The 57671-nt window shown below is 44.0% G+C and carries 49 protein-coding genes (1 of these 49 running past the window's edge); 26 read left to right on the top strand and 23 right to left on the bottom strand.

Going from position 1 to position 57671, the window contains the following annotated elements; translation table 11 throughout:
- Together ACKWCA_RS10140 and ACKWCA_RS10135 are read left to right on the top strand one after the other, a co-directional pair.
- Positions 1–373: the end of an SDR family NAD(P)-dependent oxidoreductase gene (locus ACKWCA_RS10140; protein WP_413978080.1), read on the top strand. It extends 383 nt beyond the left edge of the window; the window shows 373 of its 756 coding nt (coding positions 384–756); its start codon lies off the left edge, out of view; it ends in the stop codon at positions 371–373.
- A 56-nt stretch (positions 374–429) separates the two neighbouring features.
- On the top strand, positions 430–1347 hold the full coding sequence (locus ACKWCA_RS10135) for a helix-turn-helix domain-containing protein (protein ID WP_413978079.1): 918 nt from the start codon (positions 430–432) through the stop codon (positions 1345–1347).
- Between the two features lie 31 nt (positions 1348–1378).
- On the opposite strand, the gene ACKWCA_RS10130 is transcribed toward ACKWCA_RS10135, so the two are convergent.
- Positions 1379–1858, bottom strand: a complete 480-nt coding sequence (locus tag ACKWCA_RS10130) for a Dps family protein (protein WP_413978078.1) — start codon at positions 1856–1858, stop codon at positions 1379–1381.
- A 129-nt stretch (positions 1859–1987) separates the two neighbouring features.
- On the opposite strand from ACKWCA_RS10130, the gene ACKWCA_RS10125 reads away from it, so the two are divergent.
- Positions 1988–2929, top strand: a complete 942-nt coding sequence (locus ACKWCA_RS10125; RefSeq protein ID WP_413978077.1) for a LysR substrate-binding domain-containing protein — start codon at positions 1988–1990, stop codon at positions 2927–2929.
- A gap of 28 nt (positions 2930–2957) precedes the next feature.
- Here ACKWCA_RS10125 and ACKWCA_RS10120 read toward each other — a convergent pair whose 3' ends face one another.
- Positions 2958–3155 (bottom strand): hypothetical protein, encoded by a 198-nt coding sequence (locus ACKWCA_RS10120; RefSeq protein WP_413978076.1) that lies wholly within the window; start codon positions 3153–3155, stop codon positions 2958–2960.
- A 162-nt stretch (positions 3156–3317) separates the two neighbouring features.
- On the opposite strand from ACKWCA_RS10120, the gene ACKWCA_RS10115 reads away from it, so the two are divergent.
- Positions 3318–4586, top strand: coding sequence for a D-alanyl-D-alanine carboxypeptidase/D-alanyl-D-alanine-endopeptidase (locus ACKWCA_RS10115; RefSeq protein WP_413978075.1), 1269 nt, complete (start codon positions 3318–3320; stop codon positions 4584–4586).
- Here the strand turns inward: ACKWCA_RS10115 and ACKWCA_RS10110 are convergent.
- The 4 genes from ACKWCA_RS10110 to ACKWCA_RS10095 all read right to left on the bottom strand — a co-directional run bounded on the left by ACKWCA_RS10110 (position 4583) and on the right by ACKWCA_RS10095 (position 6728).
- Positions 4583–5086, bottom strand: a complete 504-nt coding sequence (locus tag ACKWCA_RS10110; protein WP_413978074.1) for a peptide-methionine (S)-S-oxide reductase — start codon at positions 5084–5086, stop codon at positions 4583–4585. The genes ACKWCA_RS10115 and ACKWCA_RS10110 overlap by 4 nt on opposite strands.
- A gap of 44 nt (positions 5087–5130) precedes the next feature.
- A complete protein-coding gene (locus ACKWCA_RS10105; protein WP_413978073.1) occupies positions 5131–5718 on the bottom strand; it encodes an NUDIX domain-containing protein in 588 nt (195 codons plus the stop codon).
- The gene (locus tag ACKWCA_RS10100; protein WP_413978072.1) at positions 5708–6067 is read right to left on the bottom strand and encodes a DUF4406 domain-containing protein; all 360 of its coding nucleotides are present in this window, start codon (positions 6065–6067) and stop codon (positions 5708–5710) included. Before ACKWCA_RS10100 ends, ACKWCA_RS10105 begins: the two co-directional genes overlap by 11 nt.
- A gap of 64 nt (positions 6068–6131) precedes the next feature.
- The gene (locus ACKWCA_RS10095) at positions 6132–6728 is read right to left on the bottom strand and encodes a Crp/Fnr family transcriptional regulator (RefSeq protein ID WP_413978071.1); all 597 of its coding nucleotides are present in this window, start codon (positions 6726–6728) and stop codon (positions 6132–6134) included.
- Positions 6729–6820: 92 nt separating this feature from the next.
- Between ACKWCA_RS10095 and ACKWCA_RS10090 the strand changes: the two genes are divergently transcribed.
- The 4 genes from ACKWCA_RS10090 to ACKWCA_RS10075 are packed head-to-tail and all read left to right on the top strand — an operon-like array spanning position 6821 to position 11353.
- Positions 6821–8539: a DUF885 family protein gene (locus tag ACKWCA_RS10090; protein ID WP_413978070.1), complete on the top strand. Its 1719-nt coding sequence runs from the start codon at positions 6821–6823 to the stop codon at positions 8537–8539.
- Positions 8540–8542: 3 nt separating this feature from the next.
- Complete coding sequence (locus tag ACKWCA_RS10085; protein ID WP_413978069.1) at positions 8543–9586, top strand: aldo/keto reductase; 1044 nt, start codon at positions 8543–8545, stop codon at positions 9584–9586.
- Positions 9587–9588: 2 nt separating this feature from the next.
- Positions 9589–11028: a Na+/H+ antiporter NhaC family protein gene (locus tag ACKWCA_RS10080; protein WP_413978068.1), complete on the top strand. Its 1440-nt coding sequence runs from the start codon at positions 9589–9591 to the stop codon at positions 11026–11028.
- The gene (locus ACKWCA_RS10075; protein WP_413978067.1) at positions 10991–11353 is read left to right on the top strand and encodes a TIGR04076 family protein; all 363 of its coding nucleotides are present in this window, start codon (positions 10991–10993) and stop codon (positions 11351–11353) included. The genes ACKWCA_RS10080 and ACKWCA_RS10075 overlap by 38 nt, the downstream gene beginning before the upstream one ends.
- Positions 11354–11367: 14 nt before the next feature.
- On the opposite strand, the gene ACKWCA_RS10070 is transcribed toward ACKWCA_RS10075, so the two are convergent.
- A complete protein-coding gene (locus ACKWCA_RS10070; RefSeq protein WP_413978066.1) occupies positions 11368–11961 on the bottom strand; it encodes a gluconate 2-dehydrogenase subunit 3 family protein in 594 nt (197 codons plus the stop codon).
- Between the two features lie 3 nt (positions 11962–11964).
- Positions 11965–13665 carry a GMC oxidoreductase gene (locus tag ACKWCA_RS10065; protein WP_413978065.1) on the bottom strand — a complete coding sequence of 567 codons (1701 nt, stop codon included), beginning with the start codon at positions 13663–13665 and terminating at the stop codon, positions 11965–11967.
- 112 nt (positions 13666–13777) lie between these two features.
- On the opposite strand from ACKWCA_RS10065, the gene ACKWCA_RS10060 reads away from it, so the two are divergent.
- Positions 13778–14755 (top strand): sugar phosphate isomerase/epimerase family protein, encoded by a 978-nt coding sequence (locus ACKWCA_RS10060; protein ID WP_413978064.1) that lies wholly within the window; start codon positions 13778–13780, stop codon positions 14753–14755.
- Between the two features lie 18 nt (positions 14756–14773).
- Positions 14774–16345: a M81 family metallopeptidase gene (locus ACKWCA_RS10055; RefSeq protein ID WP_413978063.1), complete on the top strand. Its 1572-nt coding sequence runs from the start codon at positions 14774–14776 to the stop codon at positions 16343–16345.
- 6 nt (positions 16346–16351) lie between these two features.
- Here the strand turns inward: ACKWCA_RS10055 and ACKWCA_RS10050 are convergent, their stop codons facing one another.
- The 3 genes from ACKWCA_RS10050 to ACKWCA_RS10040 all read right to left on the bottom strand — a co-directional run bounded on the left by ACKWCA_RS10050 (position 16352) and on the right by ACKWCA_RS10040 (position 18449).
- A complete protein-coding gene (locus ACKWCA_RS10050) occupies positions 16352–17005 on the bottom strand; it encodes a DUF2461 domain-containing protein (protein WP_413978062.1) in 654 nt (217 codons plus the stop codon).
- A gap of 112 nt (positions 17006–17117) precedes the next feature.
- A complete protein-coding gene (locus ACKWCA_RS10045; RefSeq protein ID WP_413978061.1) occupies positions 17118–17915 on the bottom strand; it encodes a TIGR00266 family protein in 798 nt (265 codons plus the stop codon).
- A gap of 78 nt (positions 17916–17993) precedes the next feature.
- Entirely contained in the window at positions 17994–18449 is a 456-nt protein-coding gene (locus ACKWCA_RS10040; protein ID WP_413978060.1) for a DUF4442 domain-containing protein, read from the bottom strand.
- A 133-nt stretch (positions 18450–18582) separates the two neighbouring features.
- Between ACKWCA_RS10040 and ACKWCA_RS10035 the strand changes: the two genes are divergently transcribed.
- From ACKWCA_RS10035 to ACKWCA_RS10005, 7 genes are all read left to right on the top strand, one after another.
- Complete coding sequence (locus ACKWCA_RS10035) at positions 18583–19056, top strand: DUF4870 domain-containing protein (RefSeq protein WP_413978059.1); 474 nt, start codon at positions 18583–18585, stop codon at positions 19054–19056.
- A gap of 244 nt (positions 19057–19300) precedes the next feature.
- Positions 19301–19630 carry a PadR family transcriptional regulator gene (locus ACKWCA_RS10030; RefSeq protein WP_413978898.1) on the top strand — a complete coding sequence of 110 codons (330 nt, stop codon included), beginning with the start codon at positions 19301–19303 and terminating at the stop codon, positions 19628–19630.
- 38 nt (positions 19631–19668) lie between these two features.
- Complete coding sequence (locus ACKWCA_RS10025) at positions 19669–21471, top strand: PspC domain-containing protein (protein WP_413978058.1); 1803 nt, start codon at positions 19669–19671, stop codon at positions 21469–21471.
- A gap of 111 nt (positions 21472–21582) precedes the next feature.
- Positions 21583–22314 carry a head GIN domain-containing protein gene (locus tag ACKWCA_RS10020; RefSeq protein ID WP_413978057.1) on the top strand — a complete coding sequence of 244 codons (732 nt, stop codon included), beginning with the start codon at positions 21583–21585 and terminating at the stop codon, positions 22312–22314.
- A 98-nt stretch (positions 22315–22412) separates the two neighbouring features.
- Positions 22413–23426, top strand: coding sequence for a dipeptide epimerase (locus ACKWCA_RS10015; protein WP_413978056.1), 1014 nt, complete (start codon positions 22413–22415; stop codon positions 23424–23426).
- Positions 23423–24463, top strand: coding sequence for an aminotransferase class I/II-fold pyridoxal phosphate-dependent enzyme (locus ACKWCA_RS10010; RefSeq protein ID WP_413978055.1), 1041 nt, complete (start codon positions 23423–23425; stop codon positions 24461–24463). Before ACKWCA_RS10015 ends, ACKWCA_RS10010 begins: the two co-directional genes overlap by 4 nt.
- 127 nt (positions 24464–24590) lie before the next feature.
- Entirely contained in the window at positions 24591–25037 is a 447-nt protein-coding gene (locus tag ACKWCA_RS10005; RefSeq protein WP_413978054.1) for a hypothetical protein, read from the top strand.
- A gap of 68 nt (positions 25038–25105) precedes the next feature.
- On the opposite strand, the gene trxB is transcribed toward ACKWCA_RS10005, so the two are convergent.
- A complete protein-coding gene (gene trxB, locus ACKWCA_RS10000; protein WP_413978053.1) occupies positions 25106–26071 on the bottom strand; it encodes a thioredoxin-disulfide reductase in 966 nt (321 codons plus the stop codon).
- 382 nt (positions 26072–26453) lie between these two features.
- On the opposite strand from trxB, the gene ACKWCA_RS09995 reads away from it, so the two are divergent.
- Entirely contained in the window at positions 26454–27158 is a 705-nt protein-coding gene (locus tag ACKWCA_RS09995) for a LytR/AlgR family response regulator transcription factor (protein ID WP_413978052.1), read from the top strand.
- A 9-nt stretch (positions 27159–27167) separates the two neighbouring features.
- Here ACKWCA_RS09995 and galK read toward each other — a convergent pair whose 3' ends face one another.
- Genes galK through ACKWCA_RS09975 form a run of 4 tightly spaced genes read right to left on the bottom strand, consistent with a single transcriptional unit; the run spans position 27168 to position 32398 of the window.
- The gene (galK, locus tag ACKWCA_RS09990) at positions 27168–28292 is read right to left on the bottom strand and encodes a galactokinase (protein ID WP_413978051.1); all 1125 of its coding nucleotides are present in this window, start codon (positions 28290–28292) and stop codon (positions 27168–27170) included.
- Position 28293: 1 nt separating this feature from the next.
- Entirely contained in the window at positions 28294–29436 is a 1143-nt protein-coding gene (locus tag ACKWCA_RS09985) for a formylglycine-generating enzyme family protein (protein WP_413978050.1), read from the bottom strand.
- Positions 29437–29470: 34 nt separating this feature from the next.
- On the bottom strand, positions 29471–31057 hold the full coding sequence (locus tag ACKWCA_RS09980; RefSeq protein ID WP_413978049.1) for an arylsulfatase: 1587 nt from the start codon (positions 31055–31057) through the stop codon (positions 29471–29473).
- 3 nt (positions 31058–31060) lie between these two features.
- Positions 31061–32398: a Gfo/Idh/MocA family protein gene (locus ACKWCA_RS09975; RefSeq protein ID WP_413978048.1), complete on the bottom strand. Its 1338-nt coding sequence runs from the start codon at positions 32396–32398 to the stop codon at positions 31061–31063.
- 254 nt (positions 32399–32652) lie between these two features.
- On the opposite strand from ACKWCA_RS09975, the gene ACKWCA_RS09970 reads away from it, so the two are divergent.
- The 8 genes from ACKWCA_RS09970 (at position 32653) to ACKWCA_RS09935 (ending at position 50560) form a co-directional block, all read left to right on the top strand.
- Complete coding sequence (locus tag ACKWCA_RS09970) at positions 32653–35478, top strand: glycoside hydrolase family 2 protein (protein ID WP_413978047.1); 2826 nt, start codon at positions 32653–32655, stop codon at positions 35476–35478.
- Between the two features lie 42 nt (positions 35479–35520).
- Positions 35521–39807: a hybrid sensor histidine kinase/response regulator transcription factor gene (locus ACKWCA_RS09965; RefSeq protein ID WP_413978046.1), complete on the top strand. Its 4287-nt coding sequence runs from the start codon at positions 35521–35523 to the stop codon at positions 39805–39807.
- A 9-nt stretch (positions 39808–39816) separates the two neighbouring features.
- A complete protein-coding gene (locus tag ACKWCA_RS09960; RefSeq protein WP_413978045.1) occupies positions 39817–41637 on the top strand; it encodes an arylsulfatase in 1821 nt (606 codons plus the stop codon).
- A gap of 4 nt (positions 41638–41641) precedes the next feature.
- A complete protein-coding gene (locus ACKWCA_RS09955; protein WP_413978044.1) occupies positions 41642–43153 on the top strand; it encodes a sulfatase-like hydrolase/transferase in 1512 nt (503 codons plus the stop codon).
- Between the two features lie 159 nt (positions 43154–43312).
- Entirely contained in the window at positions 43313–44623 is a 1311-nt protein-coding gene (locus tag ACKWCA_RS09950) for a Gfo/Idh/MocA family protein (protein WP_413978043.1), read from the top strand.
- Positions 44624–44634: 11 nt separating this feature from the next.
- The gene (locus ACKWCA_RS09945) at positions 44635–47874 is read left to right on the top strand and encodes a DUF1553 domain-containing protein (RefSeq protein ID WP_413978042.1); all 3240 of its coding nucleotides are present in this window, start codon (positions 44635–44637) and stop codon (positions 47872–47874) included.
- A gap of 22 nt (positions 47875–47896) precedes the next feature.
- Entirely contained in the window at positions 47897–49420 is a 1524-nt protein-coding gene (locus ACKWCA_RS09940; protein WP_413978041.1) for a DUF1501 domain-containing protein, read from the top strand.
- 33 nt (positions 49421–49453) lie between these two features.
- The gene (locus ACKWCA_RS09935; RefSeq protein WP_413978040.1) at positions 49454–50560 is read left to right on the top strand and encodes a twin-arginine translocation signal domain-containing protein; all 1107 of its coding nucleotides are present in this window, start codon (positions 49454–49456) and stop codon (positions 50558–50560) included.
- Between the two features lie 195 nt (positions 50561–50755).
- Here ACKWCA_RS09935 and ACKWCA_RS09930 read toward each other — a convergent pair whose 3' ends face one another.
- The 7 genes from ACKWCA_RS09930 to ACKWCA_RS09900 all read right to left on the bottom strand — a co-directional run.
- On the bottom strand, positions 50756–51106 hold the full coding sequence (locus ACKWCA_RS09930; protein ID WP_413978039.1) for an L-rhamnose mutarotase: 351 nt from the start codon (positions 51104–51106) through the stop codon (positions 50756–50758).
- A gap of 6 nt (positions 51107–51112) precedes the next feature.
- The gene (gene fucP / locus ACKWCA_RS09925) at positions 51113–52435 is read right to left on the bottom strand and encodes an L-fucose:H+ symporter permease (RefSeq protein ID WP_413978038.1); all 1323 of its coding nucleotides are present in this window, start codon (positions 52433–52435) and stop codon (positions 51113–51115) included.
- A gap of 92 nt (positions 52436–52527) precedes the next feature.
- Complete coding sequence (locus ACKWCA_RS09920) at positions 52528–53319, bottom strand: SDR family oxidoreductase (RefSeq protein ID WP_413978037.1); 792 nt, start codon at positions 53317–53319, stop codon at positions 52528–52530.
- A gap of 2 nt (positions 53320–53321) precedes the next feature.
- Positions 53322–54149 (bottom strand): amidohydrolase family protein, encoded by an 828-nt coding sequence (locus tag ACKWCA_RS09915; protein WP_413978036.1) that lies wholly within the window; start codon positions 54147–54149, stop codon positions 53322–53324.
- On the bottom strand, positions 54149–55600 hold the full coding sequence (locus tag ACKWCA_RS09910) for a tagaturonate reductase (protein WP_413978035.1): 1452 nt from the start codon (positions 55598–55600) through the stop codon (positions 54149–54151). The genes ACKWCA_RS09915 and ACKWCA_RS09910 overlap by 1 nt, the downstream gene beginning before the upstream one ends.
- Positions 55601–55733: 133 nt before the next feature.
- On the bottom strand, positions 55734–57386 hold the full coding sequence (locus ACKWCA_RS09905) for a UxaA family hydrolase (protein ID WP_413978034.1): 1653 nt from the start codon (positions 57384–57386) through the stop codon (positions 55734–55736).
- A 4-nt stretch (positions 57387–57390) separates the two neighbouring features.
- Positions 57391–57671 (bottom strand): beta/alpha barrel domain-containing protein (locus ACKWCA_RS09900; protein WP_462045730.1); only part of this gene is annotated, 281 nt, incomplete at its 5' end.

Raw genomic sequence — 57671 nt, 5'->3', positions numbered from 1 at the left:
AGCCCTACCCCATTTAAAGGAATCGGGTAGAATCATCAACATATCAAGTGGATTGGCCCGCTTTAGTCTACCCGGAATGTCAGCTTATGCCATGATGAAAGGGGGTGTCGAAGTCTTTACACGCTATTTGGCCAAAGAACTAGGCGGACGCAAGATAACTGCAAATGTGGTCGCGCCCGGAGCCATTGCAACGGACTTTTCCGGAGGCAGCAATCGACAGGAGGATAAGCAAGTCTTGATCTCTAGCATCACAGCATTGGGACGCGTCGGGGAAGCAGATGACATCGGCGGAGTCGTCGCCTTTTTATGTTCCGATAAGGCAGGATGGGTCAATGGACAACGCATTGAAGTTTCCGGGGGAATGTTGGTATGACATGAAAGAGGAAGAAGACCCTTAGTGGTCTTCTTCTTTTCATTAAATTTAAAACGATGAATGAGCTACAGCATTTTAAAAAAGTGGGGGACTACCATAAATTGGCCAACTTACCGGCGCCGGAACATCCGCTTATCAGCTTGGTGGACTACAAGGAGGTAAAATATCCTGATGATGTACTAAAACTTCGTTGGCAACAAGATTATTACACCATTGGATTAAAGCGCAATGTGCCCCATAAGTTTTTTTACGGGCAACAAGAATATGATTTTGATGAAGGGTTGATGACTTTCGTGGCTCCAAAACAGGTCATGAGCTTGGGAGATAATCCGAATATCAGAACCAGAAAACCTTCGGGGTATTTATTATTGGTTCATCCTGATTTTCTATGGAGCAGTTCTTTGGCCCGTCAGATTCAGAACTATGATTTCTTCGGATATGGGGTCCGCGAATCACTCTTCCTTTCACAAAAGGAAGAAGAACAGATGGAATCCATTCTTAAAAATATACGGAACGAATACCGTTACAACATCGATAAATTCAGTCAGAAGATCATCGTCGCTCAACTGGAGTTGCTCTTAAATTATGCCGAACGTTTTTACGAACGACAATTTATTACACGTACTATTTCAAACCACGAAATCGTCGGCCAATTAGAATCGCTTTTGAACGACTACTTTAAAGATGACACCCTTATCGAAAAAGGATTACCCTCCGTGCAGTGGGTTGCGGCCGAGTTACATCGCTCTCCGAATTACTTGAGTAGTTTGCTCAAATCGGAAACAGGACAAAGCACCCAACAACACATTCATGACAAACTGATTACCAAGGCCAAGGAGCACCTGTCTACCACTACCCTTTCGGTAAGTGAGATAGCTTATAAACTTGGCTTTGAACGTCATACTTCATTCACGAAATTGTTCAAAACCAAAACCCAGATGACCCCATTGGAATTCCGGAAAGCGTTCAACTAGCTCACCGCATTTCCAATGGGGTGTATATAGCTTATATCTCTTCTACCAACCAGGCCTTCATCATCCAGACCGTTTTTTCCTGTTCGCTAATGAAATCGCTCATCATGCTATTGGTACCTTCGTCATTCGCCGTGTCGGAAGCCTCAAGAATCCGCCTTTCGATGAGTAACAGTTCCGTCAAGGAATCAACGATCAACCGAATAGCATCTTCATCACGGCTAATATTTTTGCCTACCGGCACATTTGAGTGATCGATGTACTCCTTAAAGGTATGCTCTGGTACTCCACCCAAAGTAAGCACGCGTTCGGCAATCATATCGACCTTCGTATTCGCGTCGGTATACAACTCCTCGAATTTGAGATGCAAATCGAAAAAGCGTTTGCCCTTGATATTCCAATGTATTCCTCTTAAGTTTTGATAATAGGTTTGAAAATTAGCGAGCAATATGTTTAAATCGCCTCGCAATTCTTTTGATTTTTCGATGCTTAAACCGATACTATTTCTTTCCATCTTGTTTTATTTAAGGTGTTGTTCCTTCTCTAAGTCGGGAAGTCTATTATAAGTTTACAGAATAAAAAAAATGATTTCAATAGGTTTTGTTGATGGTTTTTTTATATTTTTAAAACCTTAATCCATCGTATGACCATTACCCAATTACAATACGTTCTTGCCGTTGCGGAATATCGAAATTTTACGCTAGCAGCGCAGAAAAGTTATGTGACCCAACCCACCTTGAGTATGCAAGTACAAAAGCTTGAAGATGAGTTGGACGTGCTCATTTTCGATCGCGGTAAAAAGCCGATCGCCGTTACCGAAGTGGGTAAAAAAATTGTTGCACAGGCCAAAAACATCGTTAATGAGGCCAACCGGATCAAAGATATCGTCGATCAAGACAAAGGTTTTATCGGCGGTGATTTTATATTGGGCATCATTCCGACCATTATGCCCACCCTCTTACCGATGTTCCTAAAGGCGTTTATCAATAAGTATCCTCGGGTGAATTTGATTATTAAGGAACAATCGACGGAAAGTCTGATACGCAATATTCAAGATGGCCATATTGATGCTGCCATTGCGGCTACTCCACTGGAAATTGAGTTTATCAAAGAACGTCCGTTATACTATGAACCTTTTGTTGGGTACGTTCCTAAAAATCATCGCTTGGGCAACGCCAAGACATTGGCCCCAGAAGATTTGGATGTAAGTGATGTATTGCTCTTGCAGGATGGCCATTGTTTTCGAGACGGGGTCATCAACCTGTGCAAGGCCCCCAAGAAAATGGAGGACGATCACTTTCAATTGGAAAGTGGAAGTTTTGAAACCCTGGTCAATTTGGCCGATGAAGATATGGGAATGACACTGCTACCCTATTTAAATACGTTAGAGTTGGATGAAGCCAAGCAAAAAAACCTAAAATATTTTAATAACCCCTCACCGGCTCGTGAGGTAAGTTTGATCTATCATAAAAGTGAACTGAAAATTCAGATTACCGATGCACTACGTGATGTCATTTCGGGAATCGTTCGCGGGGCAATCGCATTTCAAGACGTGCAGATTATCAGCCCCATCAATCAAAAATAAAAGCCCCACTTGAAAAGCGGGGCTCCTATTATGCCTTTAAGTAAAGAAGGCTTTCTTGTAGTTCTGGTTTGTCGGTAATAAATTGTCGTAACCAGAGTTTTAATTCTTCAATTTCATGGGGGAGTAAATTTGAAATCGCTTTTTTTAGTTCTTTGCAAAACAGCTTCGTATCGAAGCTTACTTTTTTGAGTACGGTCTTCGTGTACTCAAGCATTGCTCTAGCCATATTTCAAAATGTTTAATTAATTAGTTGTCAGTAGGACGTTTTCGCCTTATAAAGTTAAACAGAAAAGTATATATGATATTGCCCCTTATTTGTTAAAAATTAAATAAATTCATGTTAAGGCAATTCAGTATCTTTCCCACAGGATTAACCTACCTTAAGCTTATGAAAAAAACAACCCTCTTCATATTGCTCCCTGCACTAATTATCGGTTGTTCAAGTGCAAAACGCAGTCTGCTAAAGAATACCGAAACATTCCTTCAATCTGCATTTTACGACGAGCAGTTCACGGGCTTTCTTCTGATAAATTCACAAAACAAGGATACCTTGTTAGATTTTAACAGTAGCAAATACTTTACTCCCGCCAGCAATACAAAGATATTCACATTGTTCACTGCCCTACAGCTATTACCTGATCATATTCCCGCTTTAAAGTATATCGAGCAAGGGGATACACTATTTGTGGAAGGAACCGGAGACCCCACGTTTCTCCACTCCTACTTTGAGCAAAACAGTACCATCGACTTCTTAAATCAATACGATCATATTGCACTACATCTCGATAACTATAAGGAAGAAAAACTTGGTTCGGGTTGGGCTTGGGACGATTACCACTATTACTACCAACCAGAAATAGGTGCTTTACCGATGTACGGTAATGTAACCACCGTCAACAATTCCAGTCCGATGCAGGTGACCCCCTCTTATTTTAAGGATTCGGTCATCACCATCCGTTATCATAAGAATCGGGATTTGGAACAAAATCGATTTTATTTCTCCTCGCGCCGAAAAGATACTGTGGAAATCCCGTTTAGAACTAGTGCCCTATTAACCCAAACGCTATTGCAAAAGGCCCTTAAAAAGGAGATTTCCTTGGTACAGCAGCTACCTCAGGGTGATAAAAAGGTGTTTTACAGCGTCGCCACGGATACTGTATTAAAACGCATGATGCAGGTAAGTGACAATTTTTTGGCAGAGCAACTTCTTCTCTTGAGTTCTTCCACCCTCTCGGATACACTTAGCAGCACCAAGGTGCGCGATCACATCTTGGAACAGCAATTGAGCAATGTAACACATCCGCCAAGATGGGTGGACGGATCTGGTCTCTCAAGGTACAATTTATTCACTCCCGGCTCAATGGTGACCGTTCTAGACAAGCTATATGATCAGCTACCCCATGAGCGCCTGTTTGATTTTTTCCCTGCCGGAGGAATCAACGGTACGTTGGAAGATTGGTATGCCGGAGATGCGGAGCCCTATATCTACGCCAAATCGGGCAGTCTGGGCAATGTCTATTGTCTTAGCGGTTATCTACTGACCAAGTCAGGTAAAACCTTGATTTTCAGTTTTATGAACAATCATTTTCGACAACCTACCGCTGAAGTGAAAAAAAGGATGCAACAAATCTTCGAGGAGATTCGAGACTCGTACTAAGACGCAAGCCCGTCCTTTACCTTGTTCGAAAACTTGGTTGCTAAGAGCTTCAGCTTAGGTTCGATATAGGTTTGGCAAAAAGGCCTTTCCTGATCCGAAAAATAATAGTCGTGAAACCGAGTATCGGAGGGTTTGAACATTTTAAAAGGAAGTACCAGCGTAATTAATTCTTCGTTGAAATCGGTCTGTAATTCACTAATGAGCATACGCGCGAAATCAGCATCCTTCCCATTGAAGGTATAGATAGCCGAGCGATATTTTGATCGCATGCTATGCGCAACACTACTTTTGTGCGTATGCAAGTGAATGGCGATCAAATCTTTAAAGGAAACCGCACCGGCATCGTAATGTACAATAACAGCTTCTGAGTACGATGCGTTAGAACCTGATGAAGCAATAAAACCTTGTTCTACCTTGATCACCCCTTTGAGGGATTGATACACGGCTTCCGTACACCAGTGGCATCCTCCTCCAAGACCTATTTTATGTACTGTTGGCATAGGAAATACGTCGAAAAAGAAAAGATAACATAACAACCGGGAACCTAAGCATTGAAAATTCCGGTAAGGGCAGCGTATTGCAATAGCATGATGGTCTTAGCATCCTTTATCCGCCCATCCGTAATCATCGTCAAGGTCTCTTCAAAAGGGTATTCCAATACCTCGATATTTTCGGTTTCATGTTCCGCGCCACCACCGGTACTTACCTTCATTCGGTCTTCGTAAAAACCAAGAAAGAAATACAGAATCTCGGTCACCGAACCCGGTGACATATAGCTTTCAAATACTTTGGTGACCTCGTTGATGTGATATCCGGTCTCCTCTTCTACCTCTTTTTTGATACAATCTTCAGGGTGGTCGCCATCCAATAAACCGGCACAGACCTCGACCATCATTCCATCTTCATTGCCATTCACATAGGTCGGCATACGAAATTGACGTGTGAGGATCACCGTTCCTTTTTCTTGGTTGCAGAGTAGAATAGCCGCTCCATTTCCTCGATCATACGCCTCTCTATATTGCTGTTCCCAACTACCATCATCTTTTTGGTACTCAAAACTGAACTTGTTCAATGTATACCAATTATCGGAAAGAAGCTCTTTTTTTATATGTCGTACACGCTCATTCAGCATCGGGAATATCATTTATATCATAATACACTTTTAATCCGAGTTTTTTGGCCAGTTTTACATCTTGATCCGCTCCATTTGAAACCCCTTCAATTCGCAATATGGCATCGCATTTTGCAAGTACGCGATGCGATGCCGGATATTGTATCTCCGTGAAGATCGCATCGCCCACTTCTTTCGAACCTGCCATTTTCATCAATGGGTTGGCCACCCATTCCCCTATCATGGGTATATGCCCCTTTCTAAAAATAGGGAGGGCAGGGGCCTCAAGTCGATCCATGTTCTGCTGAATCAAAATCGGATCGTTACCCGTACCACTTCTATACGGACCTGCAATTAAGATCATCATCATATGTCTTTTTTTTGTAAAGATCGTAAACTACCCCTACCAAAAAATTAAGATAGTTTAAGACCTTTCATTTCTTTTTCACCGAACTCAAAAACTCGGGAGTGACTCCTAAATACGATGCGATCTGTTTTTGTGTCACCTTTTCCACAATTTGAGGGTATTTGTCCAAAAACTTGCGGTATCGTTCTTCTGTAGTCAGCGAAATGGAATCCAACGCCCGAAGTTGCTCGCGAACATAGGCATTTTGAAACAATATTCTAAAAAAACGTTCCAATTTCGGTATGTGTTTCAAGGCTTTATCGAACACCTCGAATTCGAGGACCACCACTCGCGTATCCTCAAGGGTTTCTAGGGATAGCAAAGCTGATTTTTGTTGGGTAAAGGCGTACATATCCGTAATCCACCAATCTTCGATACCGAACATAATAGTCGATTCCTTGCCATCGGTATCCAGATTATAAGCCCTGATGCTCCCTTCCGAAACAAAGTACAGCTGCCTGCAGATTTGGCCCTGCCTGAGTAGCATATGCTTTGGCGGAACCTCGATTTCATAAAGAACGGATTTTAAAAATTCTTTCTCCTCACACGTTAAGACAATATACTTTTGGATGTTTGAAAAAATAAGGGAATCCTCATAAAGTGATTTTGCGTGAGCACTATTCATACTTCAATATTAGGTATTGTAATTAAGATCTTCAAGGTACAATTTCCACATTAATCAGTATCTTTCTCGCCTAAGATAAAAATAGGTACGACATGGGAATTCGAAATAGGTTTTGGTACCTCATCCTTCTGATGAGTGCTACGCTTTCCGCGCAAGAACTCAGCGAAACCTACGTCGAGGAATGGAAAAAATTCTACCCCTCCAAGGCTCTAAAATCAGGGATACGCGAAGCGGTATTCCAGTATGAAAACCGCTCGAAAGCAACCGTCCTTCAATGGATAGCATTCAATGAAAATACCCTACATACACTCTTGAACGATGCGATTCCCATAGATGCCATCGATGCACGGTTATTGCGGGTTCAGGCCCAATCGGAATTGGATATCTGGAAATCCCTGTCGAGGCACGAAAATTCACTACGCCACTACTCCCGTTTGATTTCAAATGCATTGCCTTCGGTATTCAAGTCCGATTTTCTATTGGCACCGGAGCAATCCGATATATTGTGTCAACGCTTAGATAAGATTAAGGAATTATGTCATTCCGCACAATCGAATCTGAAAGCGGTTTCAAAAAAGGAAATGGAAAACGGTATGCGCGAATTATCCGAAGCCGTGGAATACATACAAACAAGGCTTTCCGACGACCTCAAGTCAAACGGGGTTTCGAGAACATGTTCCAATTTCGATACGAACTACGACCAGGCCCTCATAAGTATTGCATCACTTCAACATTTTGTACGTACGACTCTGGCGCCGGAAGCAAAAGACATCGAAGCCGTTTTGGGCCTGCAAGAATACAATCGACAGTTGCAATTATATACCGACAGTAACCTAACGGCTAAAAAGCTGGCCGAGATGGCCCTATCGGAAATCGAAACCGTAAAGGACATTATGGTCGGGGTTTCAAAGAACTATCTAAAGGCAACCTATCCAGACGAGGCACTTCCATCGGAGGCTTTGGAAATCATCAAAAAAGCTTTGGCGGATATGGAAAAGGATGCTCCAAAAAACAGCACGGACTATCTTCAGTTCTGGCAAGAATTAGCCGATGCCGCAATCGCCTTTATCAAAGAAAAGGATATCGCCACCTTACCAAAAAATCAGACTTTACGAATTCAGACCGCACCTGAAAGTGCAGGTGCTGCAGCACGTATCGGTTGGGTGGCCAGTGCCCCGCCCTTCGATCCCAATCCTATGACCACCTTAAACCTGCCTTCCATTCCCACTACGCTTCCACAACAGGAACAAATCGATTTTTGGGCCTCTTTCAATAAACCCTTCAATCGCATGATCGTCATTCACGAGCTTTTTCCGGGGCATTATATGCAGTTAAAAATCAGCCGGGAAACCCCTCATCCCCTGAGAATGCTATTTCCCTACGGGATTTATATCGAGGGATGGGCCACGTTTACAGAAAAAGTGCTTCTTGATGCTGGTTGGGAAGAAGGACAGCATTTGACGCTCCTAGCGCATCTCCGGAAACGATTGGAAAATGCGAATCGATCTTATACTTCGGTACAGGTACATTGCAATGGATGGAACAAAGAACAAGTGATGAGCTTCTCGACCAAGACCGCTTTGGTCGCTCCTCAATTTGCGAAGAGTCTTTGGGGGCGAATTATGAACTCCCCGTTGCAACTAACTTCCTACTATCTTGGAGGAGCTCAGTTCACTGAACTTTTAAAATCGGAAGAGCAACGCTTAGGGGATCGCTTCAATTTGAAACTTTTTATGGATACCATTATGAAGGCGGGGCCTATTCCTATTGAGGAGTTCTACCCCATCTTTGAAGAAAGCATACCGAATTAATTTATGGAACGAATAGCACTACAACCAGAATACTCCATTTCAAGGGTGGTCAAAGGAGGTTGGCATTTGGCAGGCGGACATGGAAACATCTCAGAAGAACAGGCATTGGATGATATGTACCATTTTGTAAAGGCCGGTATTACTACTTTTGACTGTGCGGACATTTATACCGGAGTGGAAGAACTTATCGGAAAGTTCAGGAAAACCCATGCCGATGCCTTTCGAGCCGGAGATTTGCCCCCGATACAGGTGCATACCAAGTACGTACCCGATTATAACGCCTTAGCAACGTTGAGCAAGGAAGAAACCACACGAATCATCGACCGTTCCCTAAGGCGACTTGGTGTCGAACGTCTTGACTTGGTTCAATTCGCTTGGTGGGACTACCAATTTCCCAGATATCTCGAAACCGCCGTTCATTTGACCGAATTGCGCAAAGCAGGAAAAATCAGGTTTCTGGGGATCACCAATTTTGATACAACACGTATCAAGGAAATGCTCGATGCCGGTGTGCAAATCGCCTCGAATCAGGTGCAGTATTCCGTATTGGACCAGCGTGTGGAAAGGCAGATGACCGACCTGGCCCAAGAACATTCCATTCCATATCTCTGTTATGGCACCGTAGCTGGAGGGTTTCTCAGTGACCGTTATCTGAATGTTCCGGATCCTAAACCACCATTTGAAAATCGATCATTGACCAAGTACCGCTTGATAATCGAAGAATTCGGTAGTTATGAGTTATTTCAACAATTGTTGCATGTACTGCGGAAAATAGCGGATAAATATGAGGTGGCCATTGCGGAAGTGGCGTGTCACTATGTTTTACAAAAACCGATGGTCGCCGGAGTCATCGTTGGAGCTCGAAATCGTAGGCATCTGGAAAGTTTACAACGGCTGGATACCTTTACCTTAGACGCGGACGACCTCGGGCAAATCGCTGAAATCGTTGCCCAAAGTCAGGGGCCAAACGGTCCTTTTTACGAGCTTGAGCGTGATAAAACCGGTAAGCACGGCGCCATTATGAAATACAATCTCAACGAAGATTAAGTTTGAAACTAGAGCAACAACAGGAAAAACTTCCGGAAATCAAGTTTTATGGCGGCGCATTTGGCGCCTTGCTTCCATTTTTCATTTTTGTCACCGGAGTTATCATCATTGCACTTTCGGGGGCTCCTGATGAAAAGGGCTTTTGGCCCGTATTGATTTTGGCGTTGGCCCTTGGTTTGGTTTTATGCAAAAATCGCGCAGCCTTTTCCGAAGTAGTCATATCGGGAATGTCACAGAAAATCGTAATGATCATGATTACGGCCTGGATTTTGGCCTCCATCATCGGAATTCTGATGACGCTAACGGGGTTTGTAGAGGCATTGATTTGGCTCTCCGATCAACTTCATCTCAGTGGCCCTGGGTTTGTTATAGCGACCTTTCTGATTTGTTGCATTGTATCATTATCAACTGGTTCTAGTTTTGCGACTATCTTGATATGCAGCCCGTTGCTCTACCCAACCGGCGGAGTTCTTGGGGCTCCCTTGCCGGTGTTGGCCGGTGCCATTATCGGGGGGGCGACCTTTGGTGATTTCATTGCCCCCATATCCGATACCACCATTGCCAGTGCTCTGAGTCAAGATGCGCAAATCGGTACGGTTATTAAAAGCAGGTTGAAATACCTCCTTCCCGCCGCTCTTCTGGCCATCATTGGTTATCTGGCTGTTTCCTTTGCAAAGGGTTCTGCGGAACCCGTCAGTACAACGGCTGTTCTTGGTGACCCCAAAGGGCTGCCCATGCTTTTGATTCCCGCTTATATTATCTATCTATTTCTAAGGGGGAAACATCTGCTGCACGGACTACTATTCGGGTTACTGTTCGGTACGTTATTAGGCCTTGTTACCGGATTGCTTCCGGTATCGGAAATCATTTCCTTGGATTTGGAAAACTTTACCGCCAGAAGCTTTATTATCGACGGAATCAATCGCGCCATAGGCCTGAGTATCTTCACTATTTTGCTGATGGGCCTGGTCGCCACCCTAAAAGCTAGTGGACTGATGAAACTAGTAGTGGATTTTGCGGCGACCCGCACGCAGACCGAAAAACATGCCGAAGGATGGATAGCTGGGGTGATGAGTATTGCCGTTCTATTGACGACCCATAGTATTGTAGCGATATTAATGGTCACCGATTTTACAAAAAAAACAGGGGAACGTTTAGGCGTCTCAAAAGTAAGGAGGGCCAACCTGCTCAGCTTGATTGCCTGTATCTTCCCTTTTGTGTTGCCCTATTTCATTCCCGTCATCTTGATGGCAAACATGACCATGACAGGTCAGGAATACGGTATTGCGCAAGTCAGCCCACTTGAAGTCGGCCTGTATAACTTTATGTCTTGGGGTCTGTTGCTCGTAGCACTAGGTACGCTTGTATTCAGCCTAGGAAAAACCAAAATGATAACTAAAGAAAATGGAAAAGAAAAAGGAACTCCGCGACGATCAATTTGAGCTGTATGACTTGACCGTGGTGGTCGAAAAGATAGATGGCAATTGTACCTGTGTTATGAAGGTAGGTGATGCCTTCCATTTGAAAGGAGGAAAACTATCGATGGCCAATAACATCGATTTTTGTCTATACGCCTTACAGTCCACCATTCCCTTGTTACCCACCAAACAGCGTAAAAACCATCCCGCTGACTGGATGGAAACCGATGCACGAGTCGTCTGCCCCGACCCGGAATGTAAATTGGTTATGCGAATTGACCGCGGTGGCTTACGTGTTTTAGATCATGACGACGTGAGTCCCGTGAAATGGGACGGAAGCGAAAAATAGAATGTCGAGATACTTTACAAACTCCAACGATTGCCGACTTCCGAAAGTGGTTTACACCCCTCGTAAACGCCCGGTACGGGGTCATAGTTCAAGACATTTTCCCCGATTTCCTCTGAAGTGAAGTAGGCCCAAATTGCCATGGATTTCAGAGAGCGATAGAATCCTATAGTTTCTTGTCGCCCCACAGCTTGCCCCCATACTCCGCGACTTAATTTTCCTGAGGTTTTTTCCGCTGCGCTGAGCACCTCCCTTTTCTTGGTAGCATCCAAATGGATGAAAACCGCTCCGAAATCAGCTTCACAGGTTGTATTGAAAGCCGCTAATTCAGCTCGCATATGCGCTTGCCCGTCTTTCCCATACGTTTGGGCAATGACCTTATCGATGAACATATCGACTTTAACATCCAGCGCGCCCGGTGTATCCGTCCGCGGTAAGATCATATCGACTATTGTGCTCACGGTCTTCGCTTCCGATTCCGAAAAAAATTCGGGTTGCCACGTCAACCTAGGTTCTTGTTTACAGGCCTGCAACAGTGAAAATAAAGAGGGCATGGCCATTGCAGCCCCCGCCAATACTCCCGTTCTTCTTAAAGCACTTCTTCTATCCATTAGCTACAGGTTTAATTTTTTTAATTCGGATACCGCATGATTGGCAGCCCTTGCGGTAATGGCCATATAGGTCAATGACGGATTTACGCATGACGATGACGTCATACAAGCACCGTCGGTTACAAAAACATTTTTGGCCGCATGTACTTGGTTAAAACCATTCAACACCGAAGTTTTTGGGTCTCGGCCCATGCGTGCGGTCCCCATTTCATGCACCCCAAAGCCCGGCGGATGTTCATTATCAAAACCCAAAACATCCTTGAGTCCTGCTTTTTCAAGCATCTCCACCGCATCTTCCTGTATCTGTTTGTTCGCTGCTTTTTCGTTTCCTTTGAACTCTGCATCTATTGACAATGTCGGCTGCCCCCATTTGTCTAAAACCTGATCATTGAGGCCTACTTGGTTCTCGTGATATGGTAGGCATTCTGCAAATCCAGTGATAAAGAATTCCCACGGTCCGGGTTTTAAAATGGTGTCCTTGAAATCTGCTCCGAAATCTTCGATATTCGCCGCATTTCCACCGCGATATCCACCACCCTGATAGCCGAATCCTCTTAAAAACTTATCGTTCTTGGTTTCTTCATTGATGTTCCAGTACCGCGGAATATAAATCCCGTTGGGTCTTCTTCCTTTATAATAGGTATCGTCAAACCCCTCAACTTTGCCCATAGCGCCAACGCGGTAAGTATGATCCATTAGATTATGGCCCAACTCGCCACTATCATTACCCAAACCGTTTTCAAATCGTTTTGATTTCGAATTCAAAAGAATCTGTGTAGTACTCAAGGTCGAGGCATTACAAAAAATAACCTTTGCCGAATACACAATATCCTCATTTGATTCAGCATCGATAATCCGCACGCCGGTCGCCTTTCCTTTAGCATCATCATATATGACGGACTGTACTATGGAATAGGGTCGAATGGTCAAATTTCCTGTAGCATTTGCGGCAGGTAGGGTCACTGCGTTGCTGCTGAAATACGCCCCAAACGGACAACCACGACTACAGCGATTCCGGTTTTGGCACTGTCCACGACCGTTATGAGGTACGGTCAAATGTGCGCAACGACCGATAATCATATTTCGGCCCTTAAAATCTTTCTCTATTCGGCTTTTTACATGTTTCTCCACACAATTCATTTCCATAGGAGGAAGAAAATGACTGTCCGGTAATTGGGGCAATCCTAGTGGTGCACCACTTATACCCGCGAACTTTTCCACATAAGTGTACCACGGTTCGATGTCGTTATAGCGAATGGGCCAATCGACCCCATGACCATCTTTGGCATTGGCTTCGAAATCAAGGTCGGACCAGCGGTAGGTTTGCTTTCCCCATAGCAAAGAACGCCCGCCCATTTGATGTCCACGCAACCATAAAAAGGGCTTCACTTCGGTATATGGATTCGCCTCGTCATCGGCCCAAAAATGTTCTGTTTCCGTGCCGACCCAACCTGAGCGAATATTTTTATAATGTTTCTTTTTTTGTTCCGGAGTGAGTCCTCCCCGTAACTCCATATCCCATGGATCTAGGTTCATGGTGGGATAATCGACTACATGTTCTACTATTGGTCCACGTTCGAGAACTAGGGTTTTAAGCCCTTTCTCGCAAAGTTCTTTCGCCGCCCAACCCCCACTGATTCCGGAACCGATGACGATGGCGTCATATGTCATTTCCTTTTTAGCGTCGATATTGTAATTGGCCATATGATATCATTAGGAGTTCTCAAGATAGGCATTAAAAGTCTGGAGCGCAATGCCCCTTTTTTATTAATGGATTTTTGGCGTTATCTTTAATCTTTGCGCAACCAACACGAACATGAAAAATAAAATTACAAGGAGAAAAGCCATTTCTACAAGTGTCAAGGCTTCGATGCTTGCCCTTGGTGGGTATGCTTTCACAGCCCAGGCACAAAGGCCAAAGACCACAAATGACGAAAACAGGGATAAATTGCCCATGAGGGTCAGTTTGAATACCTCTACCCTGATGCATTATAAACTCGCCGCGGATGTTCAAATCGATATGGTAGGGCAAGCAGGGTTTAACGGTATCGAATTATGGATGCGCGATATCAAGGCCTATTTGAAAAATGGCGGGACGGCCGAAGCACTTAAGCAAAAATTGGAAAGCTATCAACTTACACTTGAAAACATCATCGGGTTTTCCAAATGGTGCAGTGATGACGCTGATGAGCGTAAAATAGCACTTGAACAACTTCGTGAAGAAATGAACATAACTGCCTCATTGGGCGGTCAATACATAGCAACTCCCGTGCAAGGTATCACTGCCCTGGATCCAAACAAGTACGATGTATATACCGCTCGCTACAATACCATTCTAGCGCTAGGGGATGAAACCGGAGTGACGCCCTTAATCGAATTATGGGGAATGGGTGCCTTACATAAGGTAGCGGACTGTGCGCATATCGTTATCGCGACGGGCCATCCGAAAGCCACCATGCTTCTAGATTTCTATCATATTTACCGTGGAGGTAACGACTGGGACACTATCGATATACTAAACGGCAAAAGATTGCCCGTCATTCACATGAACGATTATCCAGCAAGTCCGGCCTATGACCAACTGAAAGATTCCGATCGGGTATTACCTGGTGAAGGTGTCTGCCCCTTTGATACCGTCATACCGAAGCTCTATCACGCCGGGTTTCGCGGTGGACTATCCGTAGAACTTTTCAATAAAGGGTATTGGGATACTATGGACGCCGAGACCTTACTAAAACACAGTTATGAAAAAACGTATGCCATGGTCAAAAAATCACTTTCGAATATCCTTTAATTGGTAAAATCCCATTCTATGAAAAAACCAATGTTCCTAATACTCCTACTCTGCCTGGTCATCAATTGTAAATCGAAAAATGAAGGCGAGGCCACGGAAAAGAAGTTACCGCGCATTGCGATTGCCGGTATCGGTATCGAGTCAAGCACCTTCTCCCCGGCCCAAACCCATGAAGAAGCTTTTCATGCACGAATCGGGGATTCCATTTTCGGCAGATACCCCTTTTTTGAGGAAGGGACCGCTATTCGTAATCGTGCCGATTGGGTACCTACCCTTCTTGGTAAATCCCTCCCTGGAGGAATCGTTACTCGTGAAGCCTATGAATCAATGGTCGCAAAGACCCTGAAAATGTTGAAGGAAAACGGACCTTATGACGGGTTGTTCTTTGATATTCATGGAGCGATGAGCGTCGTAGGATTGGAAGATGCAGAGGGCGATCTTATTCAACGGATTCGCGACGTAATCGGTACCGATGCCTTGATTTCCACATCTATGGATTTACATGGAAACGTTTCCAAAAGGTTGGCCGAACATTCCGATCTGATTACCTGCTATCGGATGGCGCCCCATGAAGATGCCCTTGAATCAAAGGCACGGGCCATCACAAATATGCTTGACCGTTTGGAGAATGGAAAAGGAAAACCAAATTTCAAAGCATGGGTACCCGTACCGATTCTGTTACCTGGGGAAAAAACAAGTACACGTATAGCGCCTGGTAAGGGCCTATATGCGCAGATTCCATCTGTAGAAAACCAAGAAGGAGTTATCGATGCTGCCATCTGGATAGGATACGCCTGGGCCGATGAGCCTCGCAATCATGCCGTGGTCATGGTAACCGGAGACGACAAAGAACAGGTCATTGCTGGGGCCGAAAAATTGGCCAACGCCTTTTGGAAAGTGCGGCATGATTTTGAATTCGTAGCGCCGGTGGCCACTTTGGAAGAAAGCCTACAAATGGCCTTAGCCCATAAGGAATCTCCTTTTATCATCAGCGATATGGGCGATAACCCAACAGCGGGTGGGGCTGGCGATGTCAGTTGGACGCTACAACAACTGTTGGCCCGACCCGAGTTTAAATCGGAAAATAGCCCCTCATTGATTTATGCTTCCATTCCCGGTCCGGAGTTGATTGAAGAAGCCCTAAAGTCGGGCATTGGAAAAAAAGTAAAGGGTATGGTAGGGGCACAGGTCGATAACCGATTTGCACCTCCCATAGCGCTTGAAGGTACCATTACCGCTATCAAAGAAGGTGATCGTGATGCGGAAGTTGAAGTGGTGGTTCAAGTAGGGAGCATCCATGTCATCGTCACCAAAAAAAGAAAGCCCTACCACCAAGAAAGTGATTTTACGGATTTGAATCTGAAACCAAGGGAAACGGATATCGTCGTCGTTAAAATCGGGTATCTGGTACCCGAACTCTATGATATGCGTAAGGGTTGGATTATGGCACTAACACCAGGAGGAGTAGATCAAGATCTCGAACGTCTGGGCTATAAGAACATCAAACGTCCCATGTTTCCTTTAGATATAGCTATGGAAGACCCCGATTTAAGCGCGCGCTTATTGAGGGCTTCCGATGCTGTTGACTAACCAATATCAAACTGTAATCGCTTGATTCAGATACCTTCTGAAAGGTAGCATTTCTTTGTAGGCCTTAATCACCTTCTTTTCAAAATCATGTCCTAGGACTTCCTTTGTTGAGAATTCAGTGGCTACGGCAAAGGTTTTGTGGCGCAGCAAATCAATATGCGGGTGGTCATTTGAAAAACCTTTGGGAGCATTGGTCAGTTTGACATCTTCATATAAGTCACCAAAGAGTGTCTTGAACGATTTTTTGTTTAAGATTTTCTGAAATTCCTCCCCATCATAATCGATAGCATCGCGAATGCTCCGTAGTCGTTTGGAATCAGGTCGCCATAATCCACCCGCGAACATCGAGCGTTCAATACCGATTTCCACATAGAAGTCACCTGTATTGGGACGCTTGTCAAGACCTGCGCCAAAATGATCTTTATAAATAGGTTTATTTGGATGGAACATGAGGTTGTTATTGATACGATTAATGCCCTTACGGCCCGGAGTATCATAATAGTCATCGTCAATAGCGGCCAATTCCGCATTCATTTCATCCAGCCATCCGATAAAATCATCACGAACTTCTTTATACCATTTGCGATGGGCATCCATCCATTCTTTAGTATTGTTCTGTTGAAGCTCCTTAAGGAAAGTGATTTGGTTCTGAAAATTCATTTGGTGTAATCTAAACACCAAAGATACTCAATAAAATACCTGAAAAATCGAGCGGAGTCGCTGTGCAAACCAAGCGGTTGCCTACGACCCCGATCGAACCTAAGTATTCCTCTTAAAATCCTTGATCCCCTCCGACAATATCGCCGAGGGTTCCGAGTATACTACCTTCTCCTTTATCCTTACCACCTCTAGGCAGGGCGGCAAGTACCCGACCTGCCAATCGACTAAAAGGCAAGGATTGAATATAGACCGTACCCGGCCCGCGAAGGGTTGCAAAAAAAAGTCCTTCACCACCAAATACCGTGTTTTTAATACCTCCAATGAATTCAATATCATAATCCACACTCTGATCGAACCCAACGATACAACCGGTGTCGACCTTTAGAACTTCGCCCGGCGCAAGTTCTTTTTTTGCCAGTGTACCACCGGCATGCACGAAGGCCATACCGTCACCTTCTAACTTTTGCATAATAAAACCTTCGCCACCAAAAAGGCCACGGCCTAGCTTCTTGGAGAATTCAATTCCTACGGATACGCCTTTTGCAGCACATAAAAAGGCATCTTTTTGGCAAATAAACTTGCCCCGCATGGTCGCTAAGTCAATGGGCACGATCTTTCCGGGATAGGGAGAAGCAAAACTGACTTTTCGTTTGTCACGACCGATGTTCAAGAAAGCGGTCATAAAAAGACTTTCACCTGTAAGCATTCGTTTCCCGGCTGAAAATATTTTGCCTAAGACCCCTTTGTCTTGATTGGAACCATCGCCAAAAATGGTATCCATTTTAATATCCGTGTCCATCATCATAAAGCTACCGGCCTCAGCAACCACAGCTTCTTGAGGGTCCAGTTCTATTTCGACATATTGCATTTCTTCGCCATAAATGTCGTAGTCTATTTCATGTGCGTTCATGTATTTAATTTTTTTGTTGACGCTAGTTAGTTGATGGGTACCCTAGTTTTGTTACAGGTTTTATGAAAAAATATGGAATCATAGCTTCAATCTGACCGTCCACTCAAAATTAAATGTCGATACTATGATGCCTTCTTCATTAACCCCAACGGACTTCATCCAAATGGTCTGCCCCTCCCCTGTGGCGATGGTCTTGTCTAAAGCATCTTTGATCAGGTTACCGTCTTCACAGGTAAAGGTTATCTTGCCAGTGGCCTTTTTGGAGAAATTGGCCGTATTGTTCGCGACCAACATCGATATTTTATGCCCACTATCTTCTATCTGATCGATCATCATAGCCCCAGTTGTCAGCTCCGCAGCCATGCCCTGCACCGCCCAAAACATCGATTTAAACGGGTTTTGATTGAACCATTTATGCCGAACTGTCACTACTGCCCGCTCTTTATCGATATATTTTAGTCGTACCCCGCACCACCAAGCCGATGGTAATTTAAAAAAGGAGAAAGTATTCAATTTGCCCGCTGTTACTGCCATTTCGCTCTATATTTTCACTAAAAGTATCTAAAATAATCCAATTTTTAATTGTTAATTAAATGTTAAATTTAAGTACTATGTGTTGCATAGTACCATCTTTTAAATATATATTTGCATAAGAAATTACTAAGCCATGACAGATACTTTATCAAAACATGAACGGAATTTAGCAGCTGCCATACACGCATCGACCTTCTCAAAGTTCTTTATTCCTTTTGGAAATTTTATCATTCCATTGGTCTTATGGACAGCAAATAAAAAACAATATGAATTTGTGGATTATAATGGGAAGCAAGCCTTGAACTTTCAAATCAGTCTGCTCCTCTACTCTATTTTATTGGGTATCATCAGCATTCCGTTCTTTGTGGGTTTCTTACCTAATATTTTCGATTTTGGGTTTGACAGCCTCAACACCTTTAACAATCTCAACATCAGTATCGACTCTGATGACTTTCGTTTCGGCTGGTGGTGGTTTCCTATCGGAATCGCAGGATTGGGCCAAGGGGTATTGTTTATCGTGAATTTAGTATATACCATTTTAGCAACCATTAGAACCAATGAAGGACAACTTTTTGAGTATCCATTAACCATAAAATTCATTAAATAACCAAAGGTATTCATCACACCTTGATCTGAAGTTTATTCATTAATCACTAAACTAAAATTTGTGCCAACCGCCAAAAAAGTAACATCAATCAATCAAAACCTGTCTATAGGCAGTTCAATCGGAATGTTTATTCATCATTCAAAAAACGAACAGTTAATCTATGCGGACCACCATTTCCAAAATCAAAACAGAAGGAAGCCAAACCACCAGTAGGCAGGTAGGACCCAAAAAGAAAAAAGAAATTATGAACGTAGAAAACACAAAAGCACAAATGCGCAAGGGGGTACTCGAGTATTGCATCCTTTCCATTTTAAATGGACATGACAAATACGCTTCCGAGATCTTATCCACCCTAAAAGATGCGAGGATGCTTGTTGTAGAAGGTACGATATACCCCCTATTGACAAGACTAAAAAATGCGGGATTGCTCAACTATCGTTGGGAAGAATCGACCTCTGGTCCCCCAAGAAAGTATTACACCTTAACGGAAACCGGTAAATTGTTTCTGAAGGAATTGGATACCACCTGGGATGAACTACGAAGTGCAACAAATCTAGTAACCAACAAAAAATAGACTCAAGCAAGCGTACTTGAGTAAAAAAACAGCAAAAAATGAACAAGACAGTCAATATAAATCTAGCAAACGTACTCTTCCACATCGATGAGGATGCGTATACAAAAATGCGACGTTACCTAGAATCGGTAAAACGATCATTCGCAAATACCCCGGGCAGTGATGAAATCCTAGCAGATATCGAAGCAAGGATCGCGGAACTCTTTCATGAGAAACTAGCTGACGAGAGACAGGTAATCACGCAAAAAGAAGTGGACGAAGTTATCTCGATTATGGGGCAACCTGAAGACTATATGGTCGATGAGGATATCTTTGAAGACGAGCCTCGACCTAGAACCGAGCCAAGAAAATCCAAAAAGCTCTATCGCGATATAGAAACCAAGTATATCGGTGGTGTATGTTCCGGATTGGAGCACTATCTAGGCTTCGATGCACTTTGGATACGCATTATCTTTATCTTACTTGGCGTATTTACCGGCTTTGGTTTCATCGCCTACATTCTTCTTTGGATTCTGGTTCCTGAAGCGGCTACCACATCGCAAAAATTGGATATGAAAGGTGAAGCCGTTAACATTGACAATATACAGCGAAAAGTAAAGGAAGGCTTTGATGATGTTGCAGACAAAGTAAAAAACGCCGACTATAGTAAAGTAAAGAGCACGGGTAAGTCGTTCTTTGATACTATAGGCGATATCATCATGTTCTTTTTCAAGGTGTTCGGAAAATTTATCGGTATCCTATTGATTATTATAGGGGCGGCAACTATCATAGGGATGTTCGTAGGTCTATTGACCGTAGGTACTTTGGATTGGTTTCATCTACCTGGCTTAGACGGCGCTATCAATAGCATAACAGGAGCCCCGATATGGTTGATATCACTCTTGGTGTTCTTTGCCGTGGGTATTCCCTTCTTCTTTCTACTCTACTTAGGGTTGAAGATTTTGGTTTCCAACCTAAAGTCAATCGGCAACATTGCAAAGTTTTCGCTTCTTGGCCTATGGTTGATCTCAATAATAACCTTGATCGTTCTTGGTGTTCGTGAGGCGGCCTCCCACGCTTTCACCGGTAGCGTAAGTAGTGAAACTCCTCTATACCTTGAAAATGAATCGGATACCTTGAATTTCGAATTGGCTTCCTCCGAATTCTATGACAGTGAAGAGCATATTCGTATGAACGACATGATCTTGATCTATGATGATGAGGGTAAACCCACCCTGCAATCTGAAGATGTACGGTTCAATATAAAGAAAACAAATGATACTGTGGTGCTGATATCCGTTCGCAAAGAGGCCAATGGACCTTCTTTTCAAGAGGCCCGACAAACGGCAGAGCGCATAAACTATGGATATACCCAACGCGGAAACACCGTATATTTTGATAACTACCTGACGACACAAGACCAAAGCAAGTTCAACGATCAAGAAGTTCGGGTCAATCTATATCTTCCTGAGGGGCAGCATATCGCATATAATCCTTCGAACAGAAGAAATTGGACCATTCGAGCGCAGACCGACAAGGCCATTTCAAGCTTGGAGGACTATTTGTGGAAAATGCGGAATGATGGAGTTCTGGAATGCCAGAATTGTCCCGATGAATTCGAGGAGGATGCCGAAGATGGGGATAATCGCATTCGGATCAACGGAGAGGGTATCGATATCAATATCAACGATGAAGACGGCGAATCCTTTAAAATGAAGATTAACGAAGATGGAGTCCGTATCAAAGCAAAGGACAATGACGACGAAAAAGTGGATATTAATATCGACAGTCAAGAGAATGTTATAAAAATCGAGGCTCAAGACGGCGATACGACCATGAGGAAGACAATCAGCAAAAATTAGACGACGACAATTCAGTAGATATAAGCAACAGTTCAGCTCAAAGTTTTTAATTCAAACAACAATAAACAGCACCTTTACCATCAATTAAGAAACAATCTAAAAACAATCATCATGACAACACTAGCAAGAATAGCAATCGCCGTAGTAGTATCCATTTTTTTATCATCCTGTGGGTTTGATATCCAAATTGGGGATTTCGGAACCGGAAAAAGAGGCAACGGAAATGTAGTAACGGACACTAGATCTACTTCAGAAGGGTTCACCAGGGTTTCGGCTTCCGAAGGCCTAATGGTCTATGTAACACAAGCCGATGAGTTCGCCATAGAAGTCGAAGCCGATGAAAACATCATCGATTTGATCCGAACGGATATTAAAAATGGAAAACTACGTATTCATGCAGAGGAAAATATCGGTTCTGCAACAAAGAATATTTATGTATCCTTACCAAAAATCACAGAACTTAGAGCGTCTAGTGGTTCGCATTTAGAAACCAAGAATACCGTGAACGCCAACGAACTTGTCGTTGATGGAAGTAGTGGCGCAATTTTGGACGTTGACCTCGTCGCACAAGAGCTTGAACTCGATGCAAGTAGCGGGGCCAATGTAGATGTTGATGGCCGTGCCGATACGGCAGATGTAGACGTAAGTAGCGGAGGTAACATCAACGCCAAGGATCTTGAGACCAGAATCTGCACAGCTGATGCCAGTAGTGGAGGAAATGTAAAGATTCAAGTTTCCGAATCCTTGATGGCCGATGCCAGTAGTGGCGGCAATATTTCGTATTCAGGTGACCCCGATGTGGAGAAAAAGAAAAGTGTCTCAGGTAGCGTACATAAATATTAAATCAAAAAACCACCCAACACAAGAACGCCCGTTGAATTCTCGACGGGCGTTCTTTTTTTATTTTCCCTTTACATATCTTAGTCGAAACAATTATTCGCATGCAACTTGTCCTAAAAAAATTCACGCTAAAACTAAAACACACCTTTAGCATTTCGAGAGAATCGCATGATTTTCAAGATACCCTCATCGTTTCCCTCTCCGAGAATGGCCAAACTGGCTATGGCGAAGCTACTTCGAACCCGTATTACGGTGCGACCGCCGAGCAAATGATAGCGGAAATAAGAAGTATAGAAAAAGAGCTAAACAACTATGCGTTTACCGATCCGTTGCAATTTCACTCCTTTATTACCAAAATGGGATTGTCGAATTTTGCGATTTGTGCCTTAGACCTAGCGGCACATGATCTGTATGGAAAACTTAGGGGCAAACCCCTATACCAAATCTGGAATACGTCCATTTCAAAGTACCCTACGACCAATTATACCATTGGATTGGATACCGTGGAAAAAATGAAAGCCAAAATATTGGAGAAACCTTGGCCCATCTATAAAATAAAATTAGGCACCGAAAATGATGTCGCCATTATTAAAGAGCTCAGAGCGATTACAAACGCTGTTTTCAGAATTGATGCGAATTGTGCCTGGAGCGCAAAAGAGACGATTTTCAATGCTCCCCTTTTAAAAGAACTTGGCGTAGAATTTTTGGAGCAACCCTTGAAAGCGGATGACTGGCAGGGCATGGAGCAGGTCATGCATCATAGTGTATTGCCCGTTATCGCTGACGAAAGTTGCATTACAGAAGAAGATGTGGACAAATGCGCCCTCCATTTTAACGGCATTAATATCAAGCTAACAAAATGCGGAGGCCTCACTCCTGCTCTTCGCATGATCGCAAAAGGAAAAGAGCTCGGACTTAAGATTATGGTGGGCTGTATGACGGAATCTACCGTCGGTATTTCGGCCATCGCACAATTATTACCGCAATTGGACTATGTGGATATGGATGGGGCGCTATTGCTTTCAGAAGATATTGCCGAAGGTGTTCGAATCACTGCGCAAGGAAAAGTCATTTTTCCCGAACTCGGCGGTAGTGGTATAACGCTTACAAAATGAATTATTCCATAGATTCTTTTCCTGGGAGGGAACTGCATATTTCGGGAAAGCGCTTTCTCTATTTTGGAGGAACATCCTATCTAGGATTACAGACCGACCCGAACTTTCAGAACATGTTTATTGAGAATGTCAAGCGCTATGGCACAAACTACGGGGCTTCAAGGAAGGCGAATATTAAGATCCCCATCTTTGATCAGGCCGAAAAAGTCTTGACAACCCTATCGAGCAGCGAAGCCTGCACTACCCTATCATCAGGATTCTTATCAGGACAATTGGTTGCCCAACACTTCAATACTGACTATTATAGTTGTTGGTATGCCCCCAACACACATTCCGCTCTACTACAAAAGGAATCCGTACCTTTTAAAAACCTTCATGATTTGTTCGAGCAAATGGAGCAAACCCTAGCGAACAAAACGCCAGTGCTGTTTTTAGATGCCGTAGATACTACGGAAGCCTGCTACCCAAACTTTAGTGGTTTACGAGACTTTAATTTAAATCACGTAATTCTAGTAGTCGACGATTCACATGGTATCGGCATTATGGGTCAACAAGGTGGAGGAGCCTATCAAATCTTAAAAAAAATGAATCCTAAAGAAATAATCGTCTGTTGCTCTTTGGGAAAAGGGTTCGGAATACAAGCCGGAGCTATCTTCGGAACCCAAACACGCATAGACCAATTGAAAAGTACCGATGTATATGGTGGTGCTAGTCCAGCAGCGCCAGCGGCACTTGCTACATTGATAGCGGCTCGACCTCTTTTCAAGACAAAACTAAAGAAACTAAAGGCAAACCTTCGTTTGTTCCAATCACGGATAGGGGACAAACTTCATCGATTTCAGTTTCTTGAAGAACATCCCGTCTTTTCATTTGAAGATATTGAATTCGTTGAATTTTTAGAGGAGAATGGAGTGCTCGTCACCAACTTCAAGTACCCAAACGAGCAAGGTGTGCTCATGAGTCGAATTGTCATTTCTGCGGTTCATACCCAAAAAGACATCTTATTCCTATCTGATTTGGTGAATTCCTACAAATAATTTGAATTTCAAAACATAATACTTTTTATTTTTTCATATCATTAACTTAAGGTGTTGTTTATTGCTAATCTGTTAAAATTTTTGTAACTTTTTAGTATTCAATTGATAACGCTAAAATACTATGACCATGAAAAAAATACTATCACTGCTGGTGCTGACACTGATTCTGGTATCGGCCACCGATTTTAAATCAAATCAGCCTGACGCCTTTCATTCTATTGAGGGAACATGGGAATTAAAAAGCTTTTACAACTATGATGGGGAAAATGTCACGGATACCGTCATGGCCTCTGACGGTTATAAACAGGTGAAAATGTACTACAACGGTAAAATTATGTGGTCTCGTTATGTACCAAAGGACAAAGTAGCCCGATTCGGTTACGGATCTTACAAAATCACCAACGATCAATTGATAGAAACCATTGAATTCGGCGATAATGAAATGATGAGTGCACTTGATACCATGCGGGTTTTCACCTTTGAACTAAAACTTGATGATGATACCTACAGCCAAATAAGTCATGATGAAGAAGGTAATAGAACCTTTTCCGAGAACTATTCAAGGATCGATTAGTTGATACAATCGATTACAAAAAAACCCGCTAGGGTACCCTAGCGGAGTTTTTTTCAATATTACACTTCTTAGGAAACCTTTTCCGCGGTTTCAACAGTAGCCAAGTAACGTTCGGCATCCAATGCCGCCATACAACCGGTACCTGCAGCCGTAACGGCTTGTCGGTATTCTTTGTCCTGGGCATCACCACTTGCGAAAACTCCTGGCTTATTGGTTTTGGTCGACTTGCCTTCCGTAATCAAATACCCCGTCTCATCCATATCGAGTTGACCTTTAAAAATATCGGTATTCGGTTTATGGCCAATGGCAATAAATAATCCTGTTATGGCGATATCCTCTTTCTCACCAGTTTGGTTATTGACCATTCGTAGCCCTTCAACAACCTGATCGCCTAGAACCTCATCGACTTCGGTATTGTACCGAACCTCAATATTCTTTAGGCTGTTCACACGGTGTTGCATGGCCTTGGAAGCCCTCATATGATCCTTACGGACCAGCATTGTTACTTTGTTGCAGATATTCGCTAAGTATGACGCCTCTTCTGCCGCCGTATCTCCCGCACCGACAATAGCCACATCTTGGCCCTTGTAGAAAAAGCCATCACAAACGGCACATGCCGATACGCCGCCACCTCGCAAACGCTGCTCGCTTGGGATTCCCAAGTATTTCGCCGTTGCTCCTGTCGAAATAATAATGGTTTCGGCCTCTATTTGCTTGGATCCATCCACCGTGGCCTTGTGAATTCCCCCTACCTCGTCACTCAACTCAACTGCGGTAACCATTCCAATACGAACCTCGGTTCCAAAACGTTCCGCTTGTTGCTGCAATTGTACCATCATGGTGGGACCATCTATTCCTTCTGGATATCCAGGAAAATTATCGACCTCCGTGGTCGTGGTCAATTGACCTCCTGGTTCCATACCTGTATACACCAAAGGTTTCAAATCGGCTCTTGCCGCATATATGGCTGCGGTATAGCCCGCAGGGCCAGAGCCTATAATCAGTGTTTTTACTCTTTCAATACTTCCGGACATAATCTCAGTTTTATGCTAAGCAATACTTAGCCTCTATTAAGTAAGTGTTACGCTTCTAACCTTACAAAAGTAGATGTTTTAACAAAAACCTTACAGCTAAGTTATCAACAGTATCTCAAGGATTGAGATTGTTCTTGAACGATATTGATAAATGACCTTGGCCTGATTATTGCTAAAAATTGAGTGCTTTCCATTAGGGTCTTGTAGTACCAAGTTGGAAGGTGGATCAATGTTAAAAAAAAATGCTGTTGATAGGTTTTAACACATTTTAGTGAAGGATATCTTACTTTTACCTCCCGATATGGAACGGAGTAGCTAATTGTAGACAGGAGATAAGGAAGTTTTGTCAAGTTCAAAAATTGATAAGAAACACATTATTAACATGCAAGCAAAGAAACTAAGAAGTATCGTAGTAGATGACTCTGCGGTTCAACGATTGGCTGTGAGCACACTCATTGCCAACCATCCAGATCTAGAACTTATCGTTCAGTACAAAGATGGTTTCGAAGCCCAAAAAAAGGTAAATTCAAAGGAGATCGACTTGGTTTTCCTTGACGTGGAAATGCCTATCCTAGATGGTTTTGAATTCATAGAATCAATGGAGCACCCGCCTCAGGTGATTTTGATAACCGGTAAGCCCGGATATGCGCTCAAAGCATTTGATTACAACGTAACCGATTATCTTCTTAAACCCATTACGAAAGACCGTTTTGATGATGCCATTAAAAAGGCGTTGGTCCGTGCGGGTGAAAAATCGAGGTCCAAACAGGAGGAAGAACATATTTTCGTGAACAGTAGCCTGAAGAAAGTCAAGGTGGTCATTAGCGAAATCAAGTGGATCGAAGGACTTGGCGATTATATCAAAGTAGTTACCGAAGATGCGAACATTCTCGTGCTTTCCACTATGAAAGCCTTCATAAAAAAGTTACCCGAAAACCAGTTCTTACGTATTCATAAATCGTATATCGTGAACTTGAACAAGGTGCAGCAATTCAGCAGCGCCCTTGTAGAAGTGGGAGGACAACAAATTCCTCTCAGTAGACACAAAAAGGAAGAGCTGGAAGAGGCATTGACCAACTCGGACTAAAGGATATCTTTACAGACAAGTCGTTCCACCACTAGGGGCTACTTCGAAGGCTTCCAAGTGTATATTGAATTTTTCGAGATACGCTTTTGAAGCATGTTCCACGAATTCATCTACAACAGCCTCGTGAACCAAATTCAAAGTGCAACCGCCGAAACCTCCACCGGTCTGACGCGCGCCTAAAACGCCAGGGTTGTCTTTCGTATGCGCTACCAAAAAATCGGATTCTGGGCAGCTTACTTCATAAAGTGCACTAATACCATCATGTGCCTTGTATAAAATTTCACCTACAGCCTTTAGATCGTTCGCCTTAAAGGCTTCGACCATATCAAGCACCCTTTTATTTTCATCGATAATGAAAGAGCAACGATTGTACACCTTCTGCCGCATCTTATCGCGGTGGGCTTCTAGCATCGTACGGGTCACATCGCGTAAGGAATTGACTTGTGGGTGGCTTTCTTTGATAAGGGACACTCCTTCCTCACATTCTTGTCTTCGAGTGTTATATTCACTAGAGGCAAGATTATGTGACACCTTGGTGTTCAACATAATAATCCTGTAAGGAGCTATATGAATCGGAATGTGTTGGTAGTCCAAGGATCGGCAATCTAGAAGTATAACAGTACCTTTCTTACTCATCACTGAAGCGAACTGATCCATGATACCACATTGGGTTCCCACATAATTATGCTCGGCTCGTTGCGATAGCTCTACAAGGGTTATTTTGGATAACTGTAAATCGAATAGTTCATTTAAGCCGAAGGCTAGACCACATTCCATCGCAGCCGAAGAACTCAATCCGGAACCCAAAGGCAAGTCGCTTTCGATCGTACAATCGAATCCCTTTACCTTATCCGTTAGCATTGCAATCTCATATAAAACCCCTAGCACATAATTGTGCCATTCGGTTTCACTGATTTTAAGTTGGTCTAAATCGAACGAAAAGCCCTCATAACCTAAAGAATAAACATTACACCGGCTAGGGCTACCGTTCTTGGCCAATTTAAAGGTAATCTTATTCCCTATGGCAGTGGGCAATACATATCCCAAGTTATAGTCCGTATGCTCTCCGATGAAATTGATTCGACCGGGGGAGGCTATTGTAAGTTCAGGGGTGAAATTTTCTAAAAACTGCATATTATTCTCTTGTATTCCCAAACATTTCAGGAGTGACAACGGTTCTAAACCCTAAGTGCTCTTGCGCAGAATCAAGACTAGTAGCCATTCGGGCAGATATTCGATAGCTTGCACAATACGATGCGCTACACAAAAAAGAACCACCTTTGATTACCCTTTCACGGGCATATGGATCTCGTTCATTATAAGGCACCTCCGCTCCGGTAGGGTTGATCAAAACGTTTCCGCCTTGCTTCGTTTGTTTGTAATAATCGGTATTGTACCAATCATTGGTCCACTCCCAAACATTACCAGCCATATCATAGAGTCCGTAATCATTTGGTGGATAAGATCCGACATCGGCTCTTAACTCAAAGCCGTCCGCTTTTGTATTGTTCACAGGAAAATTACCATTCCAAGTATTTGCCATTTTGGCTAGGGTACTATGATCATCGCCCCAAGAAAAGGTTTTGTTCCTCTGATTTCCACGGGCTGCCCGCTCCCACTCCGCTTCAGTGGGCAAACGCCTTCCGGCCCATTGGCAATACGCCATGGCATCATCATAAGAAATGTGCACTACGGGATTATTCTCTTTTCCCGAAAGATCACTCCCTGGTCCATGGGGTTGTTTCCAATTGGCTCCAATCTTCCATTCCCACCATTGTGAAAAATCATAAAGATTGGGCACGGGGTTCTTGGTCTTTTTAAAAACCAATGAACCCGGTTGCATGATGCTATCATGGGGTTTCGCCGTACCTGCGGGAAGTTGTTTCTTCATTTCCTCCCAATCGATTTCCCGTTCGGCGACGGTTACATACCCCGTTTCGTCAATGAATTTTTTGAAATCGGCATTGGTCACCTCGTGGACATCCATAAAAAAACCGTTTACGGTTACAGGAATGGCGGGATTTTCGTGCCCCATCGCCATCTCATCATGGGAAACGGCTCCTTGCTCAAAAGTCCCACCAGGAATCCAAACCATTCCTTCGGGAGCTTTGATATCTTGAGGGGGATCAACAAGAATAGGAGCTGTAGGTGTTCTCTCGGTCGATACCGCCTTAACCTCGGAACCAGAATTCGGAGTTTGGTCTTTTTGCGTGTTCTTACAGGCAAAAATCAACGATAGTGCGAAAAGAAAATGTGTAGATCTTCGTATAATCTTCATGAAACGATTCCTAAATGGAGCGCGTAAAGTTAGCTTATTTTTCGGTTAAATTGCCGGTCTCCAACAAGGGGATCTTAAAGTTCTCCAATACAGGTGACTCCCTTTCTTGACGGAATATTTTTGAAGCCTTATCAATAATTTCAGGGTGCGCCTCCGCGACATTTGTTTTTTCCGTAGGGTCATCCTTAAGGTTGTAGAGCTCCAACGTTGGTTCTTCTTCGTTTTTCAGATTTTGGCGTACAAGTTTCCAATCCCCCATCCGCAAGGCTACTTGACCCCCATAACTAGGAAACTCCCAATACAGAAAGTCGTGTACCTCTTGAGATTCCGTTGATAAAAGTGTGGGCAACAAACTGATTCCATCCGTATGTTCAGGGACCGTATACCCTGCTACCTCGGCGAAGGTGGCCAACATATCATAATGCGCTGAAATATGATCGCTTCTAGTTCCAGCCTTTATCTTGTCGGGCCAAGAGGCGATCATGGGCACTCTGATACCCCCCTCATACAAAAAGCCCTTGCCTCGACCATATTCCCCTCGGAAAGGCTTCGCACTTTCAAAATATTCCGGATCAGCTCCACCAGCATAGCTAGGGCCGTTATCGGAAGTAAAAACGATTAATGTATTCTCATATATTCCCGCATCTTTCAATTGCTGTACCAACTTACCGATATTCTCATCTAAATAAGAAACCATCGCCGCGTAGGCTGCGTGGGGGGTCTTATGTGGAAAATAACCTGAGCCTGCTTTCTTCCCAGCCAAATAGGGTTCTTCAGGCCCTAATTTTTTGCGGTAGTGATCTACCCACCGCTTTGGTGCTTGCAAGGCCACATGTGGTATTGGTGTTGCCCAGTACAAAAAGAAGGGACGTTCCATATTCGAATCCACAAAATCCGTGATTTCCTTGAACATCAGATCCGGACTGTACTCATTTAAATTGAAATCGGCATAACTAGCGTCATCATTCGGGTCTAGACCTTCGTCGAGGGGCGTGTTCGGTGCGATGGTGTCATTCTGTAGATGAACGCGATTTCTATTCTTGTAAAGATGTAAAGGGTAATAGGTATGTGCCTGACGTTGACAGTTATATCCATAGAAAAAATCGAAACCCATGTCATTGGGAACGGACTTCGTATGTGGGGCACCTAATCCCCATTTACCGACGATACCCGTGGTATAGCCTACTTCTTTCAAGTGATCGGCCATGGTAACGGTAGCGTCCGGCATCGCACCTTGACCTTCCAAGGTGGAATCTTTGGCCATTGCGCGATAGTTCCATACGTCACCCCGTTCGCCCCATTCACTATTACTCCGTATATACGCATGGCCCGCATGTTTACCGGTCAGCAACATATGCCGTGCCGGCGCACAGACCGGAGCACTGGTGTAATGTTGGGTGAACAACATACCTGATCGGGAAAGCGCATCGATATTTGGGGTCTCTATGATTTTTTGCCCGTATGCCCCTACTTCGGCATAGCCCAGATCGTCGGCCAAAATATAGATAATATTGGGTTTTCTGTTTTCGGAAATCCCTTCCTTTGGAGCTTCGTCTTTACATGCTAAAAAAAGCGTTCCTGCCATTAGCAGGAACACAATCTGTTTCGTTGTTATTTCCATGAATTATAATACGGTGGTTTTACCTGGTGTGGGAATCGCGTACATTCCATCTGCATTGGGTTGAACCGGTGCCGGGGAATCCCAGGAGAGTTGGTCGGGAACCAAGGCTAAATTGGATGCCATAGCTTCGTCCCATTTCACCACTTTTCCAGAATAGGTCGCCATTCGACCTAAAATTGCGGACATCGTACTTTTTGCCCCATTTTCGCCATTCGCGATGACATCACCGTTTCGAATGGACTCAAACAATTTGACATGTTCTACCTCATAAGGATTGGGATCTTCCTTTCCTCGGTGTTCAAAAATCGTATCTCCGTTCCAACCTTTTATGTCCACATTGTCACCAGCAGTTGAAACCGTACCCTTAGTTCCTTGGAAGAACTCGGAGACCCTCCGCATCGTGTCAGGTTGATGACGACATTGGCTGGCAATGACGGCGCCGCTGGGATACGTGAATTCCACAAAATGATGATCGAATATCTCGCCATGGTCTTTACCATTGCGAACCTGACGACCTCCCATGCCTTGAGCGGAAATAGGGTACTCACCAATAAACCAATTCGCTACATCGATATTGTGAATATGTTGTTCCAATATATGATCTCCACAAAGCCAATTGAAATAGTACCAGTTGCGCATTTGATACTCCAGCTCCGTTTGGCCCGGTTGGCGTTCACGAACCCAGACCCCGGCACTATTCCAATATACTTGGCCGGATACTATTTTACCGATACTGTCTTTTTTCACATGATCAATGGCCGCCAGATAACTATCCTGATAGTGGCGCTGAAGTCCCACCACAACGTTCAATTTCTTTTCTTTTGCTATTTTGGCCGACGCTAATACCTTTCGTACCCCAGGTACGTCCGTAGCGACCGGTTTTTCCATAAAAACATGTTTTCCATTTGCGATAGCGTACTCAAAGTGTTGGGGTCTAAAACCTGGAGGGGTTGCCAATATCACCACATCGGCGAGGTCCATGGCCTTCGTGGCCGCATCAAAGCCGACGAACTGGTTTTTTTCCGCCACATTGACCTTCTTCGTTTCGCCCATAGCCTTGGAAATGTTCATCAAACTACCTTTCAAACGATCTTCAAATGCATCCGCCATGGCCACAAGTTCGACGTTTTCATCTGCATTTAAGGCCTGAACGGCTGCTCCGGTTCCACGACCACCGCAACCGACAAGGGCGATTTTTAATTTCTTGTCATTAAACACATTGACCATTCCGTTCATCTGCATATTCGGCAGCAACATAGCACCTCCTGTAAATAGGGCTGATTTCTTTACAAAGTCCCTTCTTGATTTCAGTGATTCTTCTCTAGCGTTCTTATTCTCCATGATTGTATCGTTGTATCTTTTTTAATGAAATTGGTTCTGAAGTGGTTTCTAAGGTAAAAAGAAAAAACCATTTCTTGGGTATTGCTATTTTGAATTTTCCATTCTTTTCCCCTAGTATACAGCAAAATAGCACGAACTAGACTATAGTCTAAAATGATGAACCATTTGTTGCACTTACAAAACCATATCTAAATAAGAAGAATCACAAGATAGCCTATGTTTAATTTATTAAATAACCAATAGTATATCAGAAATTGAAAACAGCCGCCCGAACCAACTTTTTCATCTTAGTTTTTTTTGCCACCTCTACCCTTTTTTTAGCTGCTCAACGTTCTAATGGCCATTCAAGAATCAAACAGGAATTGAATCAAGACTGGGAATTCTACCTTGAAAAAAATCAAGGTGCTCAATTGGAGTTGCATACCGCTAAAGCGAAATGGCAATCGGTTTCGATTCCGCATACCCTTGAATTGGTGCCTTCTGACGTTTCGGGGCTTGATACGACACATCAGCCCAAATTTCATCGCAATGTGGGATGGTATCGAAAAAAAATCCAAATTCCAATCGAATCGCATCAAAGGGTGTTTCTTGAATTTGAAGGAGTACATCAAGTTACAAATCTCTGGGTGAACGGCTCACGTGTAGGAACACATTCCATTGGAGGATATACCCCTTTCCATTTCGATATCACCAATGTGATTCATACGGATGGTCGCCCCAATGAAATTTTATTGAGTGCTGACAACAGGCTAGACCCTGCCGTTCCTCCGGATGGCAATCAATATGACTATATCAAGTTCGGTGGACTTTATCGCGATGTTTACTTGGTCACCACGAGTGATTTATATGTCACTTTTCCTTGGGAAGCTCGCAACGCGGGAATCACCATCACCACCCCTACCGTAACCAAAAGAGATGCTACGATCGACATCAAAACCACGGTTCGTAATGAGGCATCCGAAAGTAGGGAGTGTAAACTAGTTACGCGGATAGTTGATGATAAGGGCTTAGTAGTCAGCAAAATGCAAACCATTAAAACCATCGCTCCAAAATCGGATCATACCTTTTCTCAGATTGATGGCATTTCAGAAAACTTGCGGCTTTGGTCTATTGAAACCCCCTATCTATATCGGGCGCTTACCACACTTTATATCGACGGGGCTGCTGTTGACGAAGTTGAAAACAAATTCGGGGTTCGAAAGTTCGAATTTATTAGAGATCAAGGTTTTTTGTTGAACGGCAAACCTGTTGAACTTATCGGCGCAAATCGCCATCAAGCCTATCCATTTATCGGCGATGCCGTACCGAATTCCCTACATTGGAAAGATGCCTGGCAATTCAAACAAGCGGGATTCAATGTGGTTCGCCTCGCCCATTATCCTCATGATAATTCTTTTATCGAAGCCTGTGACGAATTGGGAATCTTAGTGTACGAAGAGCCTCCAAGTTGGATCGGTATAGGCGATGAAGCTTGGTTTGAAAACCTCGAGGAGGCGACCAGAAGAATGATACGAAACCATAGAAACCATCCTTCGATACTACTTTGGGGCGGTTCTTTAAACCATCGGGGACCTGTACCCCAACTACATTATGCCTGTAAACAAGAAGACCCGACCAGGCTGACAGCTTCCAATGGCAGTCCCTGGAGTGGCCCTAGAAACTCTGGAGTCACCGATATCTATACGCCAATGGATTATCAGAATATGGAATTGAACCCTGAAGAATTCGTTTTCCTCTGCGAGCATGGTAGCGCTGCGGATGCCAGCAGAAATCAGTTTGAAGTTTCAAAGGCGAAGGCCTCTGCAAATCATATAGGTGTAGCCGTTTGGACCGCCCATGATTATCAAGCCTTCAAACCGAATAGGGGTCTACATCCCAGACGTATCTTTTCGATGTACCGCGAACCGAATCCCGTTTATTATTGGTATCAATCTGAACTCCGAAATGAACCCATGATCCATATTGCTGATAAAAGGGCCACTGAAGACGAAAAAATACTGGTCTTCAGTAATGCGGAAGAAGTCGAGCTTAGTTTGAACGGTCAGGTCGTTGGCAGGCAGTTTCCCGATCGAAACGATGACCGGATGTATATTGACCATCCCTCTTTTACATTCGATTACCCATGGATCGAGGGGACTTTAGTGGCAAAAGGCATTTCAAACGGTCGAATCGTGGCCAGTCATTCGCTAGAAAAGCCTACCGCGCCCTATCGTTTGAAAGTTGTAATCGAGGAGGACAATCGTCCGTTTTATGCGAACGGTTCCGATATGAAAGTAGTCAAAGCCTATATCTTGGACAAAAAAGGGAATCATATCACTACGGATACCACTGCCGTCTCTTTTTCGATACGGGGAAAGGGAGATTTGATAGGTGACGCTACTATTGGGGCCAATCCGTTTAAAGCCTATTATGGTGTGGCCACGGCCCTTATCCGATCGAAATCCGAACCAGGAAAGATTACAGTGGCAGCCTCGGCTGATGGGCTCCTCGCTGCAAAAGCTGCCATCAATACCGTAGAACATAAGAAATCGGAAAAACCAATGTACTATGAATTGAAACAGGCCAAAATCGATTTTGGCGGAAATGAGGAGCGTCTGGTACAGTTCGGGTGGAACGAATGGAATCCGACGTTTAAGTCGGCCCCAAGCGCCTTTCCAGAATTGAACCTGGCCATTACAACGGACACGGAATTAGAATGGCAAAACGGTTGGGGCCTATCGGCTAACCTAGCCTATGTTGGAGCAGACGCGGTTTCGGCCGAAAAAAATATGACCTTGGTTTGCAATGGTCTTCCCGAAGGTGCATACACCCTAACAACATATCACCACAGTATGGAAGAATATCAAAAGTCACCGACCTATACCTTTCAGGTCGATGACGCTTCCGGAACATCGAAATATACAATTCGACCTTCGATGGGTAATCGCTTGGGGAACGCAGAACCTAAATCAAAAAGTATTGAAATCGAAGTAAAGAACAATACACCGATAACGATACGACTGTCTGTGAACGTTGATGCTATCCCCGTACTTCTTAACGGATTGAAAATTACGGAAATCAAAAAAGAGGTATCAAAGTAATAAGCAAAAAATGGTACGTATAATTTGGTATATTTAGTTGTTATGGGGAAAATCAGGGAAAAATCAGGATTTCCGACGAAACCGTTGATCAAATCATTTATCGCGATAGTTTCCGTCTGCCTGATACCCAGCATGTTGTGGGCACAAGACAATATCTTTTTTGACCACCTGACCACTGAGCAGGGACTTTCACAGAGTGACATCAATGCGATATATCAAGACCATCAAGGCTTTATGTGGTTTGCCACGCATGACGGATTGAACAAATACGATGGTTATGAATTTATCGTGTACAACCCTGACCCGAACAAACCCGAATCGATCAGTAGTAATTTGGTATTCGATATCGCTGGTGATAAAAAGGGGAATCTATGGATTGCGACTACGGGTAGAGGACTGAATTACTTTGATCGTGCCACAGAAAAATTCAGAGGCTTCAGACACGAGAATGAGAATAGTTCAAGTCTGCTCGACGATCATATATCCACTGTTTTCAAAGACCATAACAACCGCTTATGGATTGGCACCAATAAAGGCATTAATATGCTAGATTTAGAGAAGCCCCTTGACAGTGCCGTATTTCATTCCTTTGATTTTGAACCTGATGCATTACTACCCAACTGGGACGGGCGTCGCATCTACGCTTTTTTTGAAAGCAGCAAAAACCAGCTCCTCGTAGGAGGTGTCGGTGGCCTGTTCAAACTATCACGAGATCAAAACGGAGATATTTATTTCAAGGGAATCAACCGGCATCTCGGCCTATCCGGAACTATCGTAACGAGCATAGCCGAAGATAATGAAGGCCATTTGATTATTGGAACTACGGACGGACTTTATGCCCAAAAGCGAAATGACAAAAACGAAGCCCTGACCAGAATACACGAAGGCTCTTTCAATGACATTATCATCGACAAAAATCAAAACATATGGTGTGGGACCAATTCGGGTCTCCTGCTCTTCCAGAATTCAGTGAATACCGAACTGCCCACATATTCCAGCACCTTTACGTACAACCCACTAGATAACAACAGTATCAGCAAGAACATCATCAAATCGCTTGCCGTCGATAAGACAGGAATTATTTGGATAGGTACAAATGGTGGTGGTGTGAATAAATTTGATCCTGAACGTAAGCGCTTTGACCACATTCGTAAAACCCTAAGTAAGAATAGCTTGAGCTATGATAAAATCAGATCTTTTTATGAAGACAGTAACGGAACGTTATGGGTAGGAACCGAAGGAGGAGGCTTGAATATGCATCGCACGCCAGGGCATTCCGGAAAGTATGATAATTTTCAAACTTTCGAAGCTGTGCCCAAGACGTTTGCGTTGACGGAAACCAATCAAAACGGAAAGAAGAAATTACTGATTGGAGCCGAGGGTTCGCCATCATTGTTCGAAGTTGATATTACCGACCTCAATACCATTCAAGAAAATGATATCAAACCAGTTCCAGGAAATATTTACAGCGTTTTTGCACTGCTTACCGATAGTCAAGAGAATATTTGGGTCGGCACATACGGTGGCGGACTGAGTCGTTGGACACCCAATGCAGCTGGTATGGGGTATCAAAAAACCAATTTCAGGGAGCGGACTTCGGCAAGTAACGGACTACCGAGCGATATCATTCGTAATATTTACGAAGATCGTAAAGGGGATATCTGGATCGGTACGGCCGATGGACTGGCAAGACTGGCTTTCAAAGAGCGCAATAGTAAAGATCCGAAATTCGAAGTGTTTAAAAACGACCCCGAAAAAAAACAATCCCTCAGCCATAATTACATCTTGGCCCTATACGAAAGTACCGTCGGCGACCTTTGGGTGGGCACCTTCGGTGGAGGACTCAATAAATTCATTTCCGCTCCTAATACCGATAGATCGGGTTTCGTCTCCTACACAGAATCTGGAGGACTTTCGAATAACGTTATCAAAGGAATACTGGAAGATGAAAACCAAAACCTATGGCTATCGACCAATCAAGGATTATCGCGTTTCGACCCAGAAAAAGAGGAGTTCAAAAACTATGATGCCAATGATGGCCTTCAGAGTAATGAGTTTCAAGAGCTGGCCGCTTTGAAAAGAAATAACGGTGAAATGCTATTCGGAGGAGTAAACGGTTTTAACGCCTTCTATCCTGAGGATATCAATGAAAACACCTTCAAGGCCGAAACGGTATTGACTGACTTTTCCATATTCAACACATCGGTCAAAGTAGACGAAGAATTCAATAATAGGGTCATCCTAAAACAACCACTTTACGAAACCGAATCGATTCGACTAAAGCATTGGGAAAATAGCTTCTCATTCCAATTTTCCTCCCTGCACTATGCCGCACCCGAAAAGAACCAATTCGCCTATATGTTGGAAGGATTCGACAAGGACTGGATCTATACCGATTACAGTAAGCGTTTTGCGACCTATACGAATCTCGAACCGGGAGAATATGTCTTAAAAGTAAAGGCCTCGAACAATGACCATCTTTGGGATGACACTCCTTCTTCAATCAAAATACATATCGTTCCCCCATTTTGGCAGACGATCTGGGCATATCTACTTTATGCTGCGGCAGGCATACTCGCACTCTTTGCCTATAGAAAATTCACTATTATAAGGACCACGAAAAAACATAGCCTTGAACTTGAACATCTCGAAAAAGAGAAATATGAGGACATGCAACAAATGAAATTGGAGTTTTTCACCAATATCTCACATGAATTCAGAACGCCGCTAACCTTAATCAAAGGACCTCTGGAATACCTTAAAAAGAATGGTGCACGCGTCACACCCGAAAAGGCCGACGAACAATATAGTTTAATGCAAAAGAATACCGACTATCTGATGCGCTTGGTCAACCAACTTTTGGATTTTAGAAAAATGGGGCAAGGAAAACTTCGTCTCGTTGTGCGCCATACCAACATTGTTGCCTTTATAAATGAAATCGGAGAACCTTTTCAATTTACCGCACACAAACAAAACATCGACTTTAAAGTAACCGCCGCCAAAAATAATCTCATTACCTGGTTTGATCATGAAGCCATTGAAAAAATCATTAACAACCTCTTGTCCAATGCCTTCAAATTCACTCCGGAATACGGCCATATTACGGTCGATATTACCGAAGGAGCCAATGAGCACGCACAAACCCGCCTACAACTTGACCATGACCCATCGCACTATGTGGTCATTCAAGTAAAGGATTCAGGTTCGGGCATTCCCAAGGAGAACTTATCGCATATTTTCGAACGGTTCTTCGTTGAGCAAGATAAAGGAAAGAAAAATCTCAATGGAGCCGGAATAGGCTTATCCTTTGTAAAAAACCTCGTCGAACTCCATAGGGGTAAAATCGCTGTAGTCAGTGAACCCAATGTCGAAACGAATTTTATGGTGGCCCTGCCTATGTTTCAAGAGGCCTATAGAAATGTTGAAGAAATCACGATCAAGGAAGAATCGGAAAGTGATTTTAAAATACGTTCCTCAGAAGCAGAGTCGTTTGCCGTCAGCCTTAACGATGAGATATTGGATACCGAACTCTCCAACAAACGATCCAAATCACCCGTACTTTTAGTGGTTGATGATAATGCCGACATCCGTTCCTTTATACGCAGTATGCTGGAAGATGAATACACCGTGTATGAGGCGCAAAATGGAAAGGAAGGTTTTGAAATGGCGGCGTCCATCATTCCGAATATCATATTGACCGATGTGGTCATGCCGGTTATGGACGGACTCGAACTATGTGAAAAAGTGAAAACCAAAACGGCCACAAGCCACATTCCCGTATTGATGATTACCGCCAAATCATCGCAAGAAAGTGAACTGGAAGGACTCCAAAACGGAGCAGACGACTACATCAGAAAACCTTTCGATATCGATCTCCTCCAATTGAAACTGAACAATATTGTCAAACAACGCGAGTACCTTCGCCGACGTTTCAATCGTGAGATTACCTTACAACCGAAAGAAGTTACGGTGACCTCGACCGATGAACTATTTTTGCAGCAGGCCATAGAAGTTGTTGAAAAACATATGACCAACACCGATTTCAATGTAGAGATGATGGTCAAGGAAATGGGACACAGTCGTAGTAACCTCTATCTTAAGTTCAAAGAAATCACCGGATTATCATCGAGTGAATTCATTCGGAATATCCGTCTGAAACGTGCGGTACAACTTTTCGATCAGAGCGACTTTTCCGTAAAGGAAATTATGTACATGACCGGCTTCAATACTGCTTCCTATTTTTCTAAATGCTTTAAAAAACAATTCGGGGTCATTCCCAGTGAATATGTCGCCAAACGAAAGGCAACGCGAAAGTCAATAAAACTATAGTAGAAACCAATGATCGAAAACCAATACCTAAAGAAAACAACCATAGCCCTGCTCCTGCTCTTTTGCGCTTGTGCCGAGAAAAAGTCAAAAGCCGATGTCGAGACGGAAGCTAATCCAAAAAGACCGAATGTCATTGTCATCGTCACTGACGATCAAGGCTACGGGGACCTTTCCTACCATGGAAACCCTATTGTGAAAACCCCGCATCTCGATGCTTTTGCCAAGAGCGCCCTAGAGCTGACCAATTTTCACGTCGGTACCACTTGCGCCCCGACCCGCGCGGGATTGATGACCGGCAGAAATGCGAACAGAAACAATGCCTGGCATACCATTGCTGGCTGTTCCATATTGTTGGAAGACGAAGAGACAATGCCCGAGGTCTTTCAGCGCAATGGCTATAAAACAACTATGTTGGGCAAATGGCATTTAGGGGATAACTATCCATTCAGGCCACACGATAGGGGTTTTCAAGAGGCTTTTTATCACGGCGGTGGTGGAGTTCAGCAAACCCCTGACTATTGGAACAATGACTACTTTGACGACACCTATTTTCGAAATGGGACACCTGAAAAAACCTCGGGATATTGTACCGATGTTTGGTTCAATGAGGCAATCAGCTATACCAAATCATCCCAGAAAGAACCATTTTTCCTCTATTTGGCCTTGAATGCCGCACATGGCCCGTTCAATGTACCTAAGTCCTACGCGGATAAGTACGCATCTGCCCCCTTAAATGAGACGCAGAAACGGTTCTATGGAATGATCTCTAATATCGACGATAACTTCGGAAGGTTGATCGCTCATTTGAAAGACACCGATCAGTTTGATAATACGATTATTGTTTTCACAACCGATAATGGTACGGCAGCAGGTATTTCCAGACCTCAAAATGGACAAAAAGCCCTGGGATACAACGCAGGTTTAAGAGGCACCAAAGGCAGTCATTATGACGGTGGACACAAAGTTCCCTTCTTTATCAGTTGGCCAGACGGGGCTATTCAGCGACAAACAAAAACTGACGATTTAGTAGCCCATGTCGATCTGCTTCCGACCTTGACGGCCTTGGTCGATATTGACTTTATACCCAAAAAAACCTTGGACGGGCAAAACATGGTCGCTACTCTTAAAGGAGAAAAAATCAATGGGGATCGTATGTTGGTGGTAGACACCCAACGCAATCAACTTCCTGAGAAAGGTCGAAATCCTTGCGTAATGCAAGGGCCTTGGCGTTTGGTCAACGGCACTGAACTCTACAATACCGAGGAAGATCCCGGACAACAAAACGATATCGCCAAAGACCATCCGGAACGCGTGAAGCAATTGAACGCCCATTATGACCAATGGTGGGCCGATATTCAGTCCGATATTCGGTATGCAGAGATTCCAGTGGGGCGTACCGAGGCAAACCCGGTGCTATTGACCATCCACGATATGCACACCCCCGACAATCTACCTTGGAACCAAGTGCAAATTAGAAAGGGCGAAGCACACCCTTCAGGCTTTTACAGCATTCACGTGGCCGAAGCCGGGGAATATCAATTTAAGCTCTACCGATATGCGCCCGAATCGAAATTGGCCATAAATGCCACAACTGAAGAAATCACCGGCACTTCATTCAAGGATGCCCTGCCCGAAGGAAAAGCCTTGAAAATTGACGGGGGACTAATAACTATTGATGACACCAAATTTACCTCCAATGTCGGAGAGTCGAATCAGTATATTACCGTTTCGGCGAACCTATCTCCTGGCAGTCATGAACTAAGAAGTTCGTTTTTAACCTCAAAAGGTGACGACTTGTCACCGTATTACATCGAAATCAAAAAGCTATAGATCAATGAAAAAACTGAGCTATCTTCTACTGACCCTTTTTATACTGGGTTGTCAGGCTGAACAAAAGGAAGTCGTAAAAAAACCGAACATTGTTTTCGTTTTCGCGGACGACCTAACCTATACCGCCATACAAGCCTTAGGAAATGAGGAGGTAAGAACCCCGAACCTCAACCGTTTAGTAAATCAGGGCACCACTTTCACACATACCTATAATATGGGCGCATGGAACGGTGCTGTCTGTGCCGCCTCAAGGGCCATGATTATTTCAGGGCGAAGTGTCTGGGATGTTGATAATTTTCGCCAGGGTTGGAAAACGAATACGAATTTTGATCAAACATGGGGCAAACTGATGGAGGGAGCCGGATACGATACCTACATGACCGGCAAGTGGCACGTGGATGCACCGGCCGATTCCGTTTTTCAAAACGTGGTGCATGTACGACCTGGAATGCCCAGGGACGCTTGGAGCCATCAAGGTACGATTCCGTATATCAACAAAATGATAGCGGAAGAGGCACCCGACGAAGCCATTAGGGCCATCGGCTACAACAGACCTTTACATGAGAACGATACCCTTTGGACCCCAACGAATAAAGACTTTGGTGGGTTTTGGCAAGGTGGTAAACATTGGAGTGAGGTCCTTAAGGAAGATGCTCTTGGGTTTATCGCTCAAACCGAACAAAGCGAAAAACCTTTTTTCATGTATCTGGCGTTTAACGCACCACACGATCCACGTCAGGCCCCTCAGAAATATCTTGATATGTACCCTCTGGAAAATATCAGCGTTCCTAAGAGTTTTATCCCCATGTATCCCTTTAAGGACAGTATCGGAAATGGTCAGGATTTAAGGGATGAGGCCTTGGCTCCCTTTCCCAGAACCGAATATGCCATAAAAACCCATATTAAGGAATATTATGCCCTGATCACCCATTTAGATGATCAAATCGGAGCCATTCTGGATGGACTTGAATCCACAGGGAAAATGGACAATACCTATATCATTTTTACCTCAGACCACGGTTTGGCAATGGGGCGTCATGGCCTTTTGGGCAAGCAAACCCAGTTCGATCACAGCATACGGCCTCCTTTTATGATAGTCGGTCCGGATGTTCCGGCCGGCAAAAAGATAGCTGCTGATATTTATCTACAAGATGCCATGGCCACCAGCTTGGAACTGGCGGAAATTCAAAAACCCGAATACGTTTTCTTTCATAGTGTTATGGATTTGGTCGACGGAAGCCGAACCAATAGTCATTACGATGGGATCTACAACGGCTATATCAAGTTTCAACGCATGATCCGAAAAGATGGATTTAAACTCATCGTGTATCCCAAACTAGATAAAGTATTGTTGTTCGATATGGAAAACGATCCAGAAGAAATGAATGATCTGGCAAACAATAGTACGTATAAAGAAAAGGTTCAAACCCTCTTTCAAGAACTTCTCCAACTACAGAAAGAACTGAACGACCCACTCGATTTGACTGAACTGTACCAAAAAATTGCGGTCAATTGAAAGAATTTAGGTTAATTTTTCCACATAGAACATTTGTATTCCAGAATAAAACATCCGTTGCGATCTCTTCGCACCAATGTCCATATCTTGTCTAGTAATAGCCATTGATTCTACTTTTTTAAATCTGTATCTTTAAGGGTATAAATGTCAAACAGGCCAATGAAAAAATCAAAAAACGACAATCGCACAACCAAAGGTAGAAGAGCATTTCTAAAACGATCAGGGCTTGCTATCGGAGCAATCACAATACTGCCGAGGCACGTATTAGGTAGAGGTTACGTAGCTCCCAACGATAAAATCAACCTAGGTTTTATAGGACTGGGAAGGCAAAATACCGGGTTGGCCAAACGATTTATTACCGCAACCTCGGCCCAGATCATAGCTGGTTGTGATGTGTGGACCACTAAAAATGCCGCTTTTAAGAGTCTTGTCGAAAGCCAATATGCCGAACACCGAAACATAGGAAAGTATGAGGGCGTGAACATGTACGATGAGTATACCGAGCTATTGGCACGTACCGACATTGATGCGGTTGTCATCGCAACACCTGATCATTGGCATGCCGTTCAAGCTATTGATGCCCTAAAGGCCAACAAGGATGTTTACTGTGAAAAACCGCTTACACATCGGATATCGGAAGGCATAGAATTGGTAGAAACCGTAAAAAAAACGGGCAAAGTGCTTCAAACGGGCAGCATGCAACGATCTTCCGAAAACTTTAGGAGAGCTTGCGAATTGGTGCGGAACGGATATCTCGGTGAACTATCCAAAATATTGGTCAATGTAGGAGACCCTGCTATTGAGTACAATATGCCGGAGGAAACGTTACCGAAAGAAGTCGATTGGAACAAATGGTGCGGGCCGGCACCTCTCCTAGCCCATAATCACAGGCTGGCTCCCTCAAGCAACACTATTGATTTCTGGCCCGATTGGAGAAAGTTCAAAGAAACAGGTGGTGGTATTCTATGTGATTGGGGAGCGCACATGTTCGATATTGCACAATGGGGAATCGGAATGGATGATTCTGGGCCCATACGCTATATTCCGCCAACTGATGCCAAGGCCGTGCGCGGATTGCGTATGTTTTACGCTAATGGAATTGAAATGGTGCACGAAGATTTCGACCGTGGTTGGGGAGTTCGCTTTATCGGAAGTGAAGGTACCCTTGATGTCAGTAGAAGTTATTTGGATACAAACCCCGAGAACCTGCTTTCCGCTGAATTAAAGGATTCCGATGTAAGATTGTATAACTCCAGTGGCAATCACTATCAAGATTGGTTAGATGCCATACGAACCAAGACCCAACCCTTATGTGATGTCGAAACAGGTCATCGTTCCTCGTCTATCTGCAATATTGCGAATATTGCCTATCAACTCGGAAGACCCTTGAATTGGGATGCCGAAGAGCAACATTTTAAAGGAGACGCGGAGGCAAATGCACTTCGTACCAGAAAAAACAGAGCGTATTAAGCTATAGTTTTATGTTAAAAAAAATAAGTTACCCCCTATTTCTCATTTTCCTCACATTGACCTCCTGTGGTCCTGATATGCCCGAAGAAGTAGAAATTGCATACGAAAAGCTTCCCGAGGAAATCGATTTCAATCAACACGTGAAGCCCATTCTTTCCGATAAATGCTATCTCTGTCATGGGCCGGATGAAAACAAAATATCAGCAGGTCTACAGCTACATCTAGCTGATTTGGCCTATAAGGAATCGGAAAATAATCCCGGTACTTATGCCATTGTACCCGGTAATGCTGGAAAAAGTCTTCTAGTAGACCGCATACTCACAGATGACCCCGAATTGGTCATGCCCGAGCCCGAGACGCATTTGTTCTTAACAGATTATGAGAAGGCCATGTTGATCCGATGGATTGAAGAAGGCGCGGAATACAAAGATCACTGGGCTTTTATACCTCCTGAAAAACAAGAGCCGCCAACAGTAGCACACATTGATGAAGTGGGCAATGCCATCGATAATTTTGTTTTGGCGAAGTTGGAGATCGAGCGACTAGCACCCAATGAGCCTGCGGACAAAGAAACTATTTTGAGAAGACTCTCATTCGATTTGACAGGCCTGCCCCCCACCCTCGAAGAAATTGAGGCCTTTACAAAAGATATCTCGCCCGATGCCTATGAAAAACAGGTCGATCGTCTATTGGCATCACCCCATTATGCGGAACAAATGACCTTGGATTGGATGGACCTATCGAGGTATGCCGATACACATGGCTATACCGTTGACCGCTATCGAGATGTTTCACCGTGGCGCGATTGGGTCATCAAGTCCTTTGATGAAAATAAGCCCTACGATGAGTTCGTGCGATGGCAAATTGCCGGCGATATGATGCCAGATGCCACTAAAGAGCAACTATTGGCAACGACCTTCGGGCGCTTACATCCGCAAAACCTTGAGGGAGGTATCGTAGACGAGGAATTCCGTTCAGAATATGTTGCCGATCGCACCAACGTAGTAGGCGAAGCCTTTTTAGGCCTGACCATGGCCTGCGCAAAATGCCATGACCACAAATACGACCCCATCTCGCAGAAAAACTATTATGAAATGTATAGTTTTTTCAATAACGTTAACGAATCAGGTCAGATTCCTTGGGATTGGTCCATGCCCGTACCCAATATGCAATTACCCACCGATGAGCAAGAGAAATTCTTGACCTATATCGATAAGTTGGTAGCCGAAAAAAAAGACGGTCTAGCCGAGACCTTAAGTACAGAAGAAAGTCGATCAACGCAATGGATTGCCTCCGAAGGGTATAAAACAATCAATCCGAATGCTACACCCGGTAATTTAGTCGCCAAAATCGACTTTAAGAACGGTAGTTTGAACAATGCACTCAATCCTTCGCAAAAGGGAAAAATGGATCGGCAGTTCGCGCCCAAACAAATCGCTAAAATCGTAGCCGGGCATTCCGGTAAAGGATTGGAGATGGATGGTGATGCCTGGTTGGACTTAAACCCCATAGGAATCTTTCGCCGCAATGAACCCTTTAGTATAGGGATTCAGGTCAAATTACCAGAGGATTTGGAAAACGGGGTCATTTTTCACAAGAATTTCGGAACCCGTCTCCATAGTTATCGCGGGTATCAAGTTTCATTGAAAGAGAATAAGTTAGAGTTGATCATGGCTCATGTTTGGCCTGACAATGCAATCGTGAAACTAAGCACTAAAGAAGTTCCAAAGAATCGTTGGGTACAATTGACCCTCACCTATGATGGTTCGAGCAAAGCGGACGGATTGAATATATACATGGACAGCGAAAAGCTGGAGACCGAAACGGAAGTGGACAATCTGTACAAGGATATTATTTTTAACGCCTACGAGGATTTTATCTATAAACACCCCATTGAACCGGGGCTTCAGATTGGAGCCCGATGGCGCGGCAAAGGTATTGGCGGTGCGATTGTCGACGACATATTGGTCTTCGACAAAGAATTGAGCCCCTTGGAAGTTCAACAGATAAGCAATCCGGAACACGTCAAATCACTTTTGGCCAAAAGTTCGACCCAACTGAGTCCTACAGAAAAAGAGCAGCTGAAAAAATATTTTCTATCCAGCAAATCGAAACCAGTTAAAACCGCTTTGAACGAACTCGAAAAAGTGCGCGAAATACAGGCGGACAGTGCGGAACGTGTTCAAGAGATCATGGTGATGAAGGAAATGGATCGACCTAGGGAGTCGTTTGTTCTTGAACGAGGACTCTACGACCAATACGGCGAACAAGTGTATCCAAATACACCGGAAAAAATATTCGCTTTTCCCGATAGCCTGAAAAAAAATAGATTGGGACTGGCCAAGTGGGTGACTAGCAAAGACAATCCGCTATTTGCCCGAGTTACCGTGAATCGCTACTGGAAAAATATCTTTGGAACCGGAATTGTCCGAACGGTTGAGGATTTTGGAAACCAAGGTGAACTCCCAAGCCACCCGGCCCTGCTTGATTGGTTAGCTCTTGAGTTTATGGATTCAGGATGGAACGTAAAGCAACTCCATAAACTTATGGTCATGTCAAATACCTATCGACAATCTTCATTGGCCAGTGAAGAATTAATGGCCAAGGATAAGGCGAATAGACTCTTGGCCCGAGGACCTTCGCGAAGACTGACAGGCGAAATGCTACGAAATAATGCGCTACTTGCCTCGGGACTGCTCAATCGAAAAATCGGTGGTAAAAGTGTAAAGCCCTACCAACCGGCAGGCCTATGGAAAATCAATGGAGCGGCGTACGAAGAGGATAAAGGAGAGAAATTGTATCGCAAGAGCATGTATACCATTTGGAAACGATCGGTTCCACATCCGACTATTGCTACTTTCGATGCGCCCGAACGATCATTTTGTGCAGTGCGAAGGCAAGAAACCAATACTCCGCTGCAGGCCTTGGTCTTGATGAACGACCCGACCTATATTGAGGCTTCGCGTGTATTGGGATATCAAATGCTACACTATTCCGACCCTAAAACAGGTATCGCCGACACCTTCAAAAAACTGACGGGAAGAACTATTGACGAAAAAGAACTCCGGTTATTGGCAGACCTCAGATCGGGAGAATATGACAAGTTTAAAGCGAATAGTCAGAAATCGGAAGGTTGGCTGAATACTGGTGCGTTTCGGACCAAGGATGTCAATGATGAAGCCTCAGTGGCTGCCAATGCAGTAGTGGCCAGTACGATTATCAACTCGGATGCTGCGATAACAAAAAGATAAGTAAGGAACAAACACAACGAATATGTGTCATAATCACGACGACTTAAGGTCGAACAATAAAGATTTACAACAGATTGAGCGTCTAATGGATCGCCGCAATTTCCTAACGAAAACCTCGATGGGCCTAGGTGCGATCGCTTTGGGATCTTTGCTCAATGCGGATGAGGCCTTTGCAAAGGTTAAGAATGGTGCTCTAGATACCTCTAGTCCTGACGCGCTATTGAAGTCCTATAACAAAAACCGATTGGGTCTCCCCCATCATTTACCCAAGGCCAAGCGCATTGTGTATCTTTTTCAAAGTGGAGGCCCTTCTCAATTAGAGATGTGGGACTACAAGCCAAAACTAAAGAATATGTTTGGGCAAGACTTACCCGATTCGGTTCGTCAGGGGCAGCGTTTGACCGCTATGAGCGCTGAGCAGACCAGTTTTCCGATGGCCCCATCGATTTTTGATTTCAAGCAATATGGGGAGACCGGAACATGGGTCAGTGAACTACTTCCTTACACCGCCGAAGTAGTGGATGAACTTTGCTTTGTCAAATCGATGCAAACCGATCAAATCAATCACGATCCGGCCATAACCTTTATGCAGACCGGAAACCAATTACCCGGTAGACCATCGATCGGATCTTGGTTGAGCTACGGCCTCGGTTCCGATAATGAGAATCTGCCGACCTTTATCACACTGATTACCAAAAATATGGGCGGGCAGCCCTTATATTCCCGTTTATGGGGCAACGGTTTCCTTCCAACCGAACATCAAGGGGTACAATTTCGATCTGGAAAAGATCCGGTATTGTATTTGAGCGATCCCGAAAATTACGATGGCAATGACAGAAGGCAAATGTTGAATTACCTCGGAAAACTGAACGAAGTACAACATGATGCTTATGGGGACCCCGAAATCCAGGCCAGAATGGCACAATATGAAATGGCATTCCGCATGCAGACGTCAGTTCCGGAAGTAACCGATATGTCAGATGAACCCGATTATATTTTTGACATGTATGGGGAAGATAGCCGAGATCCCGGCACTTATGCTGCAAACTGTTTGATGGCACGAAAACTGTTGGAGAAAGATGTGAAGTTCGTTCAATTGTACCATCAAGGATGGGACCAACACAGTTATTGTCCCGGCGGTGTCAAAGCGCAATGCAAGCGGACGGACCAGGCCAATGCCGCACTGATCAAAGATCTCAAACAGCGGGGTATGCTTGAAGACACCTTAGTAGTTTGGGGCGGTGAATTTGGTCGTACCGTATATTCGCAGGGCCAACTGACACCCGAAAACTATGGCCGCGACCATCATCCCAAGGCATTTACCATGTGGATGGCCGGAGCTGGTGTGAAGCAAGGCTACACTCATGGTGAAACGGATGATTTCAGTTATAATGTCATCAAAGACCCCGTACACGTACACGACTTTCATGCTACACTGATGCATCTATTTGGTATTGATCACGAACGCCTAACATTCAAACACCAAGGCCGTCGCTATCGCTTGACCGATGTGCACGGTCACGTGGTCAAAGATCTATTGACCTAAGCCCCTTTACAGCAACAGGGTAAATTCAACAAAATGAAGAACAGAAGAGATTTTCTTAAAAAGACCGCCATGGCAGGAGCGGCATTGACCGCTACCCCATCCTTCGGATTCAACATCTTGAAGAAACCAATGCCAGAAGAGGAGATCATTGGTCATGGGGACTTCAAATACAAAGTACACAAAGATTGGGCAAAAATGACGGTAGGTCATAATCCCATTTTGAATTGCCATGAAATGCAAATGGACAGCAAAGGCCGTTTGATCATGCTCGGGGACCATACGGACAACAACATCTTGGTTTTTGACAAATCAGGAAAACTTCTGGATTATTGGGGTACGCGATATCCGGGTGGTCACGGACTTACTTTACACGACGAAGGTGGTGAGGATATGCTCTATATTGTCGACTGTGGTTGGTTTCAGGACAGAAATGGAAAATGGACCAAACAAGCAGGTACGGTCAGTAAGACTACGATCGATGGCCGATTATTGTTTATGTTGCCCGACCCGCATACCATTGGCGTTTACACTCCTGAGGAAGATTATCTGCCCACTGAAACCGCGGTCGGACCCAATGGGGATATCTATGTGGCTGATGGATACGGTTCCGATTATATCTTGCAATTCAGCCCAAAAGGGGAATTCATAAGAAAATGGGGAGGTCATAACAATACGGATGAAAATTTGAACATCCGCAATGCACATGGAGTGGCAGTGGACTACCGAGACCCAAAGAATCCGGTATTGATCATTACGTCGCGAGCCACTAATAGTTTTAAGTTTTTCACATTGAACGGTACGTATCTAAAGACCATAACCCTTCCTGGCGCTTTTGTCTGCCGACCCGTTCTGGATGATACGAATATGTATTCAGGGGTTTGCTGGTCACGTACCAGAGAAGGTAAAGACTATGTCAGGGATACAGGTTTCATCACCATTTTAGATGGTTACAACAAGGTCGTCTCCAATCCCGGTGGAGAAGCACCCCTATATACTAATGGGGAATTACAACCGATGCTACAGTCAGAAAAGGCTGTCTTTAACCACGGGCACGATGTCTGCGTTGATGAAGACAAGAATGTATATGTTTGTCAGTGGAATGCACACCACACCCCTCCGGTGAAGCTCCAACGGGTATGATACGCTTCAAATCAAGACCACGTTCGTTTTGGTTTAGGGTATTATTTTTCCTTTTGACGCCGGGTTATCTTATCGCCCAAGATCGTCCTAATTTTATTTACATATTTACGGATGATTAGAGTTGTGGAAGTATGACGTTATGCTACCAACAGCGAAGCGGAACGCGGCGTGCTTATCGACCCCAACTGAAACGAACTACCAATCTAATTTGTACACTTTTTCCATAGGTACCCACTTCTCACCTTCTTTTGCCCATGGTAGTGCCTGTTGATACTTCCACATGAGCTCTTCCCATTCCTGGACTTTGGGGTTATTCGCATCCATTTCGGCTTTTTTGGAAGGGTCAAAGGTCTCGTCGACTTCCATAATCATAAACATGCGATTACCGGTAAGGTAAATTTGCAGATCTACGACCCCTGCGTCTTTTATACTCTGGGTAATTTCTGGCCACACTTTTCCTTGGGCGTGATACGCCTTATATTCTGTCATTAACTGCGAATCGTCTTTAAGGTCGCAAGAAAAACAAAATCTTCTAGATGTACTCATAGTCAACTATTTAGAATGATAACTCTTATAAACTTTTCTTCCATAGAGCGCCACCACCAAGAGGCATAGCAACGAAAGTACGAACGAGAAGCGCATCTCACTGACCCCTAAGAAAGTAATGTCCTCATAACCCACTCCCCCAAAATCGAGCATATACCCCTGTAGGTAAGGAAGCAGGGCCCCGCCAACAATGGCCATTACCAAAAAGGCTGCCCCGAATTTTGCGTCTTCTCCTTGCCCTTCCAAAGCGATTCCGTATATCGTGGGAAACATGATGGACATAAACAACGACGTGCCGATCAAGGCGTAGATGCCTAACATTCCCGGTAGAAAAATAGCTCCGATTAAGGTAAGCATTCCACCAAAACCAAAAAGCATCAATAACTTTCCCGAGTCGATTTTAGTCATCAAGGCTGTTCCTATAGTACGACCAATCAAGAAAATCACGTAGCCGGCTAAACCATACCACACTGCGGATTTCGCATCAATACCAAGAGTTTCCGCATACTGGTATACATAGGTCCAACACATGATTTGTGCCCCTACGTAAAAGGCTTGGGCAATGACACCAAATGAAAACTTGGGTTGTTTCCAAAGACGTTTTACCGACTCCGAAAAATTCACGGTAGCTTCTTGTTGCTTGTTCTCCGGCATTTTCATGAGGGCGATGAGTACAAAAAACAAGAGCACTACTAGGCCTAGGATAACATAGGGGTTTCTAATAATCTCCAAATCAGAGGTGCGTATTACCGATTTTGCACTTTCCGAAAGGGTATCGTAAATAGGAGTACCATCGGCCGTGGTATCATCGGACTGCAAAGCCCCCAAAACAAAATTCTGCGCAATGAGCAGTCCTAAAATTGAGCCCATAGGATTGAACATTTGAGCGAAATTCAAGCGTTGCGTTGCTGTTTCTTCCGCCCCCATAGATAAAATGTAAGGGTTGGAGGTCGTCTCCAAAAAGGCAAGTCCGAACGTCAAAATATAGAGTGCTGCCAGAAAAAACCCGTAGCTCTCATTGGACGCTGCCGGCCAAAATAGCAAGGCTCCCGTAGCATAGAGGGCCAGCCCTAGGAGCACCCCTTTCTTATAGGAGAACTTGTTTACAAAGAGCGCGGCGGGAATGGCCATAGTAAAATAACCTCCATAGAAGGCCAATTGCACCAACGAGGCCTGTGTATTGGTCAGTTCAAGAACTTTCTGAAACCCACGTACCATGGGGTTGGTCATATCATTAGCCAAGCCCCATAAAGCAAATAGGGAGGTAATAAGTATGAAGGGCACGATGACCGATCTTGAAACTACAGGTGTTCTTTCAGAAGTATTCATATAGGGTATTGGTTGGTTATTTTATAATGAACAAAATATGAAATTCGTCCTCTTTTTTGACCATCGTATGGCTACAAAAGCAAAACATATGATTATTCCGTAAGCAATGAGCGATCCAGGTGCACGTAGCCTCCGTCAACGGTGATGAATTGCCCTGTGGTGTGCGATGATCTGCCCGAAATTGTGAACAGGCAAGTATCGGCAATCTCTTGAGGGGTTGTCATTCGGTTACCCAAAGGTATTTTCTTTGTTATCGCCTGCAATTTCTCTTCGCCATTTTCCAAGGTCTTGATCCAAGTGTCGTAAGAAGGTGTCCAACTTTCGGCAATAATAATGGCATTCGATCGAATTCCATCTTTGATAAGGTCAACTGCCCATTCTCTGGTCAAACCGAGTACTCCACCTTTTGAAGCTGCATAGCCCGAGGTAGCACCTTGACCTGTTAAGCCTACTTTGGAGCCAATGTTCAAAATATTCCCTTGCGCTTTTTTAATATAGGGAAGACAGTATTTAGTCATGGCAAAAAAGCTGACCAAATTGAGTTTCAAAGAATACATGAAGTCTTCCATAGAACCGTCGAGGCCGGCACCGTCGTTCACTCCAACATTATTTATCAATGCATCGATCCTTCCGTATTTCTCCCCAATGGTCTTGGCCGCAGCCTCTATCTGGGAGGGCTTTGACAAATCGGTCTGCACAAATATAGAGTCGATACCTCTTTGCTGCAGTGCTTCAGCATACCCATGGCCGCGGTCATTTCTATCCACTATCACGGGAATAGCTCCTTCATGTGCCAAAGCTTGTACGATAGTTTCACCAATGCTGCCCTTGACTCCTGCAGCACCGGTAACCACGACAATTTTATCTTTTAAACCTAAATCCATTTCTATAAATTATAAAAGGTTATGGCATTATCGCCCATAATAGCTGCCTTTTCAGTAGGACTAAGAGTGTCGATGAAATCTACCACTAGATCCTTTACCTGTCCGTAGTTTCCGGCAACTAAACATACAGGCCAATCAGACCCATATAGTATTCGTTCTGGGCCGAAACTATTAAGCACCAAATCCATATAGGGCGTAATCTGATGTGGTTTCCAAGTTGCATAATCCGCTTCGGTGATCATCCCAGAAACTTTGCAAGAAACGTTTTCCATCTTTGCAATTTCGGCCATTAAGACCGCCCATCCTTCATAAAACCCATCTCTAATATAGGGTTTTGCTATATGGTCGATAACAAATTTTTGATGGGGAAAATTCTTCACAAACTCCAATGTGGCACCCAATTGATGCGGAAAGACCAAAATATCATAGGTGTAGCCATATTTTTCCAAATAGGATATGCCCCTTAAAAACTCCGGTCGAATCAAAAAATTATGGTCCGGTTCACCCTGTACCACATGTCGCCAGCCCTTTAATTTCTTATGCGAGGCATACCGCTCTAGAAACTCATCAATATGCTCATCTCTTAAATCTGCCCAACCAACTACTCCCTTGATAAAGTCGTTCTCTCGTGACAGACCTACCAAAAAATCGGTCTCATCAAGGGTTTGATCCGCTTGTACGGCGACACAACCATCAATCCCGTGTGTTTCATATACCTTTTTTAAGTCAGTAGGTAAGAAATCCCTTCGTATAACCGCCATGTCATCATTGATCCATGAATGTTTCACAGGTTCATAGTGCCAGAAATGTTGGTGTGCATCAATAGTCATCAGCTATTTTTTTTTAATGTTGCTACTATACCAATGTTTTCAATTGATAGGATATGTTCCGAAACGCATTCTACGAGGCCTTCGAATCGGGTAAGATCCTCACCCCATATTATACCATTACTCAAGATAACGCCGACTAAGACCTTTATGCTAATTTCATTGTCGGTATACTTTGCCCAATTCAATCTAAAAAAATTCAAGACTTTGGGATCATCCTTAAGTTCGATTTTCTCGTTTTCAAATTCTCCCCTATACATCAAGATCAGGGCGGAAAGCCCGAAAACAATCCGTTGCGGAAACCTTGTTCGGGCCCTAAAATAGTCTTTAAACGTGGGAAGTAATCGCGCAACGAACTTTGAAGTACTATTCAAAGAGATACTAATCAATTGGTGCTCTAACAAGGGGTTTCTGAATCTATCCAAAACATCTTGCACGTAGTTGTAGGTCACCTGTTCTGGAAAATCTAAAGTGGTCACCGTTTCTTTTAATAGCAAGGATTCCACGAAATCACTGACGCCCTCGTTGTCCATCGCCTCTTTTACCAATCGAATTCCCGCCAAATAAGCAACAGGAACCATTGCCGTATGGGCACCATTGAGAATCCGGACCTTCATTTCCCTGTAGGCCGCCAAATCGTCCACAAATTCAACATTCAAATCGGTTTTCGAGAAGGGCAACGCTTTTTGCACGGCCTCAATTCTCTCGATCACCCAACTGTGATAATATTCACCAGCGACAAGCAGTTGATCTTCATATCCCAATTGCGATTCGATTTCCGCAGCTCGGTCAGCTGGGTAACCGGAAACAATACGATCTACTAAGGTGCTACAAAATTGGTTCGAAGAATAAATCCAGTTCATGAAGTCATCACCCAAGCGCCAATGTTCGGCATATTGCAGTACGGCCTTTTTTAAAGCTGCTCCATTGTCCTCTATCAACTCACAAGGTAACAGGATGCAACCCTTTGTGCGATCATAATCAAAATGCTGAAAGCGTTTGTAGAGCCAAAGGGTCAGTTTCGCCGGAAACTCTTTTGGGGGATGATCGCCAAAAGCATCTTCGGCATTAAACTTGATTCCGGCTTCTGTCGTATTGGAAACGATAATCCGCAAGTCAGGGTTTTTGGCCAAATCGAGGTAGGCATCCCACTCATGATACGGGTTCACGATTTGTTGTACACAATCTACCAACGTTTGCTCCGCGATCAAAGTGCCGTTTTTAATTCCGTCCAAGATGACGGTAAATAGACCCTCTTGTGCTTTAAGGTCATCATAATTCCCTCTTTCGGTAGGCTTAACCACAACCACTCCTCCATTAAAATCGGTTTCATGGTTTAAAACATGGATCATCCAATCAACGAAGGCACGAAGAAAATTGCCGCCACCAAATTGCATTACCTTGATGGGCCATTTCTTTGGCTTGTCTACTACTTCTCGATTTAATTTCTGCATCTTCTTTCTTTCTAAGACAGCTTGGCTGTTGGCTGTTGGCTGTTGGCTTATTGCTAGTCGTTTTTCACTAACACCTACAAACACCAATTTTTAAATTTATTACTTATTTCCACTCCTCCTTGCTCCTAACAAATCAAAGTGACATCCCTCTTTTCCAAGGAATAAAATCTTCTTGCCCTAAACGTACCGCCGCCGGAGTTTCTTCACCACTGGCTACTTTAATGAGATATTCCAGGAGTTCTTCCCCCTTCGATTCGATGGTATCTTCACCCGTTATAATCGTACCTGTATCAAAATCTATGATATCTTTCATACGTTCACTAAGCGTTGTATTACTTGACATTTTGATTACTGGGGCCACGGGATTTCCTGTTGGCGTGCCCAATCCGGTGGTAAAACAAATTAGGGTACAGCCCGAACCGGCCAAGCCCGTCGTACTTTCCACGTCATTGCCCGGTGTACAGAGCAGGTTAAGCCCTTTTTTGGTCACTTTTTCGGTGTAATCCAAAACATCGGTCACCAATGAAGTACCGCCTTTTTTTGCCGCGCCTGCCGATTTCATTGCGTCGGTAATCAATCCATCCTTGATATTTCCTGGAGAAGGATTGTTCTTAAATGCTGATCCCAAGGCAATGGCCCGTGCAGCATACGTATCCATCAAACGCGCGAACTTTTCCTTGTTCTCACTGGTCTCGCAACGATTGATCAATTCTTGCTCTACTCCATTCAACTCGGGGAACTCCGATAATACCGTGGTGCCTCCCAAAGCTACTAAAAGATCGGATACATAACCTAATGTAGGATTTGCCGATATACCTGAAAACCCATCTGAACCGCCACATTCCAAACCTAAGGTCAAGTGGTGCAGCGCTGCTGGTTTTCGCTCAATTTTGTTCGCTTCTATCAAACCAAGAAACGTCTTTTTAACGGCTTCTTCTATAAAATGGCGTTCGCTTTTACTTTTTTGCTGTTCCAGAATATACAGGGGTTTCGCGAAATCAGGGTCTCTTTCCAAAATCGCCGCTTGCAAGGTTTTGGTCTCGGCATTTTGACAACCTAGACTCAGCACAGTAGCTCCGGCTACATTGGGATTCGTAATATAACCTGCGAGCAAATTACACAGGGTATCGGAATCTAACCGAAAACCACCGCACCCACCTTCATGGGTCAAGAACTTTATTCCGTCTACATTGGAAAATGTACGGTTTTGTTTGATTTCTTCCGGAGTCTTAATGATCTGCGCACCAAGAATCTCCTCATTGGAGGCTCCATTTTCATAGTGACCGACCAGTGTTTTAGTATCTACGACAAAGTCAGTGGTCGTGAGGTAGCCCAATGACTCTTGCAAAGCCGATTTCATTACCTCGACATTGCGATTTTCACAAAACACCATGGGGATGACCAACCAATGATTTGCTGTACCCACACTTCCATTTTTACGATGGTACCCGTTAAATGTCCGTGAAGTCCATTTTGATACATCAGGTGCTTGCCACGAGTACTTTTTGGTATTCACCCCGTATTCTGAAGAGGCGTGTACGCAGTTTTCAATAGAGATACGAGCTCCTTTTGGGATTGGTTTTATAGCTTCCCCGACCAAAGCACCATACATGATAACCTCGTCTCCCAAATCGAAATTCTTCAAAGCGAACTTGTGTTTGGCCGGAATATCCTCGACAACCTGAAAGGAATCCCCATTGAAATCGATCGCCTCACCACAATTTATGTCATGAAGTGCAGCAAGAATCGTATCATCGGGGTGAAGTTGTAGAAAAGACTTCTTCATATACTTATTTTCTAACTTTTTGAATTAGGGCCAAGGCCGCTCTCACCTTTCTTTCCAACCCTTGGAAATCCCGGTTTTCCAGGATGGTTTTACTGATCAGTTTTGAGCCCATGCCGACACAGGTGACCCCAGCGTCGAACCATTCCCTGAGATTTTCCTCTGTCGGGGACACCCCTCCGGTGGGCATGATACTGGTCCAGGGCTGCGGGCCCCTGACGCCCTTGACGAACTTGGGCCCGTATACATCGCCGGGAAAGAGCTTGACCACTTCGCAGCCGAGCTCCT

Origin of the sequence: Maribacter corallii (genome assembly GCF_047345415.1) — a bacterium.
GTDB lineage: Bacteria > Bacteroidota > Bacteroidia > Flavobacteriales > Flavobacteriaceae > Maribacter_C.
The sequence above is the reverse complement of the archived record's forward strand: the minus strand, read 5'-3'. Positions and strand labels throughout refer to the sequence as shown.

Excerpts from the sequence above, each read along its gene's own strand:
- ACKWCA_RS10135 (WP_413978079.1), top strand. The coding sequence starts at position 430 with ATGAATGAGCTACAGCATTTTAAAAAAGTGGGGGACTACCATAAATTG.
- ACKWCA_RS10130 (WP_413978078.1), bottom strand. The coding sequence starts at position 1,858 with ATGGAAAGAAATAGTATCGGTTTAAGCATCGAAAAATCAAAAGAATTG.
- ACKWCA_RS10125 (WP_413978077.1), top strand. The coding sequence starts at position 1,988 with ATGACCATTACCCAATTACAATACGTTCTTGCCGTTGCGGAATATCGA.
- ACKWCA_RS10120 (WP_413978076.1), bottom strand. The coding sequence starts at position 3,155 with ATGGCTAGAGCAATGCTTGAGTACACGAAGACCGTACTCAAAAAAGTA.
- ACKWCA_RS10115 (WP_413978075.1), top strand. The coding sequence starts at position 3,318 with ATGAAAAAAACAACCCTCTTCATATTGCTCCCTGCACTAATTATCGGT.
- ACKWCA_RS10110 (WP_413978074.1), bottom strand. The coding sequence starts at position 5,086 with ATGCCAACAGTACATAAAATAGGTCTTGGAGGAGGATGCCACTGGTGT.
- ACKWCA_RS10105 (WP_413978073.1), bottom strand. The coding sequence starts at position 5,718 with ATGCTGAATGAGCGTGTACGACATATAAAAAAAGAGCTTCTTTCCGAT.
- ACKWCA_RS10100 (WP_413978072.1), bottom strand. The coding sequence starts at position 6,067 with ATGATGATGATCTTAATTGCAGGTCCGTATAGAAGTGGTACGGGTAAC.
- ACKWCA_RS10095 (WP_413978071.1), bottom strand. The coding sequence starts at position 6,728 with ATGAATAGTGCTCACGCAAAATCACTTTATGAGGATTCCCTTATTTTT.
- ACKWCA_RS10090 (WP_413978070.1), top strand. The coding sequence starts at position 6,821 with ATGGGAATTCGAAATAGGTTTTGGTACCTCATCCTTCTGATGAGTGCT.
- ACKWCA_RS10085 (WP_413978069.1), top strand. The coding sequence starts at position 8,543 with ATGGAACGAATAGCACTACAACCAGAATACTCCATTTCAAGGGTGGTC.
- ACKWCA_RS10075 (WP_413978067.1), top strand. The coding sequence starts at position 10,991 with ATGGAAAAGAAAAAGGAACTCCGCGACGATCAATTTGAGCTGTATGAC.
- ACKWCA_RS10070 (WP_413978066.1), bottom strand. The coding sequence starts at position 11,961 with ATGGATAGAAGAAGTGCTTTAAGAAGAACGGGAGTATTGGCGGGGGCT.
- ACKWCA_RS10065 (WP_413978065.1), bottom strand. The coding sequence starts at position 13,665 with ATGGCCAATTACAATATCGACGCTAAAAAGGAAATGACATATGACGCC.
- ACKWCA_RS10060 (WP_413978064.1), top strand. The coding sequence starts at position 13,778 with ATGAAAAATAAAATTACAAGGAGAAAAGCCATTTCTACAAGTGTCAAG.
- ACKWCA_RS10055 (WP_413978063.1), top strand. The coding sequence starts at position 14,774 with ATGAAAAAACCAATGTTCCTAATACTCCTACTCTGCCTGGTCATCAAT.
- ACKWCA_RS10050 (WP_413978062.1), bottom strand. The coding sequence starts at position 17,005 with ATGAATTTTCAGAACCAAATCACTTTCCTTAAGGAGCTTCAACAGAAC.
- ACKWCA_RS10045 (WP_413978061.1), bottom strand. The coding sequence starts at position 17,915 with ATGAACGCACATGAAATAGACTACGACATTTATGGCGAAGAAATGCAA.
- ACKWCA_RS10040 (WP_413978060.1), bottom strand. The coding sequence starts at position 18,449 with ATGGCAGTAACAGCGGGCAAATTGAATACTTTCTCCTTTTTTAAATTA.
- ACKWCA_RS10035 (WP_413978059.1), top strand. The coding sequence starts at position 18,583 with ATGACAGATACTTTATCAAAACATGAACGGAATTTAGCAGCTGCCATA.
- ACKWCA_RS10030 (WP_413978898.1), top strand. The coding sequence starts at position 19,301 with ATGAACGTAGAAAACACAAAAGCACAAATGCGCAAGGGGGTACTCGAG.
- ACKWCA_RS10025 (WP_413978058.1), top strand. The coding sequence starts at position 19,669 with ATGAACAAGACAGTCAATATAAATCTAGCAAACGTACTCTTCCACATC.
- ACKWCA_RS10020 (WP_413978057.1), top strand. The coding sequence starts at position 21,583 with ATGACAACACTAGCAAGAATAGCAATCGCCGTAGTAGTATCCATTTTT.
- ACKWCA_RS10015 (WP_413978056.1), top strand. The coding sequence starts at position 22,413 with ATGCAACTTGTCCTAAAAAAATTCACGCTAAAACTAAAACACACCTTT.
- ACKWCA_RS10010 (WP_413978055.1), top strand. The coding sequence starts at position 23,423 with ATGAATTATTCCATAGATTCTTTTCCTGGGAGGGAACTGCATATTTCG.
- ACKWCA_RS10005 (WP_413978054.1), top strand. The coding sequence starts at position 24,591 with ATGAAAAAAATACTATCACTGCTGGTGCTGACACTGATTCTGGTATCG.
- trxB (WP_413978053.1), bottom strand. The coding sequence starts at position 26,071 with ATGTCCGGAAGTATTGAAAGAGTAAAAACACTGATTATAGGCTCTGGC.
- ACKWCA_RS09995 (WP_413978052.1), top strand. The coding sequence starts at position 26,454 with ATGCAAGCAAAGAAACTAAGAAGTATCGTAGTAGATGACTCTGCGGTT.
- galK (WP_413978051.1), bottom strand. The coding sequence starts at position 28,292 with ATGCAGTTTTTAGAAAATTTCACCCCTGAACTTACAATAGCCTCCCCC.
- ACKWCA_RS09985 (WP_413978050.1), bottom strand. The coding sequence starts at position 29,436 with ATGAAGATTATACGAAGATCTACACATTTTCTTTTCGCACTATCGTTG.
- ACKWCA_RS09980 (WP_413978049.1), bottom strand. The coding sequence starts at position 31,057 with ATGGAAATAACAACGAAACAGATTGTGTTCCTGCTAATGGCAGGAACG.
- ACKWCA_RS09975 (WP_413978048.1), bottom strand. The coding sequence starts at position 32,398 with ATGGAGAATAAGAACGCTAGAGAAGAATCACTGAAATCAAGAAGGGAC.
- ACKWCA_RS09965 (WP_413978046.1), top strand. The coding sequence starts at position 35,521 with ATGGGGAAAATCAGGGAAAAATCAGGATTTCCGACGAAACCGTTGATC.
- ACKWCA_RS09960 (WP_413978045.1), top strand. The coding sequence starts at position 39,817 with ATGATCGAAAACCAATACCTAAAGAAAACAACCATAGCCCTGCTCCTG.
- ACKWCA_RS09955 (WP_413978044.1), top strand. The coding sequence starts at position 41,642 with ATGAAAAAACTGAGCTATCTTCTACTGACCCTTTTTATACTGGGTTGT.
- ACKWCA_RS09950 (WP_413978043.1), top strand. The coding sequence starts at position 43,313 with ATGAAAAAATCAAAAAACGACAATCGCACAACCAAAGGTAGAAGAGCA.
- ACKWCA_RS09945 (WP_413978042.1), top strand. The coding sequence starts at position 44,635 with ATGTTAAAAAAAATAAGTTACCCCCTATTTCTCATTTTCCTCACATTG.
- ACKWCA_RS09940 (WP_413978041.1), top strand. The coding sequence starts at position 47,897 with ATGTGTCATAATCACGACGACTTAAGGTCGAACAATAAAGATTTACAA.
- ACKWCA_RS09935 (WP_413978040.1), top strand. The coding sequence starts at position 49,454 with ATGAAGAACAGAAGAGATTTTCTTAAAAAGACCGCCATGGCAGGAGCG.
- ACKWCA_RS09930 (WP_413978039.1), bottom strand. The coding sequence starts at position 51,106 with ATGAGTACATCTAGAAGATTTTGTTTTTCTTGCGACCTTAAAGACGAT.
- fucP (WP_413978038.1), bottom strand. The coding sequence starts at position 52,435 with ATGAATACTTCTGAAAGAACACCTGTAGTTTCAAGATCGGTCATCGTG.
- ACKWCA_RS09920 (WP_413978037.1), bottom strand. The coding sequence starts at position 53,319 with ATGGATTTAGGTTTAAAAGATAAAATTGTCGTGGTTACCGGTGCTGCA.
- ACKWCA_RS09915 (WP_413978036.1), bottom strand. The coding sequence starts at position 54,149 with ATGACTATTGATGCACACCAACATTTCTGGCACTATGAACCTGTGAAA.
- ACKWCA_RS09910 (WP_413978035.1), bottom strand. The coding sequence starts at position 55,600 with ATGCAGAAATTAAATCGAGAAGTAGTAGACAAGCCAAAGAAATGGCCC.
- ACKWCA_RS09905 (WP_413978034.1), bottom strand. The coding sequence starts at position 57,386 with ATGAAGAAGTCTTTTCTACAACTTCACCCCGATGATACGATTCTTGCT.